Origin of the sequence: Herminiimonas fonticola (assembly GCF_003293745.1) — a bacterium.
Classification (GTDB): Bacteria; Pseudomonadota; Gammaproteobacteria; order Burkholderiales; family Burkholderiaceae_D; genus Oxalicibacterium; species Oxalicibacterium fonticola.
Map to the genome: position 1 here is coordinate 1 of NZ_PTLZ01000005.1, position 57,671 is coordinate 57,671.

The following is a 57,671-nucleotide window of genomic DNA, read 5'->3' on the forward strand; positions in this document are numbered from 1 at the left end:
TGCGTTCGGTTTGGCTATGCTCGCGCAATGATGCCATTGGCAATATCGCCGTCATGCTTGCAGCATTGGGAGTCTATGGCACAGGTTCTGGATGGCCGGATATAGCGGTCGCTACTCTGATGGGTACGTTAGGACTAACGGGAGCATGCTCAGTGGTCCGTCACGCCCGACGTGAGTTAACAGTCAACACGGCACCCACTTAAGCACACATAAAGAATGATGCTTTGGGCCGATAGCAGCCCCCTTTTTAGAACTGGCAGTGACAGATGACACATGCTTAGATCACGTCAACTCTCGACCATTCTTTAACTGTTTTCAATTTTTATACTGTGACATATGACACACACTAACCAAGCCATAGGAATTTTTTAATGGTTTAGCCGCTAAACATTTCAGCTCCTTGATATTGCCGTAAGTGTCACACATTTAAAAACAGGAATGCCCCAAAAAAGTGTTGCGTCAGGATGACCATTCTTTAGGTGTTTAGTTAGAAGTTCTATAATATAAACATCATGGATACCAAAGAGATTCTTCAATTCCACATCGACGTTTTTCGCCCAGAAACCATTCCAATGGCGAGACTCGCTGAATACATGGCCGCGTTAGCTGCTTTGTATGGAAATAATGAACGTGTGCATTTTGACAAAATGCGTACAGGCAGTGCCGTGTTGCAAACAAAAATTGAAGAGTCAGCTATTCAGAAGGTTGATAAGCGATTGCACCTAGTGCATGACATCGATGCGCCTGACGATGTTCAAAAAGCTTATGCGCAAATCAATAGCCTTTTACGTACTGACAATGCAGTTGGAAAAATAAAACGGGAAAAAGGCGCTGCGATTCTGACTTTTCCTGGTCGAAATACGATCGTTCAAAAAACATACAAGGTTCGCGAAGCGGGCGTATTGGATGGTGTGGTTATCCGAATAGGAGGGAGAGATAGCACCATTCCTGTTTGGCTAGAAGACCATAGCGGAAAAGTTTTTTATTGTGAAGCAAACAAGGATATGGCCCGCGAATTGATCAAGCATTATCTTGGTAATCCTATTCGAGTTACTGGCCAAGGCGACTGGTTGCGCGGCGAAGATGGTCAATGGAAGTTAGAAAAATTTAAAATTACTGATTCAGTCGTACTTGATGCAACGCCAATCGAAGAGATATTAAATACGGCTCGTGCTGCAAGTGGGAATGGTTGGAATGAATTAGATGACCCAATAAAAGAACATTTATTCATCAGGGGCTCGAATTAAATGGTGGCTTTCGACGCAGGCATTTTAATCAAGCTTCTTGATCCTCGTACCTCTGAGGAGGATCGAGATAAAATCAGTTACCTCATATCTGTTTTGCAAAAAGATAAGGTAAAAATAATTATCCCTACGCCCGCTGTATCTGAGTTCTATGTGAAAGCAGATCCAGGAGTATTGGATGCATTCAAAGGGAAAGCTGCGTTCTTAATCGCATCCTTTGATGAAAAGTCTGCAATCGAATGTGCACTTAGTGTTAGTGCGGCAAAACGATCTGGCCACAAAAAAGCTGGACAACAAGAAGCTACTTGGGCAAAAGTGAAGTTTGATCATCAGATCGTAGCAATAGCCAAAGCTAATCAGGCAGACACAATTTATTCGGAAGATCGCGGTTTACGATCGTTTGCCACGGCTCAAGGCCTTCAGACTTTTTCGATAGCAGATTTGCCGGAAAATCCGGCTTCAGCGCAAAAGAAACTGGAACTAGTCGTCGTTACTGGGCCACTAGCGCAAGAAGCTCGCGGCTAATATTTAGCGCACAAAAGGCAAGTGCTCATTGATGACGGATCAAGTAAAGAGAATCGTTTTTTACTATTGATCGTGCTCAGGATATTCATCCGCCGCTGTCTTAAATTTTCCGAGCATCGCCTTGGCTTCATGTGCTGCGTTTTTTGTAAGGTCGGGGCCGTCTTGTCCGTACATAGCCTTATATGTGTCTCTCGCCGTGTTAGAGCTGAAACCGGCATCTACTAAAGTATTAATCGCCATTCAATCTGCATCATGGTTTTGCCCTCCTTGATTAATAACTTCGCAGAGTATTTATTGATTTTCAATCCTATATTTATGGGAAAAAAACTGCCACGGTTGCCCATTGTTAAGAAGCGTGGCAGTTATGTTGGTATGGGCGATACCTTCATTGCGATAATGCCGCAATGCAATGGTCAATTATTTATGGCGTCACATTCATTTTTTCTTACACCTTAAAATGCACCAGTACAGGTGAGATCTTTCGGGTACTTGCACACTAAGGCTCAAGTAATAATCGTCTTGTTAGACTTCTTTGCAGTTGCGCCTTTAATTTTTCTGAGCGACTCTCCGCTTAACTGCAAAGTATAAGAGCTGTGCGCGATACGATCCATGATTGCGTCGGCGACAGTTTTATTGTCCAACGCATCATGCCAATGACTCATTGGAAATTGACTGGTGATGATCATAGACCGTATCCCTAACCGGCTATCGACAAGCTCAAGTAAATCGTTTTGAGCTCGTTTTGAGAACGTCTCAATTCCCCAGTCATCCAATATCAGTAAATCAATTTTCTTTAATTGTTCCAGTCGCAGACTAAACGTGCCTGAAGCGCGCGCCGAAAGTAGGTTTTCCATTAGCATGGGCACGCGCACGAAATGGGCCGAAAGGCCTAGCCTGCATGCGTAATTAGCGAGAGCACATGCGAGCCATGTTTTCCCCGTCCCGGTGGGGCCAGTAATGACCAAATTGTTTTGCTGCCTAACCCAGTCAAGATTCGTGAGAGAAAGCATGGTCGATTTATCTAAACCGCGAGATGATCGATAGTCGATTTCTTCGATGGAAGCCCCTATTGGTAATTTCGCTTTTTTAAGCAACATTTGAAGCCGCTTATTTTCTCGAACAGTGGACTCGTGATCGACCATACTTCGCACGCGATGTTCAAATGGGAGATCATTCATTGTCGGATTTCCAAGTTGGCGTTCCAACTCTGCGGCCATGCCAAATAGTTTTAATGTATTAAGCTGGTCTATCGTGTTTTGCATCATGATTCGGTTTCCTTATCTGTTTGTAAAAGTTCGTTGTAATAATCGGCACCTCTAATATTGCTGTGGACGATCTCTTTACTTACTTCTGTATGTTCTTGGCCTAGCAGGCGATCCAAATTTTTCGAAAGAAGATTGCGCAATTCTGGCGTGCCGGTGATGTTGTTCTTAAACGCATACGCACATCCTTCCTCTAAACGTGATTTGCCATAGTTAGCTAGAAGGACTTTCATGGCTTGCGTAATACGATATCCAAACAGATAGCCTTTTATTTTTGATAGCTGCGCTTGGAGAAGAAGCACAGTGTTTGGTCCAATCTCAGTTGCCCACTGCAATGCTTCTGGTTCTGACCATTGCAAAACCGCTTTATGCGTCGGATGCTGATGCTGACTTAGGGTCGTGCTGCCATCTGGTTCAAAATTGCGTGTATGTGTTGCAATGCACTTTCCCTTTGAGAACAAGTCCAAAGAGTGACTGGACAAACAATATTCGAGCTCCCGTCCTTTAAGTTGATAAGGCACACTGTAAAAATGTCGTTCTACACATACGTGATAATCATTCGCCGCACGCACCTTGCCCCAGTCTGAGAAGGCGTAACGTTCTGCCGGCAATGGCGACAATGCCGGTTGTTCTAACTCTAGCCATCTGCTGAAACGTGAACCTGGGAGCTTTTGAAATGTTTTTCTATTGAGCTTTTCTAAAAGCGGGCTGATTGCTTGATTCATCTCATCGAGTGAAAAGAATTTGCGATTGCGTAGCGAAAATAAGATCCAGCGTTGAGCAAGTAAAACGCCAGCCTCTGCTTTGGATTTATCTCGGGGCTCCCGTGGACGGGCAGGAAATGGATGAATGCCGTAGTAGCGGCACATGACGTTGTACGACTCGTTGATAACTGGCGCCACGCGATCCGCTTTAGTAACTGCAGATTTGAGATTGTCGGGAACAACAATTCGTGGAACGCCTCCGAAGAACTCAAACATTCTTGCGTGCGAAGCAATCCAGTCCCTAGATTTTTGGGACCATGTTGCCTCGCAAAAGGTGTAATTTGAACCGCCTAATACACCAACGAAGATTTGTACTTTCTTCAACTCGCCGGTTTGAGAATCTGTAACACTAAGAGTCGCGCCAGAGTAATCCACATAAACTACTTCTCCATAGACGGCAGTTTGTCGCATCGAAATCTGTAACGACTTTCTAAATGCGTTATAGCGCCGACAATATTGTGAATAGCCAAAATGCTCTTCTGGCGGGGAAGCATCGATCCATTCTTGATGCAAGATTGCTAGCGATGCTCCTTTCTGTCCAAGCGCCAAATGAACTGCTGCAAAATCAATGTCTGATGTGATCGTGTGATTAAACGCTTTGACTGGTGGATACAATTTTTCCTCCAGTAAATCGTCATCTATTTCGTCTGGCAGAGGCCAAGGTAATTGGGCATTAACAAACCTATGCCGAAAGTCCGACACCGTTTCACGGTTGACGCCTGTATATCTGGACGTTTCGCGATTCGATAACTCTTTAGTAAATATGCATACAAGGACATCGCGAATTTTTCGCATGTCAGTTCTCCTATTGACCATAGCAATATGCTTAGCACCGCCCAGGCGGGCATTTTCATTAAGCGTCGAGTGGCGAAATCGCGCACGCAACAAGGCACTTCGATGAGATCGAAGTATTGACAGGGAATATGGGAAGGGAGATACTGAGCTCGGATCGCTTCTAGTTATCCAAAGCTGTACAAAAGGCTGTGAGTTGATGCTCACAGCCTTTGTCGTTTCTGCCTCCCAGGCAGATTAAGTCATGACGATTCTCCCTCCGTCAGCGTAGGCAAGACACTGAGCGTTGCGCGTTCGCGTTGGGCCGCAAGCCAGACAGCAATATCTTTCACTAACGCGAATTTTCCCCTGCGATTCTCAATATCGAATATCGGTACTGGCACAGTTTTTCTTGATATCGCTTGCCGAAACGCTTCCTTAGACGCGTAACCCAAGGTGATGCGTAAATTGTCATTGGAAACCATAGGCCCAAAGCGACTCGTTAGCTCTCGCTCAAGCAGCGTTGCCAATGGCTCATCAAATTTAAATTCAGTCATACCTTCGCTTTGTATCTAGCTGTCACATATTTTTCTGCGGGACTATCAATCTTAACAATCATGATTGATTGAATAAACCTATATCTATAGTGCTTAAGTTCACTCCCGTTACATAAAGAGAAATTTATTAAGTTGTTGAATACTTTGAATAAATTATCTGTATTCTTTCAAATCTTAATACTTTCACGACATATAAATGCCAGCTAAGCGAGAAAAAAGACGGGATGAATTGGTTGATCCGATACGGACGATCAACTGGTTTAATTGTTTATGTGAGGAGCTTGGCACCTATGAGCCGCGTGAGATTCAACGAATTCTGCAACCGCACATCATTGAGAATCGCGGTAATGAAATCAAGAACAATAGGTATTTGGAATATTCGCGGGGCGTGCATGTGCCGTATCCCGCTTTAGTGCTATGTGCAGAAAAGTTGGTCGAAGGTTCTAGTTGGGAACTGAACCATACCTTGTGGTCTGTTCTGCGTCACAAAACCTCCGTAGAAAAATATGCCCACGAATGGCTTCACCAGCTAGTAGGAATTATTCAGTCTTTAACATTTGGTACAAGAAATGACATTCGTCTGAGAGGTGATCGCCACTTCCTTGGTGCACTTGAGCGGCGGGCCAGCCTCGATAGCTTGACAGCACTGACAATCATATTGCGTTTAAATCATGAGCGTGGTGACTATGAACAAGTGTGGGAATGCTCTAAAAGCATATTCCGAGTCTTGCTCATTATAGGAAATGAATTTAACAGCCGAGATATTAGTGCGAGAGTTTTTACGCTTTATCGTGAACGAGTTTTTAATCTCGCTCGATTCAACGGCTGCCGCATGTATCTTGAAGAGTGTAATTATCCTGTTCTAGCAAGAGCGTTTCACGAGTTATCAGAACATTTACGACAACGAAGTTCGCATGTACCCGATAAAAAAATGGCTAGCTACTATGCTATGCAAATTTTGAATGGACAAAGAATTCAATCTTCAAAAAAATTCTTTGAACCGCTGATCGGACCGGATTTGGATATTGGGCCACCGTCTCCAGAAAATCTTGATCTTTATAACAAATGTAAATGGCAAGTTTGAAATGCGAACAGGTGGCAGGTTTGAAATGCGTATGAGTGGCAACTTTGAGATGCGGCTTAGTGGCAACTTACATGCGAATACTCACATTAGCGAAGATACTTCGCCAGTTGATTTTGGCCCCCTTTATTAACGTTCGCGATTCAACTAAATCAGTTTGATCCCAAATGAAGTCACTAAATATGGAAATTCTGCCGACTGCAGCGTCCGCGGGTACAAGTCTGCTAACGATCTTTAGCTCAAAGAACGTATTTATCTGCGAATAGTTGGCGTTATTCATCACGCTTCTCTTAAATGAGGAGAGACATAAAACGGCGTTTCTTCAGCTTGAATATTTGCCCATTCGAGAGTTCTGCTTGGAAAGCGCGGAAGAATGGATTTTGTAATTGCAGAATAAGGAAGATCAAATTTATTACTCCAATCGATTGGAGTAAGCAGTTTCCGTTGCTGCTCCATGAACAATTTGAACTTCACCAGACGCGGCAAGATTCGACTTGTCCAAAGCGCATTTTCACAACTAAAGCATTGCCAAGGATCACTGCACGGCGTCTCGGGTATGCCACCAGGCTTGTTATAGAAGTCACGGCAACTAGCTATAAATACGTCTTGCTCTCCCGAAAGAATCGAAACAATTTTTTCCTCTGATTCGGAAAGTTGTCTAGCTAGCGCAGCGATTTCTCCTTCTGTTTCGACGTTCTTTATAACGACTATTCCTCGGGCCTCTTGTACGACCTTATCTTGCGCGATGCGTATCGTTTGGTTGTGAATATGATGCGTGGCATCATTTGTCAGATAATGAAAAGCTGTCGTATTTAAAGCTTGCTTACCATGATGTTTTAACGTCTTCTTACTAACGTTTGCCAAATTTCCACTTTTCAAATATGCATTTGTTGCGACTGTTTTCCGTGTCTGCCTGAAACCAAATTTCAAAAAATCGCCATTCCGATCGCGTAGATCATGTGCTTCCATGAAACCAATAAAAATCAGGGGCCCTTGGATTAATCCGTTAGAAAAATACATTGTTGCATCGTATGTCAAAGCGGCGGCTTGTCCCAAGTACGGCCAGCCGGGTCCAGCTTTTCGGTGTGCTAGCCACAACTGATTTTTTATATCGTCGCTGGCGAATGGGACGAGTGACTCGGTCATTTTTAGTACCAACTTGATTAGGGCAATCGGTGAAGTGCTACCTCGATTAGAAAATGAGATCTTCATTTGCTCATGACTACCGCGGTGCTTTTTGAACTCGACTATCGTTTTTCCTGCTTCTTCACCATGAAGGCAATCACGCGTCAAAGTCAACAATGACTCTGCATTTAGACCACTCTTAATAGAAAGCAAAATCATAAACGGCACCAAATCTTTATAACTTGGGTATAGATGAGAGATTAGTTCCGAAGGAGTATTAAAAGTACAGTTATCAGAGTCAGCCCATCGATTTCGCAAATAGCGTGTTAACAGACAGTTTTGCGCCGAGGAGCGCGAAGGAAACTGACCCTTTAAAACATGGACCAAATACCAAAGATCGTTAGCTTTACTATTCCAGCCGGTGGTAAATATAGATTTTTTATTCCACGGCTGCTTCAAATGACCAACTAAGCGCGGATCCTGTCCCTCAGCTAGTAATGCTTTTCCTAACGCCAGCCGCCCAAGAACATCTGATATTTCTTTTTTCGCTGCATCAATAAGCCTCACTTGTTCGTCATGGGTATAGGGTTGAACTGCGCAGATAGTGGCGTCACTACGCCTAAGCGACTTCGAAGGTATCTCCAGTTCGCTTGGCACAGAGCCTGAGACTGGCGAATCCTCTCCTTGCAATATTTTCATTAATTTTGCTATGCAAAGATAACTTCTCCCGGCGGTAGTATTTCCATAATTAGAGTGCAACCATTTTCTAAAGTCGATCAATGTCTCCCGACTAAGATCTTTAACACTCGTTTCCTTTGGGTTCCAATCTGTTTTTATCTCATCTAGATATCTAACCAATCGATGTAGAGAATCACGCTTTTGCCGTACCACTTCAAAATGTTTGCCGGGTGAATTAATAACTTCCCCACTCCAAAGGGCACTCATTAATGGGCCAAATAATTTCGGCCTCGAAGAACACTTTTGAAAAGACAGCCAGCTACCTTCTCGCACTACTCCTGTTAAATCCCATTTCCAAGGCATTATTGACGGCATTGAAAACGTCTCATTGCACTGAACATCATCTGCCGTAAATGGATTATTTCTAGCTTTCATTCCGTCTGTTCTCCGGACAATGCCCTCTCGTCAATTTCGAACCCTTCACAATCATTGGAGATGTCAATCATGTCGGTTATTTCATCAACATAATCGAGATAGATAAATGTGGTCATTACGGATGCGTGGCCCATCAACCGTGAGAGCACGCGCAATGGATCGTAAACCATTCTTTTATACGCTTCGCTTCTTGAATGAATAGGCACAGTTTGCCTAGCCAACATGTGTCGAATCATCCCGGAAAGCGTATAGATGGCATAACTGTGACGCAGCATATGGGGGTGCGCCTTAAAACTAAATCCGCTACCGTCGCCAGCGACCCGCATCATCTTGTAGAACGCACTGTAGGTCGCGGGCCGTCCCAATGAAGTCAGGAATAAAAAATCTTCGTCATTGATATCAGCACTTCTCTTTAAACGACTGGCCCTTCTCCGATTAATTGCATCAGCGCGATCCCATTCGATGTAGCGCCGCACATCTCTTAACCAGCTTTTTGGCACACGCACCGTACGCTCTTTATTACCCTTCCCAAGCACAGTTAGCGGGCATGTATTGAGGTCTTTGAAAAAAATGCTATCTGGATCTGGGAGCATCGACAGTTTGATGGTCGCTGCCTCCTGAGCACGTAGTCCGGTCCGAAATAAAAGTCTAACGAAAAGAGCATTTCGAAGCCCTTCTTTTGTAGCCATAATCCTCGGAAGATATATTTCCAGGAAATCATGTTCGGTCATGTACTTAATATCTTTCCTGCGAGTCCTTTCTTTGAGATTCGTTGAGAGAATATGGGAAGTCTGGTTTGGATAAGGCCCTGGCGACAGCTTTGTGGTGTAGTCGAAAGGAACATACTTCAAATGCCCTTCTTGTTTCGCCCACTCATAAAAACGCCTCAATGCAGCAGCGAAAACATTCCATGAACTAGATGAAATTTGTAAAGAACCAGGTTGAATTCTTCGTAAGCGGTAATAAACCATCCAATCCTCTGACGAGGCATTTCGCCAGGTTTTCTCTCGTTTAATCAAAAATCGAAAAAACAAGCTCAGTTGCTCCGCATAAGCACGCCATGTATTTGGACTAGGAGAACCAGGAGCCGCAAGAGACCTTAAAAAACTGTTAAGAACTGCGTCGCATTGCCAATTTAGATCTACTGTGAAAGGCTGTTTATCTACTAATCCAAGTTGTTCAACTAGGTGCGACAAATGCGGAGTCCGGTCTTGCTTCAAATAATAAATATCCAACCCGCTGTTCCTTTACGCACGAAAAATCAATGTAATAAATACTACATATTGACGTGAATAAATAGGCCTTTATCGCGTGAGACATTTTTAAAAAGTAAAGATAACCGCATGGTTCCTGATGTTTGGTTCGTTTGCGATGCTGGGTGCCAAAGTGGTTGGCATTCCGCGTCTGTCCGATGGACCCGATATCGCCAAGCTGGCCGAGCTGGCTGCATTGCACCGGCCAAAATTATTCGTCATCAATTCTGTCCTGCACAATCCAACCTCGACTTCGCTATCGGCAGCAAAGGCATTTCAGGTATTGAAAATTGCCGAGCAATACAATTTCATGATTGTCGAAGACGATATTTATTGCGATATGCATCCGGGCACTACGGTGCAATCAGCGACACGCATCGCCGCGCTGGATCAGTTGAATCGCGTGATTTATCTCGGTGGATTTTCCAAAACGCTGGCGGCCAATTTACGCGTCGGCTTCATCGCCACGTCGCACGATATCGCACGGGACCTGGCCGATCGCAAGATGCTGACCGCGTTGACTACGACCGAAGTCACCGAACGCGTGGTCTACAAGGTTTTGTCCGAAGGGCATTACCGCAAACACAGCGACCGTCTGCGCAGCAAGCTGGATGCAGTGCGCGACAAAACGATACGACAAATGGAACGCATAGGTGCCAGGATCAATTTCAACACGCCAGCCGGCATGTTCATCTGGACCGACATGGGTTGCGACACCAATCTATTGACTGAAAAAGCCATGGCCGAAGGCTATCTGCTGGCGCCCGGCAGTCTGTTCTCGCCTAACCAGCTACCATCAACGAATATGCGTTTCAACGTCGCGGCGATGGGCGATCCCGGCCTCTTGCGCTTTTTGGAGCGAACTATGGACCTGGTGCGCAGCAAGACTTGAAATCACAGCTTTCGCCCCAATTTCCGACGAAACGTTTGAAAGTCTAAGGTTAAAAGTCTGACCAAGGTCTGGCTTACTCGCCATCAGCGCAATATCATTCAGGCTTGCTGAGTGAATGAGCAAGCTGTCAGGCTTTCGACATCGCTTACATAGTAAAACCCACATTCTTTTTAGACACTCGAGGTAAAAATGGCCGCATCCGAACAAAAAAATCCAGAAAAGCAAACCCTGGGCTTTCAAGCCGAAGTAAAGCAATTGCTGCAACTGATGATTCACTCTTTGTATTCCAACAAGGAAATTTTCCTGCGTGAACTGGTCTCCAACGCATCCGATGCTGCTGACAAACTGCGCTTTGAAGCGATCGACAATAGTGCGTTGTTCGAGAACGACCCTGAACTGAAAATCAAGGTCAGCTTCGACAAGGAAAAACGCACGATCACCATCAGCGACAACGGCATCGGCATGTCACGCCACGACGCAATCGAGCATCTCGGCACCATCGCCAAATCCGGCACCAAGGAATTTTTCTCACGACTCTCCGGCGACCAGCAAAAAGATGCAGCACTGATCGGTCAGTTCGGCGTCGGCTTCTATTCCGGCTTCATCATCGCGGATCGCATCACGGTAGAAACACGTCGCGCCGGCGCACCAGCCAATGAAGGCGTGCGCTGGGAATCGGGCGGCGCTGGCGATTTCACGGTAGAAGCCATCGATAAAGCGACACGCGGCTCGGACATCATTCTGCATCTGCGCGAAGGCGAAGACGAATTCCTGTCGTCGTGGAAATTGAAATCCATCATCCGCAAATATTCCGACCACATCTCGCTGCCTATCATGATGGCGAAAGAAGAATGGGACGAAGAGAAAAAAGAAACCGTTACCCGCGATGAACTGGAAACCATCAACCAGGCCAGCGCCTTGTGGGCACGCAATAGAAACGACATCACGCCTGAGCAATACACCGAATTCTACAAACATGTATCACATGACTTCGGCGAACCGCTAACCTACACGCACAACCGCGTCGAAGGTCGCAGCGAATACACGCAACTGCTGTATATCCCGTCGCAAGCACCGTTTGATCTGTGGGACCGCAACAAGCGCGGCGGCATCAAGCTGTACGTCAAGCGCGTCTTCATCATGGACGATGCAGAACAATTGATGCCGGTGTATCTGCGCTTCGTCAAAGGCGTGATCGATTCGGCCGATCTGCCGCTGAACGTCTCGCGTGAAATCCTGCAAGAATCGCGGGATGTCAAAGTGATACGCGAAGGTTCGACCAAACGTGTACTGGGCATGCTGGAAGAATTGGCAAACGCCGATGAGCAAGAAAAGAAGGACAAGTACACCACCTTCTGGAATGCATTCGGCCAAGTCTTCAAAGAAGGCATAGGCGAAGACGCAACCAACAAGGAACGCATCGCCAAACTCTTGCGCTTTGCGTCGACCACTGGTGACAGCGATGCACAAACCGTATCGTTCGCCGATTACGTGTCGCGCATGAAAGAAGGCCAGACCAAAATCTTCTACGCCACCGGCGAATCGTATAACGCAGCGAAGAACAGCCCGCACCTGGAAATCTTCCGCAAGAAAGGCATCGAAGTTTTGTTGCTGACCGATCGCGTCGACGAATGGATGTTGTCCTACCTCGAAGAATTCGAAGGCAAGGAACTCGCATCGGTAGCCAAAGGCGATCTGGACCTGGGCCAACTGGAAGATGAAGCAGAGAAAAAACAGCATCAGGAAACCGAAGATCAGTACAAGGAATTGGTAGGCAAGATGCAAACCGCACTCGCCGACAAAGCGAAAGAAGTCCGCATCACCTTCCGTCTGACAGATTCACCAGCCTGCCTGGTCGCCGATGAAAACGAACTGTCCGGCAACCTGCTGCGCATGCTGAAAGCTGCTGGGCAAAATGCGCCGGATGCGAAACCTATTCTGGAAATCAATCCGGATCATCCATTGGTGCAGCGCTTGAAATATGAAGACGCGAAGTTCGACGACTGGTCGAATATTCTGTTTGATCAAGCCTTGCTGGCTGAAGGCGGGAACCTGAATGACCCGGCTGGATTTGTGAAGCGTTTGAATGAGATGTTGCTGGGCTTGGCGGGAAAATAATTCTTTATTTTTAGCTCCAAAAAAACAAGGCCGCGCTAGCAATAGCGCGGCCTTGTTTATTGGATGAGGATATTCATCCGCAGCAGGAGGATGATAGGCGGAGCTGCGTTCTTCAACTTACAGGACTCATGCCTGCATCTCCGCCAAAATCACCAATGCCAAGGCGATGGCTCCAGGCAGCGCCTGAACAAACAGGATTTTTTTGCTTGATGTCGCTGCTCCGAAGACACCTGCCACAACAACACAGGCAAGGAAGAAAATTTTAACTGATGCGCCCGCCGAACCAAGCCACATGCCCCAAACCAGGCCCGCTGCCAGGAACCCGTTGTACAGACCTTGATTTGCGGCCAGAACTTTCGATGCGGCCGAAAACTCTTTGGTAAGACCAAAAGTTTTTCGCCCCTTTGGGGTATCCCACAAAAACATTTCCAGATACAAAATGTAGACATGCAGCACGGCCACAAGCCCGGTCGCAATGGTCGCTATAGTGTGCATACATGCCCTCCTCTTGCGTCATCCAACGCTTTGTTAAACAGCGTAGGTGCTTTCAGTTCAGGTAGAACTTGGCTCTGAGATCGTGCAAATCAAACCTTGAGGCCTTTAAGCAACGCCTAGACAAATCCAGACCACGTTCTTTTTCCAGCGCCTGCACTTGCAGTACCAGATCAATATTGAGCTTAACTGAAAAGGAGGCAACCCAGCGCCTGATCACGCTTGCCTTGTATCAATGAATGGCTGTGATCAAAAAACTGGGTGATCTGCTGAAGAGATTCACACTTTGGCCAGCGTTCCCATGTTTACTCCCACGAATACTGTGGGTAACAGTTAGGGAGATCCAGGTGCATCTCAATGCATCCTGTCGCTATCCAAATAGTGGCACTTTACCGTCATGGCCTGCCTAATGACATCGCCAGTACGCGTGCCACATGCAATGCATTTTGCTGCGTGCCGTCAGCAATTTGATGTCGGCAACTGGTACCATCAGCAACAAAGATGGTTCCAGCATCCGCTTCACGTATGGCAGGAAACAGTGACAACTCCCCCATCGCTTGCGACGCTGCATAATGCTCGGCTTCATAACCAAAACTGCCGGCCATGCCACAGCATGACGATTCGATCAGCGATACATCAAGCTCAGGAATCCATTTCAAAACAGCTTGCACAGGACGTACTGCATCAAATGCTTTTTGATGACAGTGACCATGCAGCGCCGCCTTGTTCGATGTTAGCGGTTGCAGGTCCAGTAGCGCGAGATCGATTCTTCCTGCAGCCTGTTCCTTGACCAAAAATTCCTCAAACAGGAAAGCCGAGGCTGCGAGTTCTTTCGCTTCATCACCATAGCCGTAGCTCAGGAATTCATCGCGCAGCGACAGCAGGCACGATGGTTCCAATCCGACAACCGCGACGCCACGATGGACGAAAGGCATCAGCGCATCGAGCGTGCGACGTGCTTCCTTTTTCGCTTCATCAACCAGGCCGGCAGAAAGAAAGGTGCGACCGCAACACAGTGGACGTTCATTCGCCTTGATATTCAAGTGCACTGTGTAGCCCGCAGCTTGCAGCACTGCTTGTGCAGCTGCGGCGTTTTCCGGCTCCATGTAATTATTGAAGGTGTCGACGAAGAGCAGCACTTCTTTGCTGCCTGCGCTTGTACTTTCCGTTTGTTGCGACAGGAACGAGCGTTGGAATTTCGGAAAGGCGCGTTGCGGTGCGAGACCGACGAATTTTTTCAGCCAACCGGCTACCCACGGCAGGCGTTCACCTGCGGCAAGTAAGCCGCCTATACGGCTGGCATATGGTGCATAACGCGGCATGAAGGCAACCATGCGATCGCGCAAGGTGCTGCCGTTTCTATCAACCCATGCGGCGCGCGCTTCTATCTTGACTTTCGCCATGTCGACGCCGGTCGGGCAATCGCGTTTGCAACCTTTGCATGAGACGCACAGGTCCAGCACTTCTTTCACTTCCGCACTGGCCAGACCATCGTCGCCTAGCTGTCCGGAAATTGCCAGCCGCAAGGTATTCGCCCGGCCGCGTGTGACGTGGCGCTCATCCTTGGTGATGCGATAACTCGGGCACATCGTACCGGCATCGAACTTGCGGCAATGACCATTGTTGTTGCACATCTCCACCGCTTTGGCGAGACCGCCAGTGCGATCATCACCGGTGCCGGGCGCTGTTTCCAAACCGCTAGCCGGATCGCGCGTGACGTTCCACGCCGACCAATCCATTTTGCTTGCTATTGGCAGTTCGCGATAACCGGGAGCGAAACGGAAATTGCTCTTGTCGTCCATCTTCGGTGGACGCACGATCTTGTCGGGGTTGTAGCGATTATCCGGATCGAACAGATTCTTGATTTCGCTGAAGGCTTGATTCAGTTTCGGGCCGTATTGCCATGCCACCCATTCACCACGACACAAGCCGTCGCCATGTTCCCCGGAATACGCACCCTTATATTCACGCACCAGGGCTGATGCTTCTTCTGCAATCGCGCGCATGTCGGCTGCGCCGTTACGCCGCATATCGAGGATAGGCCGCACGTGCAAGGTACCGACACTGGCATGTGCATACCAGGTGCCTTCGGTTTGGTATTTGTGGAAGACTTCAGTCAGGCGCTCGGTATATTCCGCCAGATGTACCAGCGGCACCGCGCAATCCTCAATGAAGGAAACCGGTTTGCCATCGCCCTTCATGCTCATCATGATGTTGAGGCCAGCCTTGCGGACATCCCACAATGCTTTCTGCTCGCCGGCATCGATCATGTTCGTGACAGATTCCGGCAAGCCGAGGTCACTCATCAAATCAGATAATGCCGATAATTTTTCAAGCAGTTCTGCCTTGCTGTCGCCGGCAAATTCAACCAGCAGAATTGCCTGCGGTTGTCCGACCAGCGCTTTCTCGATGACAGGCCTGAATGCCGGATTGCTCAGCGACAGATCGATCATCGTGCGATCAACCAGTTCGACCGCTGTAGGCTTGAGCTTGACGATGTGCTGCGTCATGTCCATCGCCTGATAGAAGGTCGGGAAGTTGATGACGCCGAGTACTTTAACGGCAGGTAGTGGTGCCAGTTTCAGCGTGATCTGACGGCTGTAAGCGAGCGTGCCTTCCGATCCGACCAAGATGTGTGCGAGATTGGCACTGCCGTCGTCGGTATAGGCGAGCGGATTCTGGCAATCAAATAGATCGATGTTGTAGCCGGCAACGCGACGCAAGACCTTGGGTACGCGTTCTATGATTTCGTCGCGTTCGCGCGTCGCTATCTGCTGCAAACCTTGCACGATCTGTTGCACGCGCGCGTTCTGCGTCATGTTTTCCAGGGTTTCGAAACGGGCCTGCGTACCGTCAGCCAGTACCGCGTCGATGCCGAGCACGTTGTGCACCATGTTGCCGTATTCGATGGAACGTGAACCGCAGGAATTATTACCCGCCATGCCGCCTATCGTGCATTGCGCAGCCGTCGATACATCGACAGGGAACCACAAGCCATGCGGCTTGAGCCATGCATTCAGATGATCGAGCACCATACCTGGCTCGACCGTGATACTCAGTTTTTCTTTATCGAAATCGATAACCTTGTTCAGCCATTTGCTGTTGTCGATGACCAGCGCTTCGCCTACCGTTTGCCCGCACTGGCTGGTACCGCCGCCACGCGCGAGTATCGGCGTTTTCTCTGAGCGAGCAATGTCCAGACAGGTCAGCAAGTCATCCTGATCGCGCGGCACCACGACACCGATCGGCATGATTTGATAGATCGATGCATCCGTTGCGTAACGACCGCGATCCGCCTGGCTGAACAACACATCGCCGCGCAGTTCCTTGTGCAGCAATCTGGCTAATGGGCTGGATGAAGACAAGCCGAGCGGATTAACCGGAACGAAATGGAGTGGCTGGACGAGCATGTGTATATTTTCCTTGTGGAAGCGGGCGCAACGCATTGAATACGGATGCTGAATACAGATGCATCGCGTTGCCGACTGCTCGAATATTCAAGCCATGCCGGCAACGCGTTTCAGTACGTGCTATCAGGCAGCGATTTTCAATGCAGGGATTTTTTGATTCGACAAATAATCCATCGCTGCAGTGACGCCACTAGCCTTGATCGTGATGCCGGAAAGCTTCAGACCCATCTCGACGCCAGCCAGAGTCGCCATCAAGGTCAAGTCGTTCGCTTCCCCCAGATGACCGATGCGGAACATGCGACCTTTCATCTTGCCGAGGCCGGTGCCTAGCGACATATTGAATCGCTCATAGATTGTTTTGCGCACAGCATCGGCATCTATGCCTTCCGGTGTCATGACGCCTGTCAGTACCGGCGAGAAAACGTCGGGATCTGCGCATTGCACTTCCAGCCCCCATGCCTTGACTGCAATGCGGCATGCCGCAGCCAGACGTTGATGACGCGCGAAAGTATTCTCCAGACCTTCATCCAGAATCATGTCCAGCGCTTCGGACAAACCGTAGAGCAAATTGGTATTTGGCGTGTATGGCCAGTAACCGGTTTTGTTCATCTCGATGATTTCGTCCCACGCCCAGAATGCGCGCGGCAGCTTGGCTGTCTTGCTGGCGGCGATGGCTTTTTTGGAGACGGCATTGAAGCTGATACCAGGTGGCAGCATCAAGCCTTTTTGCGAACCCGATACGGTGACATCGACGCCCCATTCATCATGACGATAATCGGCAGATGCCAAACCGGAAATCGTATCCACCAGCAGCAAGGCTGGATGACCGGCCGCATCGATGGCCTTGCGCACAGCGGCGATATTGGATGTGACACCAGTCGAGGTTTCGTTATGTACAACGCAAACCGCTTTGATGACATGAGCTGTATCCGCGCGCAGACGCGCTTCGATGGCATCGGCTTGAACGCCGCGACGCCAGCCTTCTATGCCAGGCAGCCCAATGAACTCAGGCTTGAGGCCAAGTGCTTCCGCCATTTTTTTCCACAGTGTTGCGAAGTGACCTGTCTCGTACATCAGTACGGTGTCGCCCGGGCTGAGGGTGTTGGCCAGCGCGGCTTCCCAGGCACCAGTGCCGGATGCTGGATAGATGATGACCGGTTGCGTGGTTTTGAAGATTTTCTGTATGCCTGACAAGACTTTCAAACCAAGCGCCGCGAATTCCGGGCCGCGATGGTCGATGGTCGGATAACTCATCGCACGCAGGATGCGATCCGGCACGGGGCTAGGCCCGGGGATTTGTAGAAAGTGGCGGCCTGCTGGATGAAAGTCTAGTTTGATCATTTAAATCTCCGTGAGAGAATTCTAATAATTGGATATTGCATACAAAATACTATACCAAGTGAAATTTGATTAGTAAAGCGAATTGGGAGTTTTCTGTGACATTTGGAGGCTGATATCCGAGTCGTCGCTGAAGTCTTGTGATGCATGCTCATTTTCTACAGCCATCAATACAAAACCTTCGAATGAAATTCATCCCAGACTGTGGTTTTAGTTGTTGTTTTCCATATGGGCCAGGCTGCTGCTAACGCAGCCAGCAAGGCACAATTCGATTAAAATACGGCATTACCCCTCGGAATTAGTATGCAAAATACACTCAACATCAACGAACAGACGAACAACGCCCCCGATCTTCCACGCATGGAACGACAGCGCTTGCACGATGTAGTTGTCGAGCATTTGCAAAACCTGATCATCGAAGGTGTATTGGCTCCCGGCACCAAACTCAATGAACGCGAAGTGTGTGAGCGGCTGGGGATTTCACGCACGCCTTTGCGCGAGGCGATGAAGGTTCTTGCATCCGAAGGCTTGATCGAAATCGCACCTAACCGCGGCGCCTTCGTCTCGAAGATGAGCGACACCGAGATCTGGGAAGCATTTGAAGTCATGAGCGGCCTGGAAGCACTGTCCGGCGAGCTGGCTGCCGAACGTATCTCACCGGCAGAAATTGCAGACATCAAGGTGCTGCATGATGCGATGATCGTGTGCCGCTCGCAAAACGATTTGCCCGGCTACTACAGCCGTAATCAAACGATCCATAACAAGATCAATGAAGCGGCACGCAATACGATGTTGCGTCAAATTTATCTTTCATTGAATCGCCGTTTGCTGGCGCTGCGTTTCAAATCCAATTTCAAGGAAGAGAAATGGGATCGCGCGATTGGCGAGCATGACGAAATGATCAAGGCGCTGGAAACCCGTGATGGCAAACGTCTGGCAAATATCCTGCGTCAGCATTTGCTGGATAAACGTGATTCGGTCATGTCGGATTTGCGTGAATCGGCTGCAGCAAGCGCAGTTGCAGCAGCCACTTCTGCAAAATCAAAGGTAGCGGCGCGCAAATAACACCTGGAGTAGCAGATATAAAAAAAGCCTGGAGTTTGCTCCAGGCTTTTTCTTTTGTACTGCTGTTTGACTTGTTACGTCAGACCGCAAGCACCGGTTCGCGATTCCGCAAGCGCGCAATCAAACTGCTTACCAATGGCCACAGCAAGGCGATCAGCGCCAATGTCATGATGGTGCCAACCAGACCACCGCTCCAGAATACGCCGAGTGCACCTTTGGAGCCGACCATGGTTTGACGGAAGGCATCTTCAGCTCTATCGCCCAGCACCAAGGCAAGCACCAGTGGTGCCAATGGATAGCTGAGTTTTTTGAAGATATAGCCGATTACACCGAACACCACCATCTGCCAGATATCGAAGATCGCATTGTGCACGGTGTACGCACCGATCGCGCAAATCACCATGATCGCTGGTGCGATGATCGAGAACGGAATCCGCAAAATCGCAGCGAACAGCGGCACGGTTGAGAGCACCACCAACAGACCAGCGATGTTGCCAAGGTACATGCTGGCAATCAGGCTCCAGACAAATTCCTTCTGTTCGACGAACAGCATGGGACCAGGTTGCAAGCCCCAGATCATCAAGCCGCCGAGCAAAACCGCCGCAGTAGCAGAACCCGGAATACCCAGTGCCAGCATAGGCAGTAATGCGCTGGTGCCTGCCGCATGTGCTGCAGTCTCTGGTGCAAGCACACCTTCGATCGCGCCTTTGCCGAATTCATCCGGCGTGCGCGAAAACTTCTTCGCCATGCCATAACCCATGAACGACGCAGCGACCGCACCGCCCGGCGTAATGCCGAGCCAGCATCCGATGATGGATGAGCGCAGCAATGTCATCCAGTACTTGGGCAAAGAAGCCCAGGTTTTGAAAACGACTTTCAGATCGATCTGCGCTTTCTTGCCTTTGAACGCCAGACCTTCTTCCATCGTCATCAGGATTTCGCTGACACCGAACAAGCCGATGACTGCGACCAGGAAGTCGAAGCCGCGCAACAGTTCAGGGAAGTCGAATGTCATCCGCAACTGGCCGGAAATCGTATCCATGCCGACCGCTGCCAACAAAAATCCGGCGCACATCGAGATAATGATCTTCGCTTTCGGTTCCTTGCCCATACCGATGAAACTGCAAAAAGTCAGGAAGTAGACAGCGAAGAATTCCGGTGGGCCGAAGCGTAATGCAAACTTTGCCACCAACGGTGCGAGGAAGGTAATGACGACCACACCAAACAGTGCACCTATGCACGAGCCGGTAAATGCGCTGGTCAGCGCCTGCCCCGCTCGCCCCTGTTGTGCCATCGGATAACCATCGAAAGTTGTCGCAACTGACCATGCCTCGCCCGGAATATTGAACAGAATGGATGTGATTGCACCACCGAACAATGCGCCCCAGTAAATACACGACAGCAAAATAATTGCCGATGTAGGATTCATTGAAAACGTTAGCGGTAACAGGATAGCGACACCATTCGGGCCGCCCAGGCCAGGTAACACACCGACCACGATCCCCAGCAGAATCCCGAGCAGCATCAAACCGGTATTGTGCCAACTGAGTACGTGGCCAAAGCCATGCATGAGTGAATTAAGTTCTTCCATGATTATCCTCAGTAGCCAAGCCAGTTTTCCAGCGGGCCTTTTGGTAAAGGCACCATGAACTGGATTTCAAAAATGAAGAAGAAAAATCCCATCAGGCAGATCGACACGAGAGCCGCTTTCCAGATCGGAAATTTACCGAGGAAGACCATGAAGGCCGCGATGAAAAGTGTGGAGGCAACGTAGATGCCGAGATAACTGATTGTAAAAACAAAGAGGAGTAGCGGTAGCAGAATGACTGCGACCAGTTTGGCTTGCGCAACTTCGATGAACGGTGTTTGATCGTTGTCGCGAATCGCGTGAATGAACACGACGATGCTGGCAATGAAAACGATCGCCGCGAGACGTATCGGAAAATAACCGGCTTCAGGACCATACGGGCCCCAACCTGCACCGAGTTTGTAGTTATCCCACATCAGGATCAATGAGCCGATTGCGAGCGCCAAGGAAACGGCAATTTCTGCCGTGCGTATGGAAAAGACCGCAGGAGAAGACTCACGCACTTCCTCGATCAGTGGTTCAGAATTATTCATATTGCTTACCCGTAAAGTGATGGTTGATTCAGTGAACGTCAAACACCTATGCACGCTTGTGCAAGGGCGTTGACGTCACTGAATCCTCGGGATGTCAGAGATGACGTTCGATTACTTTGTAACGACGAAACCGGCGGCCTTCATGATTTCCCGGTGAGCCTGCTCATCTTTTGCGAGGAATACATCGAGCGGTGCACCAGAAACGAATTCAGGTTGCAAGGCATTTTTCTCGAGGTAGGTTTTCCATTCCGGTGTTTCGACAACCTTTTTGAACAGGTCGACATAGAACTTTTGTTCATCCGGTTTGACGCCGCCCGGCATCATGAAAATACGCAGCATCTGGTAACTGACATTGAGGCCGCTTTCCTTGCAGGTCGGGATATCGGACCACGCCATCGTGTCTGTGACCTTGGCGGTGTAGCTGATGCGTTTTTCCTGGAATACGCAGAGTGCCTGATGCTGTCCGGCGCGCCATTGCGACACCGACTCGGATGGATTGTTGGTGTCGGAATCGATATGTTTGCCGGAGAGTTGCGTCGCTGCTTCGCCACCGCCCTTGTACGGAATGTAGAGGAACTTGGCGCCAGTGGCTTTTTCAATCATGGTGGTGATCATGTGATCTTCACGCTTGGAGCTGGTACCACCCATCTTGAAGGTTTCCGGCTTGGCCTTTACCGCAGCGATGTAATCCATCGGTTTTTTGTAGCCGGCTTCTGTATTGGTCCACAGCACAAAAGCATCTTGCGCAATCATCGCGATCGGCGTCAGGTCGCGCCAGTTAAACGGCAAGCCGGTTGCCAGTGGCGTGGTGTAAATCGAAGAAGACGCAACAATGATTTTGTTTGGATCGCCGCGTGATGCCTTCACGTCAAGCAGGCCTTCCGCGCCGCTGGCACCGGACTTGTTGCTGACGATGAAGGGCTGCTTCATCAGATTATGTTTGGTGATGATGCCCTGAATGGAGCGCGCCATCTGATCGGAGGCGCCACCTGCGCTGAACGGCACAACCATTTCAACCGGTTTGGTAGGCTCCCAAGCGTGTGCACTGAAAGCGCTGCACAAGGTGGCAAGGACGAATCCGATCTTGATCGGTTGGACAATCAGTTTTTTTTGCATGATGCTGTCTCCGTTATAGTGGGTTAAACCCGTTTTTAATCATTTGCTACCTCGGGGGCGGCTCTGTGGCGCCTCCCGAACTGTTTTCCTCCAAACACCGTGCCATGCATGGATAGCGTTCTCACTATCGTCACGCTACCGCCGCAATCAACCTTCCTTCAGATTTTCATGCATGTTCCAAACTATACATTTGGAATATTGAATACAATATACATTTTAAAATAAATGTCAATTGTTGATCTTGGTAACTTTTTTGCCTAACCATACATATACCGTGGGGACCCTGATGACTACTGACTTTTCGATAAAATTGCCCCCGATTGCCAAGCGCGGAGATACGCTGGCACAGGTCAGCACGCCTGCCTTATTGATAGAGTTGGACGCTTTTGAACACAATATTGCGTGTATGGCAGACATGGCGAGACAGCACGGGGTTGCGCTCAGACCGCATGCCAAGGCCCACAAATCCAGTGTCATTGCCCAAAAGCAGATCGCGGCTGGCGCAATTGGCATCTGCTGCCAAAAACTGAGCGAGGCCTATCCGTTTGTAGCAGCTGGAATTTCTGACATATATATAAGCAATGAATTTGTCGGCCCCGCCAAAGTCGCGATGGCGATTGAGCTGGCGCGGCACGTCAAGTTAAGTTTGTGCGTCGACCATATTGCGCAAATCGAAGCGCTTGGATTGGCCGCCGACGCAGCCGGCGTCGTGATCACGGTATTGGTGGAAGTCGATATCGGGCAGGCGCGCTGCGGCGTCGCGCGAATGGAAGGGCTGGCAACCTTGGTGGACGGCATAGTGCGTCACCCTGCCTTGCGTTTCGGTGGCCTGCAGGCATTCCACGGTGGCATTCAGCATCTGACAACGTGGGATTTGCGCCGCACATCGGCGGCGGCATCTGCAGACAAAGTGGCCACGTATGCGCAGTTCCTCGCTGCACGCGGCATTGCTTGCCCGCTTATCACCGGTGGCGGCACAGGTACTGCAGAGTTTGACGTTGCCAGTGGTGTGTTCACTGAAATCCAGCCCGGCTCTTACATTTTCATGGATGCGCATTATGGTGCCAACGAATGGGCCGGTAATAAGATGCCGCGCCACAGTCTGTTCATTGCAGCAACCATCATGAGTACGGCGAAGAACGACATTGCCGTATGTGATGTCGGTTTGAAAGGGGTTGCAATCGATTCCGGCATGCCGCTGGTAAAGCAAGACGACGAATTGAAATTTATCCGCGCCAACGACGAACACGGTGTACTGAAAATTATCGATAATCCAGACGCAATTGCCCGCGATCGGCTGGGTGAACAAGTGTTACTGATACCCGGTCATTGCGATCCGACCGCCAACCTTTATGACCAATACGTCTGCATCAGAAACGACAGAGTAGAAGATATCTGGGACATAGATGCACGCGGCTTAAGTCAGTAACAAAAACTCATTGGTAACAAATGTCTGCTTGGGGGCGATACAGGAAGGACGCTATCGCCCCAAGCAGACATTTTTAACGTAATGAATTATTAAATACTTCCTCGTTTTCCCAATCCACGGTATTCAATAATGAAGCTGGCAATTGCTTGTCAGCCGCCTCAATACAATAGCTACTCGCAACGCATTTTTACAATCACTACTTAGCATTCGCTTAAACCAAGTCATCATATTGAAAGGCGATGCAGGTAAACTCCATACTCATCATTTTTCAATACCTTCAACAAGGTATTGAATTCATACAGGGGCAATCGTAGTGCGTTGGCAAAACTCTCGTCTTCACTTTATGCATCCATTCTCTCGCCTGATTTCAAAAAGACTCTACGTGCTCTTAGTCGCACTGGGCATCCATGCTCCTGTGGTGCATGCTGGCCGTCCAATGGCGGTAGACGATGCTGCCATCATAAATCCCCAAGGCTGTGAGTTAGAGACATGGGTGCAAAAAAACCAATCTGAAACCCAGTATTGGGCTCTTCCGTCCTGCAATATAAGTGGCAATTTCGAACTGACATTAGGTAGCGTCCGTACCGTTAGCGATCAAGACAAGCAAACCGCCATAGTCATGCAGGGAAAAACGGTAATGAAGAGATTGGACACAAATGGGTGGGGTGCGGGACTGGTGATCGGTAATCAATTCGATAAGGACAAGAGCCCTGCCGGGGACATATATGTCAATGTACCGGTCAGTTTTTCATATATGGACGATTACTTTTTGGTGCACGTCAATTCAGGTTGGCTCCATAAACGCGACAGCGGTCGTGACCTTATGACATGGGGAGTTGGTTCCGAGTTACAAGTGACCGAACGTACTGGTTTCACATCTGAAGTGTATCGGCAAGATGTCGGCAAACCGTATTATCAGCTCGGTATCCGTCATCAACTTATACCGAATCGATTACAAATAGATGCAAGTTATGGCAATCGTTTTAACGGCGGCGATAATCGATTTTTTTCAATTGGAATCGTATTATCGGTTGACGCTCTCATTCCATAAAAACGAGTTAGGTGTCGGGTTCATCGCCTTTAGTATTTCCAGCTTCACTTTCACTGCCCGCTTATGGCCGATTGCGAAAAAAATCAGGAAGTACTGCGAATTTTATTGGCACTTGTTTCAAAAAATTAGATCGAAGGCCTATGCGATAGGGCAACTCAGTCCAAAGGTGGATTGGAGAATGTCACCTTTATTATCTGCCCCCATTCAGGAGAACCAAGATGATCAGCAAAAACACGATTTGTCTCTGGTACGACGGCACCGCGTTAGACGCCGCAAAGTTCTACGCCGAAACGTTCCCTGACAGCACGGTAGGGGCTGTCCATCGCGCACCCGGTGCCTATCCTTCAGGCAAGGAGGGTGATGTTTTGACGGTCGAGTTCACGGTAATGGGCATTCCTTGTCTAGGCTTGAACGGAGGAGCAACATTCAAACACAACGAGGCTTTCTCGTTTCAGGTTGCAACTGACGACCAGGCTGAAACAGATCGCTTGTGGAATGCAATTATCAAAAACGGTGGACAGGAAAGCGCATGCGGCTGGTGCAAGGACAGATGGGGATTATCGTGGCAGATCACACCACGCGTCCTGACGGCCGCGGTCACTAATCCTGATCGCGTTGCGGCCAAGCGCGCGTTCGAAGCCATGATGGAGATGAAAAAGATCGATATCGCTGCAATCGAAGCAGCGCAGCGTGGCTGACACTCTTGACGTCGGCCCGCCCCCTCAATTTGTTTTAAACAACGCTCTCTCGCATATGTCCGCTTCTGACCGTTAGCGGACTGACTGCTTACGACCCGAAACAAACGTTCGAGGCATTCAATCGGAAGCGGATCGGTATCAGCACATTACTTATGTCACCAATAGTTTCAAAATCAATCCGGTAACCGCGCTGACTGCAATGACATGAATCACGTTGCGTTTGTAGCGAACCAACGCGACCGCAGCAACCACTGCCATGAGTGCTGCTACCCAATCGAATACGCCGGTAAATCCTTGCGGCCACAGAACGTGATACGCGAAGAAAACAGCCAGGTTGAGGATTACACCAACTACCGCAGCCGTAATGCCTGTCAAGGGCGCAGTGAATTTCAAATTTCCGTGCGTCGATTCGACTAGTGGCCCACCTGCCAAAATGAAGATAAACGATGGCAAGAAAGTAAACCATGTCACCAGTATTGCTGCCGTGGTACCGGCAACAAATTGCATGTCAGGACCAAATACTGACTGCACGTATGCGCCAACAAATCCGACAAAGGCCACCACCATGATGAGCGGACCGGGATTCGCTTCACCCAAGGCCAGACCATCGATCATTTGAGTTGGCGTCAGCCAGTTGTAGTGTCCAATCGCGCCTTGATAAATGTAAGGCAATACGGCATACGCACCACCAAAAGTCAGCAAGGCAGCCTTCGTAAAAAACCATCCCATTTGCGTCAGGGTGTGGTCCCAACCGAAGCGCAAGGTCAGGAACGCCATCGGTACGCACCACAGCATGCCACCCACCATGAGTATCTTCATCAATCCCGACCAGCGAAATTGCGCGTGTACAGGTGTCGGTGTGTCATCGTCAATCAACGCAGGACCATACGATTTATTTGATTCGCCATGACCGCCGCCCACTGTAAATTTGTGCGGGATATAGCGACCACCGAGATAACCAAGTAAGGCAGCTGTTGCAACGATGATAGGGAATGGCACATTCATCGCAAAGATCGCAACAAATGATGCGGCAGCGATTGCCCACATCAGATTGTTCTTTAATGCGCGTGAGCCGATGCGATGAACTGCATGGACCACAACAGCCGTGATTGCAGGCTTGATGCCGTAAAACAAACCGGCGATCAAAGGCACATGACCGTAAGCAATATAAAGCCAGGACAAGGCGATCAGAAAGAACAAAGACGGCAGTACGAACAGAGCGCCAGCAGCAATGCCGCCTTTGGTTCTATGCATCAACCATCCCATATAAGTCGCGAGTTGCTGGGCCTCGGGACCTGGCAGCAACATGCAATAGTTCAGCGCATGCAGAAACCGTCTCTCGCTGATCCAGCGTCGTTGCTCGACTAGCTCCCTGTGCATCAATGATATTTGCGCTGCCGGTCCGCCGAATCCAATGAATCCGAGTTTGAACCACAGCTTCAGCGCTTGCAGGAACGTTACTTGATCAGGTCGGACATTGTCATCGACGTCTGCCGCCACACTTGTAGAGAGCTTGCTCACGCGGAAATGTCCTGTTCAAAATTGACTATCAAGGCATCAAAAATGCCTGACGCTATGGCTAAAAGTTGATCGTCGTCGCTGACGGATGCGCGTATTCCTGCCAATACCCGCTCGATACCACTGGCTTCCGGCGGTTGTATGCCACCAGCATCAATAAAATGGACGATGCCACCGAGCCTTGCGAGTGCAGGTGATTCCAGCCCAAAGCTGCTTAACATGGTCTCGAACGTGACCTTGCCACCCACATGAGAAAACCTTGCGCCGTCAAAGTCGAATCCCAGGGCTTCGGTCGGACAATCGGCAGGAGAAGCCAGCCATAAAATCTGCGCATCAGGATCGATAAAGCGATGAATCAACCAAGCGCTCGCCAGCCTATCCATCCAGGGCCGTGCACGCGTAGCCCAGGTACGGCCACGATAATCGGCAAGCAACAGACGTGGAATTTCTCCTGCAATGGAATGAGGTTCGTCCGGGGACAGGGTTCGAATGGCAGCGTTTTCCAGTTCCAGCAGCGCAGCGTCAGTCTGCTTTTGTGCTTCACTGGAAAAGAAATCAATGGCGGCCAATTGATCGAATGACTTGCGTAATTTACGTGCCTGCTTAAGCGTGTCGGTGGCAGTATCGTCGCTCAGCTTTGCGCGACTCTGGGCAATCGCCTCCGACAATTCTGCAAACTCCATAGAACGATCAAACAGGCTTGCAAAGACTTCTTGGTCACCACTGGTTTCCAGCAGATATGTCGTGCCGCCGTTCTTGTCGATGTCTTCGGCAATCTCGGACAATGTTGCTTTGCGCTCAGCGTGCTCAGGCAACAGATAAACGCCATCGCGCAAAACAGCAGCGCCGGAGTTTTTTAATGCTCGCCATGCCCTCATGCGCGCAGTGGCGTTCTCGGTGGGCAAAGTCAGGATGAGTAGAATCCATTTCATATGAGTATTTATCGCTACAATTATGTAGCGAACTCTACCATACGTTTTAGAATCTACAGAAAGCCATGCGCAAGGATTGCTCGTGCATGGCGACTTCTACAAAGCGATGAAAGTTGGATTGTCAGCGTCCACTTTTGGCCTTCAGCAGACTGACTGCTTACGCCCCAAAGCGGACGTTGCTGATGATAGAAAACAGATAAGGAAAGCTTTCAACTCAGCTTTTCTCGGACGCTACGAGCAACGTCTTTAAGCCACGGACGTTGCTCATGCCATTTTTCGGCAAAGCTGATAATTTCAGTCTTGTACAGCAGAGACGCGCCGAGCATGTCGAGTCCGTTCAGAATCATTTTGTGATGGCGGTCGCTCAGATGGAATGGAGTGGATACGCGACCGTTGCTGACTTCCAGTTTTTCGATATCTATCGTCAGGTGCACCGGGTCTGTGCCTGCACCATTCATCAGCTGCTCAATTGCTTCATCCGGAATCATGACCAGCAGAAGTCCGTTGTTCATCGCGTTGGAGTAAAAGATTTCACCAAAGCTCGACGCAATGACCGCTTTGATACCGAACTGCTGCATCCCCCATACCGCGTGTTCGCGGCTGGAGCCACAACCAAAGTTGGCACCGCCGACCAGAATCGTAGCGTTCTCGTAGGCGGGAAGATTCAAAATGAAATCCGGACGCGCCTTGCCATCCGGATAAAAACGCAGGTCGTACAGCAAGCCTGCAGCCAAGCCTTGCTTGTCTATCCCGCGCAGAAACTGCTTGGGCATAATCTGATCAGTATCGAGATTGGCCTGCGCCAAAGGTGCTGCGATGCCCTCTATCAAAGTGGTTTTGGTTTTCATAGCATTTCCAGTTTGCGTACATCTGTAATCGTGCCGGTGACGGCGGCGGCGGCGGCCATGGCAGGGCTCATCAGGTGCGTAATTGAGCCGCGACCTTGACGCCCTTCGAAGTTGCGATTGGTGGTTGATGCGCAACGTGTGCCGGGTGCAAGTACATCGTCATTCATGGCCAGGCACATTGAGCAACCGGGCTTGCGCCATTCAAATCCGGCGGCAATCAGCTTGGCGGCTATGCCTTCTTGTTCCGCCTGAATGCGCACTGCCCCCGAACCCGGGACGACCATCGCACGCACGCCGGCCGCAACTTTGCGATCGCCTATCGTTGCAATCACGGCGCGCAGATCTTCAATCCGGCCATTCGTGCATGAACCGATAAACACATGCTTGACCGACAAGCCTTCCAAGGACATGCCGACTTGCAAACCGGTATAACGCAACGCGCGCTCAGTGCTTTCTTTTTCAACGTCATTCTCTTGATCGCACTCGGGGATATGCCCGCTAATCGGGATCGCCTGATCAGGACTCGTTCCCCACGTCACGAATGGCGCGACATCTTCGGCGGCAAAGACATGTTCGACATCAAACGCGGCATTGTCATCGCTGCGCAGAGTTTGCCAATCGGCCAGTGCCGCTTCGCGCCAGGCAGGATTTGTCGCAATGTCAGGACATCGTTGCATGACGTAATCCACTGCGGTCTGGTCAGGTGCAATCAAGCCGCCACGCGCACCCGCCTCCACCGCCATATTGCATAAGGTAAAGCGCGCTTCGATACTCAGAGCATCAATCGCGGCACCACTGAACTCGACTACAAAACCGCGTGCACCTTGTGCACCGATACGACTGATGATCAGCAGCACCAGATCCTTGGCGGTTGTTCCGTTCGGCAGCTTGCCATCGACACGAATGCGCATGTTCTTTGCGAGCCGATAAACCAGAGTCTGAGTTGCCAGCACGTGTTCTACTTCCGTCGTTCCGATACCAAAACCCAGCGCGCCCAATGCGCCGTACGTGGTTGTATGGCTATCACCGCAAATGACAACCATGCCGGGACGAATCATGCCGTGCTCAGGCGCGATCACGTGTTCGATGCCCTGCAGCGCATCGTTCGTATCGAACAGAGGAATCTGGTGCAGGTCGCAATTGCGTTTCAGGTTGCTGGCCTGCAGCGCAGAATCTGTATCGGCGATGATGCGCAGCGGATCCGGAGTGGTCGGAATAATATGGCTCACCGTGGCCACGTTCTGTCCGGGAATCAGAGCGCGCAAGCCGCGCTCGTCGAGCCCTGCAAATGCCTGCGGGCTGGTGTACTCGTTGAGCAAATGCAGATCGGCAAACAGCAGGACGTTGTCGCTGTCGAGTTGCGCTACCGTATGAGTGTCCACCAGTTTTTGGTAAAGCGTGCGTGTCATATTGAATCGACCTTTTAGATTATTCCGCATTGATTATCAGCAATGATTATTCGACAGTGATGCAGCCTTGCTTGACGCGCCTGCACAGATTTTGAGACGTGGCTTCAGGATGTGGCCTTCAGAAATGGCAGCGCCTGCGCCAGCAATGCGTCAGGCGCCTCTTCGGGAATGTAATGACCGCAAGCTAGTGCCTGCCCGCGTACGTCGCTTGCCACGCGATGCCACTCAGCCAAGGTGTCAAAGCAGCGCTGCGCAACGCCTTCGGCACCCCACAGCGCCAACAGTGGCTGGCTCATCTTGTGTCCCGTGTCGCGGTCGGCTTGTTCGTGCACTAAATCGATGGCCGCGGCTGCGCGGTAGTCTTCACACAAACCATGCGCGGCACCAGGCAATGCCATCGCACGCATGTATTCAGCCAACGCGCGCGGATCGAACGGTGCCAGGCCGGCATGACGGCGGCCCATCACATCGCGAATGTAGGCGGCCGGATCAGCTTCAATCAAACGCTCGGGCAAAGGCGCTGCCTGAATCAGGAAGAACCAGTGCCAGTAAGCGCGCGCAAAGGCTTGACTAGTTTGCTCGTACATCGCCAATGTGGGCGCAATGTCCAGCGTTACCAGTCGCGATACAGAAGCTGGGTGATCAACCGCCAATCGATGCGCCACGCGTGCGCCGCGGTCATGCGCCAACACCGCGAATCTTTCGTGCCCCAACGCTTGCATCACGCGCAGCATGTCCAGCGCCATCGTGCGTTTGCTGTAGTTGCCATGGTCGGCGTCGCCTTGCGGCTTGGATGAATCCCCGTAGCCGCGCAAATCAGCCAATACCAATGTGAAGTTGGCAGCCAGAGTCGGCGCGACGCGATGCCAGATTGCGTGCGTTTGCGGATGACCGTGCAGTAATAGCAAAGGCGGACCCTCACCGAATACCCGGGCATGAATCTGCACGCCGACGTCAGTGTCGATTAGCAGGCTGTCGCTGTCGGGAAACAAGGCCTTGGCCGGATTGTGAGGATGCGCAGTGATCGTCATGAATGCTTCTCTTTGCTCGGGGAATGGAGCATATGCAAGGCACCTATTTGAGCGTGGTCATCGTTGATTACAGCAACGGTGAAAATGAGATCTCTCAAATTGGCGCCTTTGATTTATTCGCTGCAGATTATTCCGCAGTGATACCGCGTTCCTTGACGAGCTTGGCCCAGAGTGCCAGTTCTTTTGTCAGCTTCGCCCGCGCTTCAATTGGTGTAGACGTCTCAGGATCGAAACCTTCCTTGATCATTTTTTCTTTCAAGACCGGTCCATTAAGCGCTTTGACCAAACTCGCATTCAATTTATCGATAAGCGGCTTCGGTGTGGCAGCTGGTGCAAAGACGATGAACCACGTTTCAAAGCTGTAACCCGGCACACCTGACTCAGCCAGTGTAGGCACATCCGGCATCAAGGGCGAGCGCTTGGAACCGGTGACGCCGATCGCATTCAGCTTGCCCACTTTGACATGTGGTGCCGCCGCAGACAGAACCGGGAAACACATATCGACCTGGCCGGAAATAGTATCGATCATTGCCGGCCCGCCACCTTTGTATGGGACGTGGGTGACATCAACACCGGCGACAGATTTGAATAATTCTGCCGACATGTGGAAGGTGCTGCCGCTACCTGCCGAGCCGTAGTTGTATTTGCCTGGATTGGCTTTTGCCAGTGCGACGAGATCCTTGGTGGTCTTCGCCGGGAAGTTCGTATTGACGACCAGCACGTGCTGCGAAGTGGCAACTGTGCTGATTTGTGCCAGATCTTTCAAGGTGTCGTAAGGCATCTTCGGAAAGATGGATGGATTGATAGCCAACGATACGGTCTGCAAACCGATCGTGTAGCCGTCCGCGTCGGCCTTTGCCACGGTATCCACGCCGATATTGCCGCCGGCACCCGCCTTGTTCTCAATATAAATGCTGCCGCCGAGAGCCTTGGACCATTCGTCAGAAATACGGCGAGCCACGATATCGGCGCTACCCCCTGGCGCATAAGGCACCACCAGCCTGATCGGACGGTTGGGATAGTTATCTGCATTTGCAAATGAGGCGGTCAGGCCCAATGGAAGTAAGAAAGCCGCAGCTATAAATGTCGAACGTTTCATTTTGTCTCCGATGTATTTTTGTACCAGACCTGATGTTATTCGTAATCACAATCTATATAATTTACTTAAATTTAATTCATTCAGTCGTTTTAGGAACCAATGGACGGCATCTCGGATTTGGCATTTTTTTCCTTGCTGGTCAAACGTGGCAGCCTCGCTGCGGCAGCGCAGGAACTGGGTGTAACGCCCCCGTCTGTGAGCAAACGACTCGCCGGGATAGAAAGTCGTCTGCGTGTACGCTTGCTCAATCGCACCACAAGGCGCATCAGCCTGACACCGGAAGGAGAAATTTATCTGGCGGACGGAGCGCGGCTGGTGGCGGAACTGGAAGCACTCGAACAGCGCATATCCGGCGGCCACATCACAGCCAAAGGCCTGTTGAAAGTCAGCGCCACCTTCGGCTTCGGTCGACGACACATTACTCCTCAGCTTTCTGCCTTTGCACGACTTTATCCTGAAGTGGATGTGCAATTGCACTTGACTGATCGCCCAGTCAATCTTGTTGAACAAGGCATCGATGCCGACATTCGTTTCGGTCAAATACCTGATGCGCGACTGACTGCCCGCAAGATTGCCGACAATCGGCGCTTGGTATGCGCTTCGCCCTCTTATCTAAAAAATCATGGTGTGCCGCTCGTGCCGCGTGACCTGCAAAAACATAATTGCATACTGCTACGTGAGAGCGATGAGATATACGGCAGTTGGCACTTCAGCTCGGGCACCAAACAAGAAACGGTCAAGGTGCGCGGCTCCTTAAGTGCCAATGACGGCGAATGTGCAACTGCCTGGGCACTAGACGGGCAAGGAATTGTGGTGCGCTCGGAATGGGACGTTGCCCCCTATCTCAGATCGGGTCGGCTTAGGGCCGTACTTGAAGACTGGCAGCTGCCGCAGGCTGACATTTATATTGTGTTCCCGACTAAAAATCACTTGTCTGCAAAAACACGTGCCTTAGTCGATTTCATGCTGAAATCATTTGAGAATCAACGAAGAGACCGGACGGATAGGGAAAAGATAATCTGGTAATCGGAGGAGCTTTCCAGATGGCTAACTGATCGCGCGCCCTGTGCATTGAATGACTGCTATGGGCCGATAGCGGCTACCGAGTGATTGGCGAAACCAAGCAAAACAATTGTTTTGCTTAATCTTATGGTTGATAATTGTCGGCATGAACGATACCGCACACCTCCCCCCATTTCCTGATCGACTCTCAGTCGATCCTCGCAGCCCTTACTACAACGCTGCCATATTTGAATACGATGTCGGCATTAAGCTTAACGATAGAGTGCGCACCGAAGTTGAAGAATATTGCATCAGCGAGGGATGGATTAAAGTCCCGGCCGGAAAGGCACTGGATCGCAAGGGCAATCCTTTAATGACTAAAGTAAAAGGCAAGGTCGAACCTTTTTATCGGTAGCGATTACAAGTCCGCTGTTGCCCGACAGCGGACGTAGGAAAATCAAGCCTTGAGACCCTTAAGCAACACCTCGGCAGTTACCTCATTCAAATCCAGGCCACGTTCTTTTGCCAGCGCCTGCAGTTGCTGCACCAGATCACTATTGAGTTTGACCGCAAACGGTATCAAGCCCAGCGCCTGATCGCGCTTGCGCTGTTCGCGCCGGTCTACTACTACCGCACTGTCACCACCAAAACCTGCTCCGCCGGGTGCGGCCATCTTGCCCATCAGCTTCTTGGCGTCGCTCTTTGCCATTCCTGTTTTTTTCATTGTTCATGGCCTTGTTGGTTTAAAGCGGTCATTGTACGCAGTGCGAGCACGCTTACGGATAGATATAAGCGCAAGACCGTTATAAGTTCAGACAGACCTGCTGGCAATTAACCTTTTTTACCGCCAAACACCAACAACAAGCCACCAATCACAATCGCGCCCACGCCAGCCCAAACCGGAATGTTCACTGTTTCTTTTTCCTGTACGGAGAACTGGAGTGGTCCCAGCTTGGCTTCATGTGTTTCCTTGGTATAGCTAAAGCTGCCGTATACCAGGCCAAGTGTTCCTGCCACGATCAGAACGATACCCACGAGTTTGACTGCATTCATTTTTTTTCCTTTTTAGAAATGTCTCCGATGATCCAACATCTGACTCTAAATCTATTTCCCCAACTCCAGTTGAGTAATTGTCCCGCTTGAAGATGCCTACCGACCGCCGGTCACATCAAGCAAACTCCCCGTCGTATAAGACGCCTTGTCCGACAACAGCCATAACACTGCTTGCGCTACTTCATTGGCTTCACCACCGCGCTGCATGGGCACATTGCTCTTGACCCTGTCGACGCGTCCAGGTTCACCACCGCTCGCATGTATTTCTGTATAAATCACGCCAGGTCGTACCGCATTGACGCGTATGCCTTCGGTCGCGACCTCCTTTGCGAGGCCTATCGTCAGCGTATCGATTGCACCTTTGGAGGCAGCGTAATCGACATATTCGCCAGGACCACCAGCACGCGCAGCGACTGACGAGATATTGACGATGGCACCGCCACTGCCACCGTGCAAGGTCGACATACGTTTGACGGCCTCGCGTGCACATAGAAAACTGCCGATGACATTGGTACTGAAAATACGTTGCATGCGCGCCGCATCCATTTGATCGACGCGCATTTGTTTTTCAAGAATACCGGCGTTGTTGACCAATGCAGTCACGGTGCCAAATTTTTGATCGACTGTCTGAAAAAGATTCAGGATGTCGGCTTCTATCGCCATGTCTGCCGCGATGGCGATGGCCTCGCCACCTGCTTGCACGATGCCATCAACTATTGCGTCGGCTGCGGCCTTGTTGTGCAAATAGCTGATGCAAACGGCATAACCATCGATTGCGCCCAGTTTGGCAATCTCTGCACCGATGCCGCGACTGCCGCCGGTGACGATCATCACTTGTTTGCTCATGTGGCCTCCTGATTATTTTTATTCAGTATCGCTGAAGTCACTGCCGACTATGTGCAGCTCCTACATTAAAATACCAGCATGCCCGCTTCCAGCCAACCTCCCCGTCCATCATCGTTGCTGGCCGGCTTCCCGCCTGTCATCGACAGCCAGACAGAAATCCTGTTTCTAGGCAGTTTTCCCGGTGAAGCATCACTGCAGGCACAGCAGTATTACGCACATCCACGCAATCAATTCTGGCGTCTCCTTTCTGCACTAACAGGCGACGATCTGGCCGCCTTGCCGTATGCAGAAAGATTAGTCCGATTGCAGGCGCACCGTATCGGCGTCTGGGATGTGATCGCTGCCTGTGCACGCGAAGGCAGCCTGGATAGCGCGATCCGTGATGCAGAACACAATGATTTCAAAGTATTAAAGGAACAATGTCCGGCATTGCGCCGCATAGGTTTCAACGGCAAGACTTCCGGCAAGCAGGCGACATTATTCGCTGAAGCCGGTTTTGAAACGTTTATCCTGCCCTCGTCGTCGCCCGCCTACGCCGTCATGACATTTGAACAGAAACTGGCCGTCTGGCGCGGTATCATGCTGTAAGTTTAAAAATCTCCCGCCTGAATTCATGCTGATCAAACGTAAATCCATAGAAGCCGACGCCAATCTGAAGAGCGGCCCGGGCAAGAAGTCTTCTGCTTCCGAAAAGTCGAAACCCGCAGCCAAACCACGCAAGGTCAAGTTCGCACCTGTCACTTTGTCCGAACAGTTCGGTATCCGTTACTTGCACTTCGGTACTGAATGGGTGCAAGGTGCGATGCGCATCAGCAAACCCGACTGGATAGAGCTGGAATATGCGCAGCAAATGATGGCGTGGATGCTGTTCAATGAAAAACCTCAACACATCGTGCAACTCGGTCTGGGCACTGGCGCACTGACCAAGTTCAGCTACAAGTGGTTTCGCGAAGCACAAGTCACGGCGGTAGACCTGAATCCTTCCGTGATCACGATCTGCGAAACAATGTTCAAGCTACCGGCAAATGATGAACGCCTCAGCGTAATCGAAATGGATGCGCTGGAATACGTCAACGATCCTGCCAACCTCGGTCGCATCGATGCCTTGCAAGTCGATTTGTACGACGCCACCGCACGCGGTCCCGTGCTGGATACACCAGAGTTTTATCAATCATGTGCGGCTTGCCTGACGCCGGACGGCATCATGACGGTGAATCTGTTTGGCGATCATCCGAGTTACGCGAAGAACCTGAGTGCAATGCACTTTGCATTCGATACCGTGATCTCCTTGCCGGAAGTACATGACGGTAACGTGGTCGCGATTGCCTTCAACTCAAGCCCGACGCTGGATATCGCCGCGCTGTATGAACGCGCCGCGCAGATCACCGCGACAACCAAGCTGCCGGCCAAATCATGGGTAAATGGCATCAAGGCCTGGCAAGCGCAGCAATAAAGCAACGCCTGGTCCATTTCATCATTGTCCGAGGCCTCACTCCACTAATCAGCCGTGTTAACATCGCTTCACTGTTGCATCTAATGGGTCATGGTCATGCCAACTGCCAGCGCTACACCGATAGTCACAAATAAAGCAGCATCCAAGAAACTGGATCTGCAGCAGATTTTTACCTGGTTGCTGGCGGATGGCGTGGTCGCCAAAGACGACGTCAAAACCTTCTACAACCAATCGCAGGCGATCTTTAAAAATGCATCGATCGCGATGCATCCGCTGGTCGCCGTTGCGCAATGCAAGCTGCTGTCCGCCCTCGCACCGCATCGACCGGTCACACTAGACTGGCTTACCGAATGGGTAGCCGGCAAGGTCAAGCTACCCTTCTATCGCATCGATCCCTTGAAGATAGACTTCACCCGCGTCGCCGATGTGATGTCAGCGTCGTATGCGACCCGTTTCCACATTTTGCCGGTAGAGATGACGCCCAGCGAACTGGTGGTGGCAACATCCGAACCATTCTCCACTGAATGGGAAGCGGAAATCGCCAAGATCACGCGTCGCAACGTCAAGCTGGTAATCGCCAATCCGCTGGAAATCGGTCAATACACGACGCAATTTTTTGCACTGGCAAAATCGATCAAGGGCGCGAAGAAACTTAACGGCCAGGACATTGCGCTCCGTAATAACTTCGAACAACTGGTAGAACTCGGCAACAGCAGCAAGCAAGTCGATGCCAACGATCAGCACATCATCAACATCGTCGACTGGTTGTGGCAATACGCATTTGAACAACGCGCATCGGATATCCATCTGGAACCCAAGCGCGACCTGTGCGCGATACGCTTCCGCATTGATGGCGTGCTGCATCAGGTGTATCAAGTGCCGCCCATCGTCATGATCGCGATGACTGCGCGCATCAAGTTGCTGGGCCGGATGGACGTGATTGAAAAACGCCGTCCGCAAGATGGCCGCATCAAGACTCGCACCAACGATGGCCAAGAAATCGAATTGCGTCTGGCCACCATGCCGACTGCCTTTGGCGAAAAACTGGTGATGCGAATTTTTGATCCTGATGTTGTCGTCAAATCTTTGCCCGAGCTTGGCTTTCCGCCTGACGATGCAGAACGTTGGGATAGCCTGACCAGACGGCCGCACGGCATCATTCTAGTAACCGGCCCGACCGGCTCCGGCAAAACCACCACGCTGTACACCACACTGAAAGCACTTGCGACCAGCGAAGTGAATGTCTGTACGGTGGAAGATCCGATTGAAATGGTGGAAGGATCGTTCAATCAAATGCAGGTGCAGCACGGCATCGATCTATCTTTCGCCGACGGCGTGCGCTCGCTGATGCGACAGGATCCAGACATCATCATGATCGGCGAGATCCGCGATCTGGAAACCGCCGAGATGGCCATCCAGGCTGCGCTGACCGGGCATCTGGTGTTATCCACTTTACACACCAACGACGCACCATCTGCCGTGATGCGTCTGCTGGAACTCGGCGTGCCTTACTACCTGCTCGAATCGACACTGATCGGCATCATGGCGCAGCGTTTGACGCGTACGCTGTGCACGCATTGCAAATCGCCGGACGGCGAAATGCTGGACGATGTCTGGCTTAGTCTTAGCGAAGGTTGGGATATTCCGAAACCGCAAGTCATCTATCGACCTGTCGGCTGCCCTGAATGTCGCCAGACCGGTTATCGCGGTCGTACCGGTTTGTATGAATTGCTGACGATCACGCAAACATTCTCAAAAATGATCAAGGCAGAAACCGATATCCATCATTTGAAACAGCAAAGTATTTCTGATGGCATGAAGCCTTTGCGTTTGGCTGGTGCGTTGAAGATCATCGAAGGTGTGACGACGGCGGAAGAAGTCTTGAAGGTCACCGCTGCATTGACATAACTTCAGAGCGATTCGAATAAGCTTAGTGTCTAAACATCTGCCCTTAACAACAAAACGAAAAATATGGCGCAAAGACCTCCTAACCTAACTGAAATTCAGAAAACTAGATTAGCCATACTTGAACCCGCCCTCAAGGCAGCTGTACGCAATGCAGACTATCCTCTCGCTAAAGTTTGTCTAGCCGATATTCAAGCACTACTGCGCACAACCGGACATGAGACACGTCTCATGCAGTCTAAGAATTGGCTATTTGAAGCGGCTTTAAATGCGGGGGAAATATATACAGCTGAACGCGGCTTTAGAGGTGTTATTGAAAAAACATCTCCCAATACAAAGGTTCATCTTGAAGCAACTGCATTTTTAGTAGTTTGTTTACTTCGCCAAAAGAAAATTTCTGAGGCAGAACCTTTAATTAAATCTGTATTAGAAGGAAAAAGTATTCGGACTCAAGTTACTCGTCGAGAATTTATCCGATGCGTCACAGAACGTTATCAACTAGAAGGATATATTTCTGCAATTCAGAATTTAGGCGATGACGTTTTAAATTCGAATGAAATCGACGAAAAAGCAATAGAAGCAATTACGAATAAAACTGAAGAAGAGTTGTATCAAGAAATTGGTAATGCCTTACCGAAGGAAGTTATTGATTTCGTTTTTCGCGTCGACAGCGCATCGAGAAAACAATTAACTATGGTTGAAGTACTTTATCTTCCTTCTCCTATGCAACAAGCAAAAAAAACAGAACAAGGAAAAAGCTTTTTTATATCCTTAAAATTGGTCCTTTGGAAATCACTATGCGATCCCCAAAGTGAGATATATAAGGCTTGGTATACGCAGGGTGTATCGCAAGTTTTTAGCAAAAAGTATTATGCCGTCGTAGTTACAGGAGCTTTGCTTGATATGGGATTCGCGATTAAAGCTATTGCGATTCCTGCAACGGCTCTACTCATGAAGCTAGGTCTTGAAGTCTATTGTGACCGTTATAAACCAAGTGAAATACTTGGGAGCAAAAACAATGGCTAATCATTGGACATTAATACCGTCAGCAAAAATATCCATATCTACTGAGCGAAATCGGAAAAAAATCGTCCATAGTTGGCTCGCACTTTTTTTCATCATGCAGTTTGCATTAGCAAATGCTCAAACTCCAGAGAAAGTCGTCGATATCCCGACCAGAGCCAGCACGACGCAACGCATGCTCGTACTGACTCCAGCTGCACCCAAGGCAACCGTCATTTTGCTGGCAGGTGGGCATGGCGGTTTGCAAATATCATCGGATGGAGCCATCCATTGGGGCAGAGATAATTTTCTGGTTCGCGCCAGACAACTATTTGCCGATCAAGGTTTGCGGGTTGTACTCGTCGATGCGCCCTCAGATCGCCTGTCCCCTCCCTTCTTGAGGGGTTTCCGCCAAACACCGGAACACCTGGCCGATATCAAGGCCGTCATTGCCTGGGTACGAGGACAGAGCAAGACACCTGTCTGGCTGGTCGGTACCAGCCGCGGCACACAATCGGCCGCCTTTGTCGCGACACAGCTGCAAGCACCAGAAGGGCCGGATGGATTGGCGCTCAGCTCCAGCATTCTGGTCGATAGCGAAGGTCCGTCCCTACTCTCCATGCCCATGGACACACTGCGGATTCCCGTACTTGTCGTTCATCATGAGCAAGATGGTTGCAGGCTTTGCGCCTTCAGTCTTACTTCCAATCTGATGGATAAACTGCGCGACGCACCGAAGAAGCAATTGATTTCTTTTACAGGCGGTGAAGATGTGGGCGATGCATGTAATGCACGTGCGCATCACGGATTCAATGGTCTCGACAAGGATGTAGTCGGAAAGATGTCGGACTGGATGCTCGCCAACTGATATACCGTTTAAAAACGATATGTATACTCAGCAAAATCCAAATACATTGTTATAGTTAAAGCCCGCATGCAGAACGCGACCGTTTAACGCAGTACATTTCCCCCGGAGAACATCATGAGCAAAGCACAAGACAGTAAAAAAGCAGTGAAAAAAGAACCTTTGAAGAGCCCGAAGGAAAAGAAAGAAGCGAAGAAATTGAAGAAAGAAGAATCGAAGCGTCAATAACTCTTCAGGTTTGATCTCAGCCATCAGCACGCTTATAGCGTGCTGATTTCAATTCAAGGTTTGAATTCCTGCTTTTGCAAAACACGCTGTGAACTTATAGCAACGGAAAACCAACCGTGATTTTCAGTCCGGGAGAAGCAGCATTTCCGTCATCGGCATCCGACAGTGCAATATCCCCACCATGTGACAAGGAGATATCGCGCACGATAGACAAACCCAAACCGGCACCGCCAAGATTTTGTTGCTGCGCCAGCGGCGAACGATAAAAAGCCGAAAAAACCCGCTCTCTATCTTCTTTTGGAATACCTATACCGCTGTCTTCCACTTCCAATATCGCGCGTTGTAAAACCGCATCCCGGCGCACGCGCAAAATGACTCTGCCATTCATCGTCGTGTAATGAATGGCGTTATCCACCAGATTACTAATCAACTCGTGCAGTAACAGTGCATGTCCCTTGATCATGACTTCTTCGGATGCATCGAATGACAAATCGATTTGTTTTCTGACTGCTGCAGGCGCATGTTCCATGCCAACTTGACGCGTTATATTCGTGAGCGAAACCGGCTCGATATCACTCTCTTTCGCACCATGCTCGGCGCGCGCCAGTGTCAGCAAGCGATTGGCCAGATGTGCGGTGGATTCGGTAGTACCGGCAATACTTTCAACAATTTCGCGCATATCCTGACAGCCACGCACATCGTTCGGATTGCGTTCAAGTTGACGCAGTGCCAATTCCGCCTGTGTTTTGAGCACCGTCAATGGCGTACGCAATTGATGCGAAGCATCTGCGATAAAACGACGCTGCCATGTAATCAGCGCCTGCAAATGTCCCATGTAACCGTTCATTGCAGCCACCAGAGGACGCACTTCCTTGTGCACGCGATCAGCGTCAAAATCTGCCAGATCTGCAGGTGAACGCGCTTCCACTTCCGCTTTCAACTGCATCAACGGGCGCAATACCAAACGCACCGCAAACCATACCAGCAAGGCTGCCACCATCACCAGCAAACCTTGACGCCATAAAGTGCTGAAGAGAATTTGTCGCGTCAGATTGCTGCGCGCATCCATGGTTTCACCAACCTGAATCAAGGCAATACCGCGCATGGAATCATCGTAGACAGGTTGATACAAGGCAGCGATACGTACTGCCTGATTCTGATAAGTAGCGTGATAAAAGTGCACCAGCGCCGGATAGATTTCCGAACGTGGGACGTCTGTCGGCAGTTCCGGCAAATCTTCATAACCGGAGACAAATTCGCCATGCGTGCCGGTTACCTTGTAGTAAATTCGCCCCAGCGTATCGGTTTCAAAACTATCCAAAGCCACATACGGCACATCGGCCACCACCTTGCCGTCGACCACTGAAACCCGTTCAGCCAAGGCCCGCGTCGAAGCCAGCAAAGCGCGGTCATACGCCAGATCGGCCACGTCCAGCGCATTGCGATAAACCGAAAAAGCATCCAGCGCCACCACCAGCAATAGAGGGGCCAAAATCCAGCGCAATAACTGGCCACGCAAACTGCCCAGGGATTTGATAGGCTTGATGGCTGCGCTTGAAGTCATTTCTTGCCAGCGACCTCTAGCAAATAACCCAAACCGCGCAAGGTTGTGATGGCGACTGCGCCATCACTCTGGTGTTGTAATTTTTTCCGCAATCGGTGGATATAGATCTCGATCGCATCAGGATTGGCGTCGTCAACCAGTGCAAATACCTCGTCGAACAATTTTTCCTTGGATACTGCACGCCCGGCACGACTGATCAAAACCTCCAGCACAGCATGTTCACGCGGCGTCAATGCCAATGCCGCATCGCAATAACTGAACATGCGCGATACCGTATCGAAGCTGAGTGCACCACAACTATAAATAGGTGCTTCGCCACCTTGGGCGCGACGTAACAATGCCTTGACGCGTGCCTCCAACTCAACCAGCTCGAATGGTTTCGCCAGATAATCATCCGCACCAAGATTCAAACCCTGCACTCTGTCCTGCAAACCACCGCGTGCCGTCAGGATCAATACCGGCGTTTTGCTGCCGCGTGCGCGCAGACGCTTCAATACCTCCAAACCATCCATCTTGGGCAAGGTCAAATCGAGTATCACCAGGGCATATTGCTGGGTATGCAGCAAACTGTCGGCGTCAGCACCGTTCATCGCGCACTCGACCGACCAATGTGCATCTTGCAGCGCCTTGGTCAACCAGCGCGATAACTCAACATGATCTTCAATCAGTAAAATTCGCATGGCCTTGTACGCAAAGGAGAAGAAAATATAAGCTGCCAATACTCACATAGAAAATCGCTGTTGGCAAAATTCACATGAAAGGAAATTGAAAGATTCGAGCCGTTATGATGAAAAAAACCAGCAATACATTTGCATTAACTGGCCAGCTCGCTCTTGCCGGATGCATAATCAGCCCGCTTGAATTTTCTGTAAAGAAATTTATACAGGCTGAACATATAAATAAAACAAAATCGCTCGAAAGAAATAGAGTGATTACATAGAGGATGGGCAGGAGACAATGACTTCCCCAATCACATTGATTTGTGCACTCAGTGCATGCATCACATTCAGCGCTTACGCGGCACCGGTGCAATGTATCGCGCCGGCCAAGCCAGGCGGCGGCATGTCTGTGACTTGCAAGCTGATTCAGCAAGGCTTGCAGGCACAACACTCCCCTGCCGACAAAAATATTGAGGTCAAGATCAGCTATTTGCCAGGTGGCATAGGCGCGGTCGCCTGGAACTCGATCGTCACTCAACGTCGTGCCGAAGCCGATACGCTGGTCGCATTCTCCGGCGGCTCCCTGGTGAACCTGGCACAAGGTAAATACGGCCGTGCCGATGTCAATGATGTGCGCTGGGTTGCAGCGATAGGCGTCGACTACGGCATGATCGCAGTGCGCAACGACTCTCCATACAAAACTCTGCGCGACTTGATAGAAGTGCTCAAGCAGCAACCATCGAAACTCACCATAGGCACGGCTGGTACAGTCGGCAGTCAGGACTGGCTCAAGGTCACGTTACTGGCCAAGCAAAGCAAGATCGATCCTAAAAGCTTGCGCTTCGTTGCACTGGAAGGCGGCGGTGATGCATTCACCGCCTTGCGTGCCGGTCACGTACAAGTGATTTCCGGCGATGCTTCCGAAGCCACGCTGCACACCATGGATGGCGAGATTCGCGTCCTTGCCGTGTTATCCGACAAACGCCTGCCCGGTGCCTTGTCCAATGTGCCAACTGCGATCGAACAAGGTGTAGACCTTACCTGGCCGATCATACGCGGCTTCTACATGGGACCGCAGGTCAGCGACGCAGCTTATCGACGCTGGGTTCATACCTTCGATCAAATGATGGCCACTCCTGAATTCGACCGATTACGCACTGCCAATGGCTTGTATCCATTGGCAATCACCGGCGACCAATTGACCAAGTACATTCATAAAACCGTCGAAGACTACCGTAAGCAATCCGATCAACTTGGCTTGATCAGATAAGCCTGGCCCGCCGAATTATTCGGCAAAAAAATTCCGTGAAGCGCACAAGGCGACAAATCCATTTGGACTTGTCCTGGGTTCCCTGCGCCTTATTGAATAACTTAATCCACTAGGAGACGAAGCAAATGTTGATCAAAAAACCTATAGCAATCGCACTGACAGCACTCTCATTGAGCTTCACATTCAATGCATGGTCGCAAGTTCCGACAGGCTACTCCGCCGACTACGCCAAGATCGTTGACGGTGCCAAGAAGGAAGGCAAGCTGGTGATCTACAGCGCCACCGACTCCAAGGCTGTGGAACCGCTACTCAAGGATTTCGGCACGATCTATCCAGCCATCAAAATTGAATTCAACGACATGAATTCGACCGAAGTTTATAACCGCTTTATTTCGGAAGCGGCTGCCGGCGGTGCCACTGCCGACGTGTTGTGGTCATCCGCGATGGACTTGCAATTCAAACTGGTCAGCGAAGGCTACGGCGCGACTTACAAATCACAGGAAGCTGCTGCCATCCCTGCCTGGGCCAACTACAAGGACAGCGCTTACGGCACAACTTTCGAACCGCTGGCTATCGTCTACAACAAGCGACTGGTCAGCGCAGATGAAGTGCCGTCTACCCATGCCGATCTGCTCAAATTACTGCACACCAAGGCAGACAAATTCCGCAACAAGGTCACCAGCTACGATATTGAAAAATCAGGCGTCGGCTTCTTGTTCATTACCGAAGATACACAAATCAATCCGCAATTCTGGGATCTGGCCAAGGCTTTTGGTGATGTCGGCCTGCGCGTCCAATCCTCGACCGGCACCATGCTGGAACGGATTTCATCCGGCGAAAATCTGATCGGCTACAACGTGATCGGCTCCTACGCGCAAGCACGCGCAGCCAAAGATCCATCAATCGGCGTTGCCTTCACCAAGGATTACAACCTGGTGTTGTCGCGTGTGGTGTTCATCAACAAGTCGGCGAAGAACATGAATGCGTCCAAGTTGTGGATCGACTATCTGTTGTCCAAACGTGGCCAAACCATCATCGCAAATGAATCGCAACTGTATTCATTGCGCTCCGATGTCACCGGCACTTCAACACTGGCAAGTCTGACGACACAACTCGGCAGCGCACTCAAACCGATTGCGATTACACCGGCCTTGTTGCAATACCTGGATCAAACAAAACGCCTGGCATTTCTGAAGCAATGGAAAGAAGCCGCAGGCAAGAAGTAATTCATCTGTAACTAGCAAGGTGGAAAGCATCCTGCATTCCACCTTGCTTTCGAGATGACTGCAGAGCTTAAGGCTATATCCGCCCTGCGATTCAACACAGCTTATGCAAGGTATTTCTATCTATGACTTCTATTACTTCTCCCCAGCCGCTACCCAGCCGCTCCTGGCTGTCGCGCCTTAACTGGCCGCGTGGACTGGTCGTTACGCTGGCAGCGATTGCCATCTTTCTGCCGCTGACACTGATTTTTTATCAGAGTTTTTTATCCGCGCCATTTTTTGCGCCTGTCAAAACACTGAGCCTGGAACCGTATCGCTTCATCTTCGATGATCCCGATTTTCGTCAGGCTTTCATTAACGGTCTGTTGCTGGCCAGTGGACTCGCATTGATTGCCGTACCACTGGGCAGCATGCTGGCTTTTCTGATGGTGCGTACCGATCTGCCTGGTCGCAACTGGATTGCTCCTCTCTTGCTGGTGCCGATTTTTGTATCGCCTATGGTGATCGCCTTCGGCTATGTGGTGTCGATGGGACCTGTCGGTTTCTACACCGTGTGGATGCAAGACATGTTGCGTCTGATCGGCATAGAAGCAACGCCATGGAATGTGTACGCCTTCCCCAGCATCGTCATCATCGCCGGCCTGACCCACGTACCGCACGTTTATCTGTACGCCTCAGCCGCGCTCAAGAGTTTAGGCGCTGATGTCGAAGAAGCTGCACGCGTGGCTGGCGCTTCGCCTTTGCAGGTTGCGTTGCATGTCTCGCTGCCGATGATCATGCCGGCGCTGGCGTATGCCGGCGTGCTGGTGTTCTTCCTCGGCTTTGAAGTATTCGGTCTGGTACTGGTGCTGGGTGATCCGGAAGGCCATCTGGTCTTGCCGACTTATCTGTACAAGCTGACCAATAAACTCGGCACACCCTCCTATCATTTAATGGCGGCAGTTGCAGTGTGTCTGGTTGCGGTGACGCTGCCGCTGGTCATGCTGCAACGCTGGTTGCTGCGCTCAGCCAACAAGTATGTGTCGATCAAAGGCAAAGGCTCGCGTCAGAAAGCACTGCCTCTCGGAAAATGGAAATGGCTGGCCTTCAGCCTGATCGCCGCCTGGTTGATTTTCACGATTGTGATTCCATTGTCCGGCATCACCTTGCGTGCCTTTGTTTCGCACTGGGGTTATGGCGTATCACTGATCGATGCCTTCACCTTCCAGCATTTCCGCGATATCTGGGAACAACCGTCGCTGGTACGCGGCATCCTCAACACCATCATGATCGGCGTTATCGGCGGCGCGCTTGCAGTAGCTTGCTACTGCTGTATCGCACTGGCGATGCATCGCAAATCGGACGGCATCACTCGCTTCCTCGATTACAGCGTGCTGATTCCACGCGCCATACCAGGCTTGCTGGCTGGCTTGTCCTTCCTATGGGTGTTCCTGTTCGTACCCTCCTTCCTCGATAGCTTGCTGAAGGGGCATGACAACTTCATCGCACTGTGGATGGTGGAACACGTCATTCCGCAGTTGCGTGAATTGCGTTCCACTATTTTTTCAGTGTGGCTGGCGTACTCGGTGGTGTGGCTGGCTTACGGCTTGCGCCTGATCACCACAGCCTTGTTGCAGGTTGGTCCGGAACTGGAAGAAGCCGCACGTGCGGTAGGCGCACGTCGTTCGCAAGTAACGCGCGACGTCACCTTGCCACTGGTGCGCTACGGCGTACTCGGCGCCTGGCTGATGGTGTTCCTGATTTTCGAACGTGAATATTCGACCGGCGTTTATCTGCTATCGCCCGGCACCGAAGTCATAGGCGCACTGATCGTCTCGCTGTGGGCTTCCGGCTCCGTCGATCTGGTCGCCACTCTCTCCTTCATCAACATCACGCTGGTGGCCATCGGCCTCGGCATCGCACTGCGCTTCGGCGTCAAGTTGCACGACTAATCAGGAAATCATCATGAGCGAATTAAGTGTCAATGAATTGCATCTCGACTACGGCACCGGTGCCAGCGCCAACCAGATTCTCAAAGGTGTGTCGATGGAACTGCAACGCGGCGAAGTAGTCGCCTTGCTGGGACCGTCCGGCAGCGGCAAGACAACCTTGCTGCGCGCAGTAGCAGGTCTGGAATCACCGAAATCCGGCGGCATACAAATCGGCGAACGCAGCGTGTTCGACGGCAGCCGCAAACTGGAAATCCCGGCAGAAGAACGCAATCTGGGTCTGGTCTTCCAATCCTATGCGCTGTGGCCACACAAGACTGTTTCCGACAACGTTGGTTACGGTTTGAAGTTACGCAAGATGAGCAGTAGCGACATTGCCGAACGCGTCAAGACTGTATTGAACCAGCTCGGCCTCGGCCATCTGGGCGAGCGCTTTCCGCATCAACTGTCTGGCGGTCAGCAACAACGTGTCGCCATCGCCCGTGCGCTAGTTTATAACCCGCCAGTCATTCTGCTGGACGAACCGCTATCGAATCTGGATGCCAAGTTGCGCGAAGAAGCGCGTGCCTTCTTGCGTGAACTGATTGTGCGACTCGGTTTGTCGGCACTGATGGTGACACATGATCAAGCCGAAGCAATGGCAATCTCGGATCGCATTCTCTTGCTCAACAACGGCAAGATCGAACAGCAAGGCACGCCGCAAAGCATGTATGAAACGCCGAACACCTTGTTCACGGCGGAATTCATGGGTAGCAATAACCGCTTGCCGGCCAAGATACTGCAACGCGACGGCGAGCATGCAGTGTTGCAAATCGCAGGCGGCAATGTCAAGGCAACGCTGCGCGGACAAGGCAGCAACACCAACGATGCCACCGCCATTATCCGCGTCGAGCAAATCAACATTTCCGATACGGCTATCGACAACGCGATCAAGTTACCGCTTTCAACCTGCATGTATCTGGGTGATCGCTGGGAATGCGTCTTCCGTAATGCAAACGAGAACGGCAGCGACGGCACCGTTCTACGCGCCTATGCAAAACAACGGCTGGCACCTGGGGAATATTGGCTGCAACTGCCGCAACACGCGCTATGGGCCTTCCAGGCTGCCTAGTCACAGATTTCTGCGTCATGAAAAGGAGGCTTGCATCAGTAACACATAGCAGCGTAGTCGTACCGCACAACCAACACGAAACATCACATAGATTGGGGACACTAAAAATGAAAAATAAATACCTGGCGACAGCAATGCTTGCCGCATTCGGAGTTCTGGCATCCAGCGCTTACGCGCAATCCAACGTTACCGTCTACGGCCGGGTCGATACCGGCGTCGAATATCTCACCAATGCCAGTGCCAGCAAGAATAATTTGGTTCGCTTGAATTCCGGCACCATGAATACCTCGCGCATAGGCTTCCAGGGCACAGAAGATCTGGGTAATGGGCTGAAGGCTGTCTTCCAATTGGAAAGCGGTTTCAAGGCAGACACCGGCGAGCAAGATGACACCGAACTTTTTAAACGACAAGCCAATGTCGGTCTGGAAGGTAGCTGGGGCCGCCTCGTTGCCGGGCGCTCGTATACCACTACCTATGACTTCATCCTGCCGTTCGATTCCATGGCCTATTCAGCCAGTTATTCATGGATTACCTCGGCCGGCGCAACCGGCGGTCGCAAAGACGGCATGGTGACCAATCTGGCTAACATGCTCAAGTATCAAGGCAAGTTCGGCGACTTCAAACTGGGTGCCACCTATAGTTTTGGTGAAGTGGCAGGCAGCACTAGCGATAGCGCAAAATTTGACCTTGGCGCGGGTTACAACAAAGGTCCGTTACGCCTTGCCGCGACAGTGCAGCACGTCAATGGCCTGGCAAGCATAGACAAAACCACCATCATTCATGCGGCCGGTGGCTATCAAATCGGCAGCGACTGGGATGTAACCCTTGGTTATCGCAATTACAAAAAGACGTTCGCGAACAATGCCGCCGATGTACGCAGTGATTTCTACTGGACCGGACTCTCCTATAAAGCGACACCTGCTCTGACCTTGATCGGCTTGTTCTCCTATCAAGACATCAAGAACGTCGCTGCAAACACCGATGCAGATCCATACATGCTCTCATTGCGCGCAAAGTATGCATTGTCGAAACGTACCGATCTGTATCTGAGCGCGGCTTACGCCAAGGCAAAAAATCAAAAACTGGTTGGCCTGTCGCGTGATGACGCAAACGGCTTCGCCAACAATCAAGCCGGTATGGTTGCTGGTATCCAGCATCGCTTTTAAAAATCGCGTGCTTTAAACCGGATGGAATATGCATTGATCCGGCTTATTCAAAATGGTTAGTAATTCATTTTGAATAAGCGCGTGGGCCAGCAAATTATCCGCATACTGATAATTTGCTGGCTTCAATTCAAGAGCTCTTGTTCATTACCATGCAGTTTTCTCGCGACAATAAAAAAAGGAACCCGATTAGAGGTTCCTTTTTTATTTCAAGCTTCTAGCTAATTAGATATCTGCATAATGCGGCACATAAGCACCGCATTGTTGGTTTAACGCTTATGCCGTTACGTTTTGATGGCGACCACCAACTTCAGGCAAATCGCACACTGCCATGTGATGGTTTTTACGCATACGGATGTTGAACAGTTCAACGATCAGCGAGAATGCCATCGCACCGTAGATGTAGCCTTTTGGAATATGAATTTCCAGGCTTTCTGCGATCAGTACCGCACCGACGATTACCAGGAAGCACAGCGCCAACATCTTGATGCTTGGATACTCAGTAACAAAGTCACCAATTGCCTTCGCTGCAAACATCATCACGCCAACTGCGATCACGATAGCGACGATCATGATCTCAACTTCTTTGACCATACCAACCGCGGTAATCACTGAATCCAGCGAGAACACGATATCGATCACTGCAATTTGCGCCATGATCATGGCGAAGCTTGCTTTCTTGATCGGTGCGTCTTCTTTTTCTTCATGCGATGTACCCATCAGCTCCTTGATTTCGGACGATGCCTTGTACAACAGGAACGCACCACCGAAGAACAGGATCAGATCACGACCGGAGAAGCCCATACCGGCGATGGTGAACATCGGTTCGACCAGGCCCATCATCCACGACAAGCTCAGCAGCAATAGGATACGTGTACCCATCGCCAGACCCAGACCGATCATGCGGCCTTTTTGACGTTGATGAGGTGGCAGGCGATCTACCAGCACGGAAATGAAAATGATGTTGTCGACGCCCAGTACGATTTCCAGCATTGCGAGTGTTGCCAATGCTATCCATGCTTCCGGCGTGGTAAATACTTGTAGAAATTCCATGATGTTCTCGAATAGTTGGTTAATGACCGGTGATCAACACCGCGCCAAATTGCATGGGATTTGATCGTCGTCTCTTTACGTTCAAATCAGATGCGCTGCTTATTTCTTTCTGACTATTCCGGCTATTCCACCTTCAGGTTTGGAATACACCGGCAATCGCCATTTGTTTTATTGCCTGAAAATGCTTTTTTATATAAACAACCAGCCCAACAGTCCTACATGTCCGTCCCCTTTAGATTCCGTAAAACAACCATTTCTGGCATGGAGGGAACTTTAACGAAATTCTAACAGACTGAAAAATCGAATTTAGCGTTACTTATATAAGTAAAAACCGAACAATATGTTTTTTATTGGAAGAAAAACTGATGAAAAGAAAAATTGACTGAGTGAAATAGTCGCTGATATACGTATATATATCAAGGAAAATGGCTGGTTTCCGTGAAGAATGGGATTAGATGGCGCGACAAAAAGAAGAAAAATCAGAAAATCCAAGGTAAAACCAATACTGCGGCTTTATCGCAAAAATAATGACAAATTACCCCGATTTTTCTTAACAAATTCTTTATATTAAATTGGCGCAATGGCAATTAGCGGATTTTCTGAAGAGCATCGGCGACCGTCGGATGCTGCAATCGGACGCCTAATTCGGCTTTGATCCTCTGATTATCCAGGCGACGCGACTCGGACATGAAGGACAACATCACGGGGGAAACCTCATGCTGCAATTGTTCTCGCGGCAGCCGTGGCGGGCGTGGCAAGTTGAAAGCATCCGCCACCGCATCGAAGTAAGCGCCCATTTTCATGTCCGAATCATCGACTGCGTGATAGATACGCCCAGACTGCGCATGGAACAAGGCCGCCGCGATAATGCGCGCCAGATCATCGGCATGGATGTGATTGGTATACACATCTTCCACTACAGCCAAGGCAGGCAAACCCTTGTTCAAACGCTCCAGCGGCAACCTGTCTGCGGCGTAAATCCCGGGCACGCGCAAGATACTCAGGCGCGATTGCGAACGCTTGGCCCATTTGCGCAACACCTGCTCGGCATCGACGCGACGCGTGGCACGCGGATTACGTGGACGCACGGTACGCGTCTCATTGATCAGTTCTCCACCACAATCGCCATATACGCCCGAGGTGCTGACATAAACCAGTGTCGCGTGGTCGGGTAAAATGGCGGTCAGATTGCGGGTGCGTCTATCGATGCTGCCGTCAGATTGTGGCGGCGCAAGGTGAATGATGTTGGTTGCCAGGCGAGCAAGGCGCGCCAGCGTGGCCGGCTCATCCAGATTGGCAATGATGGGAATCGCACCGGCAGCACGCAAGGCATCTTGTTTGGCGGTTTGGGTTGTCACCGCGAAAATGCGGAAGCGTTCACGCAATAGCGGCAACAAGCGCATGCCTACATCGCCACATCCCAGAATCAGCAAACGCGGTCGACCGAGGCGCGGCCGGCTGAAGCGTGATGTACCGAATTGGTCAGAGAAGTTTTTGTTTTGAGTTTTAATTTTCATTATCAGGATTGTATGACGTTCCAAGTAACTGTTCAGCCGAGTGGTCGGCAATTTAGCTGCGCTGCGGATGAAACCATATTGGCTGCAGCCATACGCGCCAACGTCGGTCTGCCGTATGGCTGCAAGAACGGCGCCTGCAGCAGCTGCAAAGGCATGGTCTTATCAGGCAGCGTCACACATGGCCCGCATCAGGAGCGTGCACTTACCGCAGCCGATGAAGCAAAAGGGTTTTCCCTGTTCTGCTGTGCAAAACCACATAGCGATGTCGTGATCGAAGCGCGCGAAGTTTTAGGCCTAGGCGAATTCCCGATCAAGAAATTACCTTCACGCGTCGCCAAGCTGGAAAAAGTCGCGCACGATGTGATGACCATCACCTTGCAACTACCTGCCAGTGAAAAGTTGCAATATCGTGCCGGTCAATATATCGAATTCATCTTGAAAGACGGCAAGCGCCGCAGCTACAGTCTGGCCAACGCGCCGCATATCAGCGAGCAAGTTACCTTGCATGTGCGTCATATGCCGGGCGGTCTGTTTACCGATCACGTTTTCAACACGATGAAAGAAAAAGACATCCTGCGCTTCGAAGGGCCGCAGGGAACCTTCTTCCTGCGTGAAGACTCGGACAAGCCTATGGTGTTGCTGGCGTCCGGCACCGGCTTCGCACCGATCAAGGCGATCGTCGAACAAGCGATGCATATCAAGAGCAAGCGTCCGATGATCTTGTATTGGGGTGGTCGCCGTCCACGCGATTTGTATATGCATGCGCTGTGTGAAGAATGGGCACGCACAATTCCGAACTTCAGCTATGTGCCTGTCGTGTCAGATCCAACACCGGAAGACAACTGGGATGGCCGCGTCGGCTTTGTTCATCATGCCGTCATGCAGGACGTGCAGGATCTATCGAACTATCAGGTATATGCCTGCGGTGCACCGGCGATGGTGGAAGCAGCGACTACAGATTTCAGCGCAGTATGCGGTTTGCCGACCGACGAGTTTTACGCCGATGCATTTACATCGGAGCTGGATCTGGCTGCAGGTTAATAACGAAATTCATCGCAAGCGAGGTGGCGAAAAACGTTTTGACGCACTGCGCAAAACGTCTTAATATTCTTCACATGAATATGAGCACCACACTCTTGCGACGCCGTAGCCCGCTGCTCCAGCAGGGATTGCCGTGCGTGTAAGCGTCGTTTAAACGCTCACCAAGCCACAGGCAAATCCTGTGGCTTTTTTTTTAGTATTTTTGTTTTTCATATCTTTTAAATTATTTGTATTCAGGAGTAGTCGAAATGGAATTCAGCCAGTACCCAGTCAACGCCCTGCTCTATATCACCAACCGTCCGGAACTGGTTTTCACTGAAGGCGACGGCATGTGGCTGACCGACCATAATGGCAAACGCTATCTCGATTATCTGCAAGGCTGGGCCGTCAACTGCCTCGGCCATTCGCCGCAATGCATACAAGATGCACTGGCAACCCAGTCGAAAAAACTGATCAATCCATCGCCGGCCTTTTACAACGAACCGGCTATCGCACTCGCTGCATTGTTGACAGAGAACTCCTGCTTCGATCGTGTTTTCTTCGCCAATAGCGGCGCAGAAGCAAATGAAAGTGCATTCAAGCTCGCGCGCAAATGGGGCAAGCTCAACAAGAATGCAGCAGGCGAAAATCGCTACGAAATCATCACCTTCGATCACAGCTTCCACGGCCGCACTATCGCCGCAATGTCGGCCAGCGGCAAAGCCGGTTGGGACACGATTTATGCACCGCAAGTATCAGGCTTCCACAAAGCCAACTTGAACGATCTAGCCAGCGTCAAAAAACTGATCACAGACAAAACCGTCGCCGTCATGCTGGAGCCGGTACAAGGCGAAGGCGGCGTGATCCCTGCCTCGCGTGAATTCATGCAAGGCTTGCGTGCGCTGACCAAAGAACACGGCATCTTGCTGATCGTCGACGAAGTACAAACCGGTATGGGGCGTTGTGGCGAATTATTCGGCTACCAATTGTCAGGCATCACACCAGACATCATGACGCTGGGTAAAGGTATAGGCGGTGGCGTACCGCTGGCGGCGATGCTGTGTCGCGAAGAAATCGCCTGCTTTGAACCAGGTGATCAAGGCGGCACGTATAACGGCAACCCATTGATGACCGCCGTCGGCCTCGCGGTTGCCAAGGCTTTGCTGGCACCAGGATTTTTGCAATCGGTCAAAGACAAAGGCGAGTATCTGAGCAAAGCCTTGTTGAAACTGACAGAACAACACGGACTCGCAGGCGAACGCGGCGACGGCTTGTTGCGCGCGTTGAAACTCGGTTCGGATATCGGCCCGCAGATCGTCGATAAGGCACGCGACATGGGCCCGGTTGGTTTGCTGCTGAACTCGCCACGTCCTGACTTGCTGCGCTTTATGCCTGCATTGAATGTGACGATAGAAGAGATCGATCAAATGATTTCTATGTTGTCCGATGTGCTGAGTCAGTTACGCACTGAGTTGAAGCGCTGAGCTGATGATGTTGAAATCAATGTTCGGCAAAGCATGGATGGCGATCACAATCGCCATCCTTCTGACGGCATGTGGCGGATCGACATTACTGAAACAATCGGAAGCAGTCAGTCCGCAAGGCAATGAAGTCACATTCTATGCATTGGGCTTGATTGATACAGGATATCGCTTTGGCGGCAAGAATCCGGAAGCCGGACTCGACTGCAGCGGCATGGTGTCGTATGTCTACCGCGAAGCAGTCGGAATGAAGATCAGCGGTAGCGCCGCCGACATGGCGCGACGCGGCAAGGAAATAGACAAAGACTCACTACGCGCCGGCGATCTGGTTTTCTTCAACACCTTAAATCGGCCGTTCTCGCACGTCGGTGTCTACATAGGCGATGGTCGCTTCATACATGCACCATCGAGTAAAGGCAAAGTACGCATAGAGCGCATGGACAATGTGTACTTCGCGCCGAGGTTTGAAATGGCAAGAACCTATTTCGACTGATCTTAATCAGTCGTGGGGCAGAAAGTGCGACGCTTTTCGCCGAGCGTTAGCGAGCGATTTTGCGTTCTATGTTGACAACTACCCCTGCCCTCAGAGTCAAGATCGTCAGCGTCTGAGGATCTTGCGTGTGTGGAAAGTAAGTCCACGACTTCTCTTCAGGTTGACCTCTAACGCTCTTGATGAACGCTTCATGGTCGGGCTTGCCGATTCGAAACAACACTTCACCCTCTGGCATTCCCTTGCTAATGAAGCCTCGCTCTCTGGCATCAGCAGCCATTGCTGAAACACAGGCGAAAGCGAGTAAATGAATGATGATGACATTACGAAGGTTCATAAATCGCATCCTTTTCCTTCTTCGCATTCAATCATGCTAATCAAGCGCGGTAGGTTGGGCTAGCAGCTTATCAAGACTGAGGAACTGCCACATTCAGCTGTTTCAGTTTCTGGAATTCGGAATGCTTGATCTCATACATATTTTTCCCTTTGAGCTTCACGGCGCTGAGCTCAGGCTCATCCCCGATCACTTCATATATGCCCTCTTCGATACCAACTTCAAATCCAAGGGAAGTTTTGGCTTTGCATTTTTTGACAAAGAAGTTATTTGACATTTAATTGAGTGAATACGGTAGTTGAGCTACTTTGATTAGATCACAATCAGTCAGTAAAAGAACAACTTCCAATTGTGTATTATCAATATTTCACATTTCATATCCAGGTGTGAGATAAACAAAACCTACTCCCACTGATCTTTAATCAAGCGCGCCCGTGAGCACTCTCAAATCAAAAGCAGCAATCGACCATCGCATCTGCTTCGTCGGCGATTCATTCGTACAAGGTACCGGCGATCCGCTGTGTTTAGGCTGGGTTGGTCGTGTCGCACAAGATGCCGTAGCTCGCGGCATCAATCTCACCCACTACAACCTCGGCATCCGCCGCGACACCAGCCGCGATATCGCAGCGCGCTGGCAGCAGGAGTGTGCGGCGAGATTGCCGGCCGATTGCGAAGCACTCGTAGTCTTCTCGTTTGGCGTCAATGACACATCGATTTTTGAAGGTGTGCAGCGCGTGTCGGAAGAAGAAAGCCTCGCCAACTTCCAGAGCATCTTACGCACCGCTTCATCAAGCTACAAAGTCTTGATGATAGGACCGCCGCCTATGCCGGACAGCGCGCACAACCGCCGCGTCGCGCAGTTGAATAAGCAGTTTGCCGAACTGGCCACGACGCTGAATGTTCCTTACTTATCTGTGTTTGAAGTTTTGCGTAAAGATGAGCACTGGCTGAAGGAAGCGATTGCCAATGATTTTGCGCATCCTGGTCAGCATGGATATGAACGCTTGGCCGGATTGGTGCAAGGATGGTCTGCTTGGTGGTTCGGAACATAAGCAGTTAGCAAGCATATTTATATTGAAAACAGGTTGCGCAGCGCTTCGCACCATTGATTCATTTACTTCCTTCCTAGAAATCAAGGCTCGTTATAATCATTAAATGATCTTCAGCAAATTTTTCTAAAAATAAATAGGGAGCGAATATGACCGCAATTGTTTCTAAAGCACCAATGCAGCTCGTGGATCCACAAGCGCAAATTATTATCGACTTCCTCAAAAATATTGGGCTACCTCATGACAACATCATCGCAACTCAAGATCAACGTGCGATCATTTCCCAAAATCTTCCAGCCTACATTGAATCATTACCACCACAAGTTAAAAAAGACGCACGCTATCTTTCAAAATTCGTCGTCGGAGCGGGTATTGGACTCTTCGATTATTCCTTAAATGCCATCTGGAACGAAGTAGTACTGGATTTACATAAAAAAGCCATCGCTTACGGTCTTGATATTTTCTACGATGCAGCCATTGGAGGAAAAGCAAGGGAGTTTTATCAAAGTGAAGAGGACTTACGTTCGGTCAAAGACTCAGTCCTATTAGACACTTGTCGAAAATTAGAACTGATCAGCGATACGACACATAAAAAACTCCGACATATTCTTGATATGAGAAACGATATTGGTATCTCACATCCAACGAATTACACAATTAATGCGTTTGAACTTCTAGGTTGGTTACAGACGTGCATTCAAGACGTTCTCAATGATCGCCCTACAGAAGCCGCACTTCAAGTTCAAGCATTCATTCAAAATATTAGAACTTATAAGCACCCCCTAGACCCGGTCAACTTAGCATCCATTTCTTCAAAGATTGCGGCTCTTGCAACTCATCATTGCGGTAACGTTTTACGAACAATGTTCGGCATATTTGTCTCTGCAGACACCGACCCTCAAGTTCGAAAAAATATTTCCTTACTGGCAGTTGCAGTTTGGAGTTCGAGTAATGAAGATACCAAATATCGATTGGGCCTAACGCTTGAGGGTTACAACACCAACTTGTATCGAGATAAGTACGAGCTTGGTGTCGAATTCTTTAAGGCTGTTAACGGAAATGCTTTTCGATCCAATTCGGAAAAAGCAATTATTATTGACGGCTTGCTAGATCAATTACTAGAGAAACATAATAGTTGGGATAATTTTCATCACGAAGCTCCTGTGGTCGATGTAATTTCTTCGTTCATCAAT

52 protein-coding genes and 2 pseudogenes (1 of these 54 running past the window's edge) are annotated in these 57,671 nt (G+C 50.3%); 27 read left to right on the forward strand and 27 right to left on the reverse strand.

The window, feature by feature from the left end; genetic code table 11:
* From Hfont_RS15225 to Hfont_RS13680, 3 genes and pseudogenes are all read left to right on the forward strand, one after another.
* A pseudogene (locus tag Hfont_RS15225) lies at positions 1-203 on the forward strand (cation transporter); the annotation flags it as partial.
* A gap of 309 nt (positions 204-512) precedes the next feature.
* The gene (locus tag Hfont_RS13675; protein WP_112992984.1) at positions 513-1,247 is read left to right on the forward strand and encodes an MFS transporter; all 735 of its coding nucleotides are present in this window, start codon (positions 513-515) and stop codon (positions 1,245-1,247) included.
* A complete protein-coding gene (locus Hfont_RS13680; protein ID WP_112992985.1) occupies positions 1,248-1,769 on the forward strand; it encodes a hypothetical protein in 522 nt (173 codons plus the stop codon). It begins immediately after the preceding gene.
* Positions 1,770-1,832: 63 nt separating this feature from the next.
* Here the strand turns inward: Hfont_RS13680 and Hfont_RS15115 are convergent, their stop codons facing one another.
* The 4 genes from Hfont_RS15115 to Hfont_RS13695 form a co-directional block, all read right to left on the reverse strand.
* The gene (locus Hfont_RS15115) at positions 1,833-2,009 is read right to left on the reverse strand and encodes a hypothetical protein (protein WP_162845884.1); all 177 of its coding nucleotides are present in this window, start codon (positions 2,007-2,009) and stop codon (positions 1,833-1,835) included.
* Positions 2,010-2,272: 263 nt separating this feature from the next.
* On the reverse strand, positions 2,273-3,034 hold the full coding sequence (gene istB, locus Hfont_RS13685) for an IS21-like element helper ATPase IstB (RefSeq protein ID WP_241523128.1): 762 nt from the start codon (positions 3,032-3,034) through the stop codon (positions 2,273-2,275).
* A complete protein-coding gene (gene istA, locus Hfont_RS13690) occupies positions 3,031-4,590 on the reverse strand; it encodes an IS21 family transposase (protein ID WP_162845883.1) in 1,560 nt (519 codons plus the stop codon). Before istA ends, istB begins: the two co-directional genes overlap by 4 nt.
* A 239-nt stretch (positions 4,591-4,829) precedes the next feature.
* The gene (locus Hfont_RS13695; protein WP_112992988.1) at positions 4,830-5,123 is read right to left on the reverse strand and encodes a hypothetical protein; all 294 of its coding nucleotides are present in this window, start codon (positions 5,121-5,123) and stop codon (positions 4,830-4,832) included.
* Between the two features lie 196 nt (positions 5,124-5,319).
* Between Hfont_RS13695 and Hfont_RS13700 the strand changes: the two genes are divergently transcribed.
* Positions 5,320-6,207, forward strand: coding sequence for a hypothetical protein (locus Hfont_RS13700; protein ID WP_112992989.1), 888 nt, complete (start codon positions 5,320-5,322; stop codon positions 6,205-6,207).
* A 276-nt stretch (positions 6,208-6,483) separates the two neighbouring features.
* Here the strand turns inward: Hfont_RS13700 and Hfont_RS13710 are convergent, their stop codons facing one another.
* Both Hfont_RS13710 and Hfont_RS13715 read right to left on the reverse strand, forming a co-directional pair.
* Positions 6,484-8,442 carry a hypothetical protein gene (locus tag Hfont_RS13710; protein WP_112992991.1) on the reverse strand — a complete coding sequence of 653 codons (1,959 nt, stop codon included), beginning with the start codon at positions 8,440-8,442 and terminating at the stop codon, positions 6,484-6,486.
* A complete protein-coding gene (locus Hfont_RS13715) occupies positions 8,439-9,677 on the reverse strand; it encodes a tyrosine-type recombinase/integrase (RefSeq protein ID WP_112992992.1) in 1,239 nt (412 codons plus the stop codon). The genes Hfont_RS13710 and Hfont_RS13715 overlap by 4 nt, the downstream gene beginning before the upstream one ends.
* Before the next feature lie 106 nt (positions 9,678-9,783).
* Between Hfont_RS13715 and Hfont_RS13720 the strand changes: the two are divergent.
* Positions 9,784-10,587 (forward strand): annotated as a pseudogene (locus tag Hfont_RS13720) (aminotransferase-like domain-containing protein); the annotation flags it as partial.
* A 189-nt stretch (positions 10,588-10,776) separates the two neighbouring features.
* Entirely contained in the window at positions 10,777-12,705 is a 1,929-nt protein-coding gene (gene htpG, locus Hfont_RS13725) for a molecular chaperone HtpG (RefSeq protein WP_112992993.1), read from the forward strand.
* A 126-nt stretch (positions 12,706-12,831) separates the two neighbouring features.
* On the opposite strand, the gene Hfont_RS13730 is transcribed toward htpG, so the two are convergent.
* From Hfont_RS13730 to Hfont_RS13740, 3 genes are all read right to left on the reverse strand, one after another.
* Positions 12,832-13,200 carry a DUF1304 domain-containing protein gene (locus Hfont_RS13730; protein ID WP_112992994.1) on the reverse strand — a complete coding sequence of 123 codons (369 nt, stop codon included), beginning with the start codon at positions 13,198-13,200 and terminating at the stop codon, positions 12,832-12,834.
* 392 nt (positions 13,201-13,592) lie between these two features.
* The gene (locus Hfont_RS13735) at positions 13,593-16,607 is read right to left on the reverse strand and encodes an FAD-binding and (Fe-S)-binding domain-containing protein (RefSeq protein WP_112992995.1); all 3,015 of its coding nucleotides are present in this window, start codon (positions 16,605-16,607) and stop codon (positions 13,593-13,595) included.
* A gap of 123 nt (positions 16,608-16,730) precedes the next feature.
* Positions 16,731-17,948: a pyridoxal-phosphate-dependent aminotransferase family protein gene (locus Hfont_RS13740; protein ID WP_112992996.1), complete on the reverse strand. Its 1,218-nt coding sequence runs from the start codon at positions 17,946-17,948 to the stop codon at positions 16,731-16,733.
* Positions 17,949-18,248: 300 nt separating this feature from the next.
* On the opposite strand from Hfont_RS13740, the gene Hfont_RS13745 reads away from it, so the two are divergent.
* On the forward strand, positions 18,249-19,010 hold the full coding sequence (locus Hfont_RS13745; RefSeq protein WP_112992997.1) for a GntR family transcriptional regulator: 762 nt from the start codon (positions 18,249-18,251) through the stop codon (positions 19,008-19,010).
* 79 nt (positions 19,011-19,089) lie between these two features.
* Here Hfont_RS13745 and Hfont_RS13750 read toward each other — a convergent pair whose 3' ends face one another.
* The 3 genes from Hfont_RS13750 to Hfont_RS13760 form a co-directional block, all read right to left on the reverse strand.
* On the reverse strand, positions 19,090-20,601 hold the full coding sequence (locus Hfont_RS13750; RefSeq protein WP_112992998.1) for a tripartite tricarboxylate transporter permease: 1,512 nt from the start codon (positions 20,599-20,601) through the stop codon (positions 19,090-19,092).
* Positions 20,602-20,609: 8 nt separating this feature from the next.
* Positions 20,610-21,131 carry a tripartite tricarboxylate transporter TctB family protein gene (locus Hfont_RS13755; RefSeq protein WP_112992999.1) on the reverse strand — a complete coding sequence of 174 codons (522 nt, stop codon included), beginning with the start codon at positions 21,129-21,131 and terminating at the stop codon, positions 20,610-20,612.
* Positions 21,132-21,242: 111 nt separating this feature from the next.
* Positions 21,243-22,247 carry a Bug family tripartite tricarboxylate transporter substrate binding protein gene (locus Hfont_RS13760; RefSeq protein WP_112993000.1) on the reverse strand — a complete coding sequence of 335 codons (1,005 nt, stop codon included), beginning with the start codon at positions 22,245-22,247 and terminating at the stop codon, positions 21,243-21,245.
* A 286-nt stretch (positions 22,248-22,533) separates the two neighbouring features.
* Here Hfont_RS13760 and Hfont_RS13765 point away from each other — a divergent pair, with 286 nt between their 5' ends.
* The 3 genes from Hfont_RS13765 to Hfont_RS13775 all read left to right on the forward strand — a co-directional run bounded on the left by Hfont_RS13765 (position 22,534) and on the right by Hfont_RS13775 (position 25,425).
* The gene (locus Hfont_RS13765; protein WP_112993001.1) at positions 22,534-23,676 is read left to right on the forward strand and encodes a DSD1 family PLP-dependent enzyme; all 1,143 of its coding nucleotides are present in this window, start codon (positions 22,534-22,536) and stop codon (positions 23,674-23,676) included.
* Positions 23,677-23,989: 313 nt separating this feature from the next.
* A complete protein-coding gene (locus tag Hfont_RS13770) occupies positions 23,990-24,727 on the forward strand; it encodes a hypothetical protein (protein WP_133467281.1) in 738 nt (245 codons plus the stop codon).
* A 218-nt stretch (positions 24,728-24,945) separates the two neighbouring features.
* Positions 24,946-25,425 (forward strand): VOC family protein, encoded by a 480-nt coding sequence (locus tag Hfont_RS13775; protein ID WP_112993003.1) that lies wholly within the window; start codon positions 24,946-24,948, stop codon positions 25,423-25,425.
* A 150-nt stretch (positions 25,426-25,575) separates the two neighbouring features.
* Here Hfont_RS13775 and chrA read toward each other — a convergent pair whose 3' ends face one another.
* The 6 genes from chrA to Hfont_RS13805 form a co-directional block, all read right to left on the reverse strand.
* Positions 25,576-26,946, reverse strand: a complete 1,371-nt coding sequence (gene chrA, locus Hfont_RS13780; protein WP_241523129.1) for a chromate efflux transporter — start codon at positions 26,944-26,946, stop codon at positions 25,576-25,578.
* Complete coding sequence (locus Hfont_RS13785; protein ID WP_112993005.1) at positions 26,943-27,875, reverse strand: chromate resistance protein ChrB domain-containing protein; 933 nt, start codon at positions 27,873-27,875, stop codon at positions 26,943-26,945. Before Hfont_RS13785 ends, chrA begins: the two co-directional genes overlap by 4 nt.
* A gap of 209 nt (positions 27,876-28,084) precedes the next feature.
* Positions 28,085-28,723, reverse strand: a complete 639-nt coding sequence (gene leuD / locus Hfont_RS13790; protein ID WP_112993006.1) for a 3-isopropylmalate dehydratase small subunit — start codon at positions 28,721-28,723, stop codon at positions 28,085-28,087.
* Positions 28,720-30,132, reverse strand: a complete 1,413-nt coding sequence (gene leuC, locus Hfont_RS13795; protein ID WP_112993007.1) for a 3-isopropylmalate dehydratase large subunit — start codon at positions 30,130-30,132, stop codon at positions 28,720-28,722. The genes leuD and leuC overlap by 4 nt, the downstream gene beginning before the upstream one ends.
* 104 nt (positions 30,133-30,236) lie before the next feature.
* On the reverse strand, positions 30,237-31,163 hold the full coding sequence (locus tag Hfont_RS13800) for an alpha/beta fold hydrolase (RefSeq protein WP_241523130.1): 927 nt from the start codon (positions 31,161-31,163) through the stop codon (positions 30,237-30,239).
* 127 nt (positions 31,164-31,290) lie between these two features.
* Positions 31,291-32,262, reverse strand: a complete 972-nt coding sequence (locus Hfont_RS13805) for a tripartite tricarboxylate transporter substrate binding protein (protein WP_112993008.1) — start codon at positions 32,260-32,262, stop codon at positions 31,291-31,293.
* Between the two features lie 99 nt (positions 32,263-32,361).
* On the opposite strand from Hfont_RS13805, the gene Hfont_RS13810 reads away from it, so the two are divergent.
* The gene (locus tag Hfont_RS13810) at positions 32,362-33,288 is read left to right on the forward strand and encodes a LysR family transcriptional regulator (RefSeq protein ID WP_112993009.1); all 927 of its coding nucleotides are present in this window, start codon (positions 32,362-32,364) and stop codon (positions 33,286-33,288) included.
* A gap of 142 nt (positions 33,289-33,430) precedes the next feature.
* Positions 33,431-33,679, forward strand: coding sequence for a DUF3297 family protein (locus Hfont_RS13815; protein ID WP_112993010.1), 249 nt, complete (start codon positions 33,431-33,433; stop codon positions 33,677-33,679).
* A 42-nt stretch (positions 33,680-33,721) separates the two neighbouring features.
* On the opposite strand, the gene Hfont_RS13820 is transcribed toward Hfont_RS13815, so the two are convergent.
* From Hfont_RS13820 to Hfont_RS13830, 3 genes are all read right to left on the reverse strand, one after another.
* Positions 33,722-33,988 (reverse strand): hypothetical protein, encoded by a 267-nt coding sequence (locus Hfont_RS13820; protein ID WP_112993011.1) that lies wholly within the window; start codon positions 33,986-33,988, stop codon positions 33,722-33,724.
* 107 nt (positions 33,989-34,095) lie between these two features.
* Positions 34,096-34,317 (reverse strand): hypothetical protein, encoded by a 222-nt coding sequence (locus Hfont_RS13825; RefSeq protein ID WP_112993012.1) that lies wholly within the window; start codon positions 34,315-34,317, stop codon positions 34,096-34,098.
* Between the two features lie 96 nt (positions 34,318-34,413).
* Entirely contained in the window at positions 34,414-35,163 is a 750-nt protein-coding gene (locus Hfont_RS13830) for an SDR family oxidoreductase (protein ID WP_112993013.1), read from the reverse strand.
* A gap of 78 nt (positions 35,164-35,241) precedes the next feature.
* Here Hfont_RS13830 and Hfont_RS13835 point away from each other — a divergent pair, with 78 nt between their 5' ends.
* The 5 genes from Hfont_RS13835 (at position 35,242) to Hfont_RS13855 (ending at position 40,391) form a co-directional block, all read left to right on the forward strand.
* The gene (locus Hfont_RS13835) at positions 35,242-35,751 is read left to right on the forward strand and encodes a DNA-deoxyinosine glycosylase (protein ID WP_112993014.1); all 510 of its coding nucleotides are present in this window, start codon (positions 35,242-35,244) and stop codon (positions 35,749-35,751) included.
* A gap of 25 nt (positions 35,752-35,776) precedes the next feature.
* Positions 35,777-36,616, forward strand: a complete 840-nt coding sequence (locus tag Hfont_RS13840) for a spermine/spermidine synthase domain-containing protein (protein ID WP_112993015.1) — start codon at positions 35,777-35,779, stop codon at positions 36,614-36,616.
* Between the two features lie 96 nt (positions 36,617-36,712).
* Entirely contained in the window at positions 36,713-38,524 is a 1,812-nt protein-coding gene (gene tfpB, locus Hfont_RS13845) for a type IV pilus assembly ATPase TfpB (RefSeq protein WP_112993163.1), read from the forward strand.
* Between the two features lie 63 nt (positions 38,525-38,587).
* Positions 38,588-39,547, forward strand: coding sequence for a hypothetical protein (locus tag Hfont_RS13850; RefSeq protein WP_112993016.1), 960 nt, complete (start codon positions 38,588-38,590; stop codon positions 39,545-39,547).
* A gap of 94 nt (positions 39,548-39,641) precedes the next feature.
* Positions 39,642-40,391 carry an alpha/beta hydrolase gene (locus tag Hfont_RS13855; RefSeq protein WP_112993017.1) on the forward strand — a complete coding sequence of 250 codons (750 nt, stop codon included), beginning with the start codon at positions 39,642-39,644 and terminating at the stop codon, positions 40,389-40,391.
* Positions 40,392-40,710: 319 nt separating this feature from the next.
* On the opposite strand, the gene Hfont_RS13860 is transcribed toward Hfont_RS13855, so the two are convergent.
* Both Hfont_RS13860 and Hfont_RS13865 read right to left on the reverse strand, forming a co-directional pair.
* Entirely contained in the window at positions 40,711-42,180 is a 1,470-nt protein-coding gene (locus Hfont_RS13860; protein WP_112993018.1) for a sensor histidine kinase, read from the reverse strand.
* On the reverse strand, positions 42,177-42,860 hold the full coding sequence (locus tag Hfont_RS13865; protein ID WP_112993019.1) for a response regulator: 684 nt from the start codon (positions 42,858-42,860) through the stop codon (positions 42,177-42,179). Before Hfont_RS13865 ends, Hfont_RS13860 begins: the two co-directional genes overlap by 4 nt.
* A 277-nt stretch (positions 42,861-43,137) precedes the next feature.
* Between Hfont_RS13865 and Hfont_RS13870 the strand changes: the two genes are divergently transcribed.
* The 5 genes from Hfont_RS13870 (at position 43,138) to Hfont_RS13890 (ending at position 49,537) form a co-directional block, all read left to right on the forward strand.
* Complete coding sequence (locus tag Hfont_RS13870) at positions 43,138-44,109, forward strand: Bug family tripartite tricarboxylate transporter substrate binding protein (RefSeq protein ID WP_112993020.1); 972 nt, start codon at positions 43,138-43,140, stop codon at positions 44,107-44,109.
* Positions 44,110-44,234: 125 nt separating this feature from the next.
* The gene (locus tag Hfont_RS13875) at positions 44,235-45,335 is read left to right on the forward strand and encodes an ABC transporter substrate-binding protein (protein WP_112993021.1); all 1,101 of its coding nucleotides are present in this window, start codon (positions 44,235-44,237) and stop codon (positions 45,333-45,335) included.
* 122 nt (positions 45,336-45,457) lie between these two features.
* Complete coding sequence (locus tag Hfont_RS13880) at positions 45,458-47,263, forward strand: ABC transporter permease (RefSeq protein WP_112993022.1); 1,806 nt, start codon at positions 45,458-45,460, stop codon at positions 47,261-47,263.
* Positions 47,264-47,276: 13 nt separating this feature from the next.
* A complete protein-coding gene (locus tag Hfont_RS13885; RefSeq protein ID WP_112993023.1) occupies positions 47,277-48,371 on the forward strand; it encodes an ABC transporter ATP-binding protein in 1,095 nt (364 codons plus the stop codon).
* A gap of 107 nt (positions 48,372-48,478) precedes the next feature.
* On the forward strand, positions 48,479-49,537 hold the full coding sequence (locus tag Hfont_RS13890) for a porin (RefSeq protein WP_112993024.1): 1,059 nt from the start codon (positions 48,479-48,481) through the stop codon (positions 49,535-49,537).
* 273 nt (positions 49,538-49,810) lie between these two features.
* On the opposite strand, the gene Hfont_RS13895 is transcribed toward Hfont_RS13890, so the two are convergent.
* Positions 49,811-50,587, reverse strand: coding sequence for a TerC family protein (locus Hfont_RS13895; protein ID WP_112993025.1), 777 nt, complete (start codon positions 50,585-50,587; stop codon positions 49,811-49,813).
* A 587-nt stretch (positions 50,588-51,174) separates the two neighbouring features.
* Positions 51,175-52,104, reverse strand: a complete 930-nt coding sequence (locus tag Hfont_RS13900; RefSeq protein WP_112993026.1) for an SDR family oxidoreductase — start codon at positions 52,102-52,104, stop codon at positions 51,175-51,177.
* 12 nt (positions 52,105-52,116) lie between these two features.
* On the opposite strand from Hfont_RS13900, the gene Hfont_RS13905 reads away from it, so the two are divergent.
* The 3 genes from Hfont_RS13905 to Hfont_RS13915 all read left to right on the forward strand — a co-directional run bounded on the left by Hfont_RS13905 (position 52,117) and on the right by Hfont_RS13915 (position 55,098).
* The gene (locus tag Hfont_RS13905; protein ID WP_112993027.1) at positions 52,117-53,145 is read left to right on the forward strand and encodes a CDP-6-deoxy-delta-3,4-glucoseen reductase; all 1,029 of its coding nucleotides are present in this window, start codon (positions 52,117-52,119) and stop codon (positions 53,143-53,145) included.
* Positions 53,146-53,393: 248 nt separating this feature from the next.
* Positions 53,394-54,608, forward strand: a complete 1,215-nt coding sequence (locus Hfont_RS13910) for an acetylornithine transaminase (RefSeq protein WP_112993028.1) — start codon at positions 53,394-53,396, stop codon at positions 54,606-54,608.
* A gap of 4 nt (positions 54,609-54,612) precedes the next feature.
* Complete coding sequence (locus tag Hfont_RS13915) at positions 54,613-55,098, forward strand: C40 family peptidase (RefSeq protein WP_206604481.1); 486 nt, start codon at positions 54,613-54,615, stop codon at positions 55,096-55,098.
* A 46-nt stretch (positions 55,099-55,144) separates the two neighbouring features.
* Here the strand turns inward: Hfont_RS13915 and Hfont_RS13920 are convergent, their stop codons facing one another.
* Both Hfont_RS13920 and Hfont_RS13925 read right to left on the reverse strand, forming a co-directional pair.
* Entirely contained in the window at positions 55,145-55,432 is a 288-nt protein-coding gene (locus tag Hfont_RS13920) for a hypothetical protein (protein ID WP_133467280.1), read from the reverse strand.
* Positions 55,433-55,502: 70 nt separating this feature from the next.
* A complete protein-coding gene (locus tag Hfont_RS13925; protein WP_112993030.1) occupies positions 55,503-55,706 on the reverse strand; it encodes a hypothetical protein in 204 nt (67 codons plus the stop codon).
* Positions 55,707-55,863: 157 nt separating this feature from the next.
* Here Hfont_RS13925 and Hfont_RS13930 point away from each other — a divergent pair, with 157 nt between their 5' ends.
* Together Hfont_RS13930 and Hfont_RS13935 are read left to right on the forward strand one after the other, a co-directional pair.
* On the forward strand, positions 55,864-56,481 hold the full coding sequence (locus Hfont_RS13930; RefSeq protein ID WP_112993031.1) for a DUF459 domain-containing protein: 618 nt from the start codon (positions 55,864-55,866) through the stop codon (positions 56,479-56,481).
* 146 nt (positions 56,482-56,627) lie between these two features.
* Positions 56,628-57,671 carry the 5' portion of a hypothetical protein gene (locus tag Hfont_RS13935; RefSeq protein WP_112993032.1) on the forward strand. It continues 384 nt past the right edge of the window, so the window shows 1,044 of its 1,428 coding nt (coding positions 1-1,044); it begins with the start codon at positions 56,628-56,630; its stop codon lies off the right edge, out of view.

Coding starts and splice junctions, on each gene's coding strand:
- Hfont_RS13675 (WP_112992984.1), top strand. CDS start 513: ATGGATACCAAAGAGATTCTTCAATTCCACATCGACGTTTTTCGCCCA.
- Hfont_RS13680 (WP_112992985.1), top strand. CDS start 1,248: ATGGTGGCTTTCGACGCAGGCATTTTAATCAAGCTTCTTGATCCTCGT.
- Hfont_RS15115 (WP_162845884.1), bottom strand. CDS start 2,009: ATGGCGATTAATACTTTAGTAGATGCCGGTTTCAGCTCTAACACGGCG.
- istB (WP_241523128.1), bottom strand. CDS start 3,034: ATGATGCAAAACACGATAGACCAGCTTAATACATTAAAACTATTTGGC.
- istA (WP_162845883.1), bottom strand. CDS start 4,590: ATGCGAAAAATTCGCGATGTCCTTGTATGCATATTTACTAAAGAGTTA.
- Hfont_RS13695 (WP_112992988.1), bottom strand. CDS start 5,123: ATGACTGAATTTAAATTTGATGAGCCATTGGCAACGCTGCTTGAGCGA.
- Hfont_RS13700 (WP_112992989.1), top strand. CDS start 5,320: ATGCCAGCTAAGCGAGAAAAAAGACGGGATGAATTGGTTGATCCGATA.
- Hfont_RS13710 (WP_112992991.1), bottom strand. CDS start 8,442: ATGAAAGCTAGAAATAATCCATTTACGGCAGATGATGTTCAGTGCAAT.
- htpG (WP_112992993.1), top strand. CDS start 10,777: ATGGCCGCATCCGAACAAAAAAATCCAGAAAAGCAAACCCTGGGCTTT.
- Hfont_RS13730 (WP_112992994.1), bottom strand. CDS start 13,200: ATGCACACTATAGCGACCATTGCGACCGGGCTTGTGGCCGTGCTGCAT.
- Hfont_RS13735 (WP_112992995.1), bottom strand. CDS start 16,607: ATGCTCGTCCAGCCACTCCATTTCGTTCCGGTTAATCCGCTCGGCTTG.
- Hfont_RS13740 (WP_112992996.1), bottom strand. CDS start 17,948: ATGATCAAACTAGACTTTCATCCAGCAGGCCGCCACTTTCTACAAATC.
- Hfont_RS13745 (WP_112992997.1), top strand. CDS start 18,249: ATGCAAAATACACTCAACATCAACGAACAGACGAACAACGCCCCCGAT.
- Hfont_RS13750 (WP_112992998.1), bottom strand. CDS start 20,601: ATGGAAGAACTTAATTCACTCATGCATGGCTTTGGCCACGTACTCAGT.
- Hfont_RS13755 (WP_112992999.1), bottom strand. CDS start 21,131: ATGAATAATTCTGAACCACTGATCGAGGAAGTGCGTGAGTCTTCTCCT.
- Hfont_RS13760 (WP_112993000.1), bottom strand. CDS start 22,247: ATGCAAAAAAAACTGATTGTCCAACCGATCAAGATCGGATTCGTCCTT.
- Hfont_RS13765 (WP_112993001.1), top strand. CDS start 22,534: ATGACTACTGACTTTTCGATAAAATTGCCCCCGATTGCCAAGCGCGGA.
- Hfont_RS13775 (WP_112993003.1), top strand. CDS start 24,946: ATGATCAGCAAAAACACGATTTGTCTCTGGTACGACGGCACCGCGTTA.
- Hfont_RS13785 (WP_112993005.1), bottom strand. CDS start 27,875: ATGAAATGGATTCTACTCATCCTGACTTTGCCCACCGAGAACGCCACT.
- leuD (WP_112993006.1), bottom strand. CDS start 28,723: ATGAAAACCAAAACCACTTTGATAGAGGGCATCGCAGCACCTTTGGCG.
- leuC (WP_112993007.1), bottom strand. CDS start 30,132: ATGACACGCACGCTTTACCAAAAACTGGTGGACACTCATACGGTAGCG.
- Hfont_RS13800 (WP_241523130.1), bottom strand. CDS start 31,163: ATGACGATCACTGCGCATCCTCACAATCCGGCCAAGGCCTTGTTTCCC.
- Hfont_RS13805 (WP_112993008.1), bottom strand. CDS start 32,262: ATGAAACGTTCGACATTTATAGCTGCGGCTTTCTTACTTCCATTGGGC.
- Hfont_RS13810 (WP_112993009.1), top strand. CDS start 32,362: ATGGACGGCATCTCGGATTTGGCATTTTTTTCCTTGCTGGTCAAACGT.
- Hfont_RS13815 (WP_112993010.1), top strand. CDS start 33,431: ATGAACGATACCGCACACCTCCCCCCATTTCCTGATCGACTCTCAGTC.
- Hfont_RS13820 (WP_112993011.1), bottom strand. CDS start 33,988: ATGAAAAAAACAGGAATGGCAAAGAGCGACGCCAAGAAGCTGATGGGC.
- Hfont_RS13825 (WP_112993012.1), bottom strand. CDS start 34,317: ATGAATGCAGTCAAACTCGTGGGTATCGTTCTGATCGTGGCAGGAACA.
- Hfont_RS13830 (WP_112993013.1), bottom strand. CDS start 35,163: ATGAGCAAACAAGTGATGATCGTCACCGGCGGCAGTCGCGGCATCGGT.
- Hfont_RS13835 (WP_112993014.1), top strand. CDS start 35,242: ATGCCCGCTTCCAGCCAACCTCCCCGTCCATCATCGTTGCTGGCCGGC.
- Hfont_RS13840 (WP_112993015.1), top strand. CDS start 35,777: ATGCTGATCAAACGTAAATCCATAGAAGCCGACGCCAATCTGAAGAGC.
- tfpB (WP_112993163.1), top strand. CDS start 36,713: ATGCCAACTGCCAGCGCTACACCGATAGTCACAAATAAAGCAGCATCC.
- Hfont_RS13850 (WP_112993016.1), top strand. CDS start 38,588: ATGGCGCAAAGACCTCCTAACCTAACTGAAATTCAGAAAACTAGATTA.
- Hfont_RS13855 (WP_112993017.1), top strand. CDS start 39,642: ATGCAGTTTGCATTAGCAAATGCTCAAACTCCAGAGAAAGTCGTCGAT.
- Hfont_RS13860 (WP_112993018.1), bottom strand. CDS start 42,180: ATGACTTCAAGCGCAGCCATCAAGCCTATCAAATCCCTGGGCAGTTTG.
- Hfont_RS13865 (WP_112993019.1), bottom strand. CDS start 42,860: ATGCGAATTTTACTGATTGAAGATCATGTTGAGTTATCGCGCTGGTTG.
- Hfont_RS13870 (WP_112993020.1), top strand. CDS start 43,138: ATGACTTCCCCAATCACATTGATTTGTGCACTCAGTGCATGCATCACA.
- Hfont_RS13875 (WP_112993021.1), top strand. CDS start 44,235: ATGTTGATCAAAAAACCTATAGCAATCGCACTGACAGCACTCTCATTG.
- Hfont_RS13880 (WP_112993022.1), top strand. CDS start 45,458: ATGACTTCTATTACTTCTCCCCAGCCGCTACCCAGCCGCTCCTGGCTG.
- Hfont_RS13885 (WP_112993023.1), top strand. CDS start 47,277: ATGAGCGAATTAAGTGTCAATGAATTGCATCTCGACTACGGCACCGGT.
- Hfont_RS13890 (WP_112993024.1), top strand. CDS start 48,479: ATGAAAAATAAATACCTGGCGACAGCAATGCTTGCCGCATTCGGAGTT.
- Hfont_RS13895 (WP_112993025.1), bottom strand. CDS start 50,587: ATGGAATTTCTACAAGTATTTACCACGCCGGAAGCATGGATAGCATTG.
- Hfont_RS13900 (WP_112993026.1), bottom strand. CDS start 52,104: ATGAAAATTAAAACTCAAAACAAAAACTTCTCTGACCAATTCGGTACA.
- Hfont_RS13905 (WP_112993027.1), top strand. CDS start 52,117: ATGACGTTCCAAGTAACTGTTCAGCCGAGTGGTCGGCAATTTAGCTGC.
- Hfont_RS13910 (WP_112993028.1), top strand. CDS start 53,394: ATGGAATTCAGCCAGTACCCAGTCAACGCCCTGCTCTATATCACCAAC.
- Hfont_RS13915 (WP_206604481.1), top strand. CDS start 54,613: ATGATGTTGAAATCAATGTTCGGCAAAGCATGGATGGCGATCACAATC.
- Hfont_RS13920 (WP_133467280.1), bottom strand. CDS start 55,432: ATGAACCTTCGTAATGTCATCATCATTCATTTACTCGCTTTCGCCTGT.
- Hfont_RS13925 (WP_112993030.1), bottom strand. CDS start 55,706: ATGTCAAATAACTTCTTTGTCAAAAAATGCAAAGCCAAAACTTCCCTT.